Raw genomic sequence first — 56,043 nt, forward strand, 5'->3', positions numbered from 1 at the left:
CCGACGCCGAGGACGGACCCGACGATGCCGAGGAGTACCGCTTCGACCAGCACCGACCGGTTGACCTGCTTGCGACTGGAGCCGATGGCCCGCATCAGGCCGATCTCGCGGGTGCGCTGGGCGACGAGCATCGAGAACGTGTTGACGATGAGGAAGATGCCGACGAGGAAGGCGATCCCGGCGAAGCCGAGCATCGCGTACTTCATGACGTCGAGGAAGGAGCCCATGGAGTCCTTGTTGGACGCCGCGGCCTCGTCCTGGGTCTGGAGCTTGTACGCGGCTCCGCCGCCCAGGGCCGTGGCGACGTTCTTCTTCAGCAGGGCGTCGCCGACGCCGTTGTCGGCCGTGACCGAGATGTGGCTGAAGACGCCGGGGGCACCGAGCAGCTTCCGCTGTGCGGTGGCGGTGTCGAAGAAGACGACGGCCGCACCGGGGTTGGTCACGGTGAAGGCGGCGATGCCGCTGATCTTCGCCCGGATGTCACCCGTGACGGTGATGGTGCGCAGCTCGTCACCGAGCTTCAGGTGGTGCTTCTCAGCGGTGTCGGCGTCGATCACGACCTCGGTCGGACCACGCGGGGCGTGGCCGGAGGCGATCTCCATGGAACGCAGGTCGTTGCGCGTCCAGTTGCCGGCGATCGTGGGGGCCCCGGTCTCGGAGCCCATGTTCGTGTCGTGGCTGTCGACGACCGTGACGGACATGCTGGAGACGCCGCCCTCGGCCGACTTCACGCCGTCGGCCTTCTCGACCAGGGCGACGGTGGAGGCGGGCAGCGCTTCGGGCCTGCCGTTCTCCGGCATGTCGTCGGCGCGGCCCGCCGCCTTGGGACTGACGGTCACATCGGCCGACGAGGCCGCGAACAGCTTGTCGAACGTGGTGTTCATCGTGTCGGTGAAGACGAGTGTGCCGCAGACGAACGCCACCGACAGGAGGACCGCGACGGCGGAGAGCGCCATCCGTCCCTTGTGCGCGAGGAAGTTGCGCAGGGAGGTCTTCCAGACGGTCATGACGTCCGCCCGCGTGCGTCGAAGTCCTTCATCCGGTCCAGGACCTGGTCGGCCGTGGGGTTGTGCATCTCGTCGACGATGGAGCCGTCCGCGAGGTACAGCACCCGGTCCGCGTAGGAGGCGGCCACCGGGTCGTGGGTGACCATGACGATGGTCTGGCCCAGTTCGTCGACGGACTTGCGCAGGAAGGACAGCACTTCGGCACCGGCCCGCGAGTCGAGGTTTCCGGTGGGCTCGTCGCCGAAGATGATGTCGGGCCGGGCGGCGAGTGCCCTGGCCACCGCGACGCGCTGCTGCTGGCCGCCGGACAGCTGGGTGGGCCGGTGCTTCAGCCGCTCGGCGAGGCCGACGGTCTCCACGACCTGGTGCAGCCAGCCCGCGTCGGGCTTACGGCCCGCGATGTCCATGGGCAGGGTGATGTTCTCCAGCGCGTTGAGCGTCGGGAGCAGGTTGAACGCCTGGAAGATGAAGCCGATCCGGTCCCGGCGCAGCTGCGTGAGCTTCTTGTCCTTGAGCTTCGTGATCTCGGTGTCGGCGAGGTGGATCTCGCCCGAGGTCACGGTGTCCAGCCCGGCCAGGCAGTGCATCAGCGTCGACTTGCCGGAGCCGGACGGGCCCATGATCGCCGTGAACTGCCCGCGGTCGATGTCCACATCGACGTGGTCGAGCGCGACGACCCGGGTCTCCCCGGCGCCGTACGCCTTGACGACCTGGCGCGCTCGCGCGGCGACGGCCGTACGCCCTCCAGTGCCCCCGTGCCTGGGAATGGTTACAGCCGTTGTCACGGTAAGTCTCCTATGTCGGCGGATGCGCGGACGTCTCTGCGTACGGTCCGAGTCTCGTGTGCGGGAGGGGGCCGGCGCGCTGGTGCGCAGCGCAGTCTTCAGGTGGGGTTTCCCCCACCCCGGCCGCTGTGGTCTGCCCGCGTCCGGTCTGCGATCGCGGTGTAAGAACACGATAAGGAGCGACCCCGGCACCCCACGTCCTCCGGCGGGAGGAACGGCCCCTGGGCGGAATGACGGAGCTCCCCCTAGGGGAACGGGCTCCGGGGATGAGCCCTGGGTAGGGGTCTCACCGCGGCGGCCTCCTCCCGCCGGGCCGCGCACGGTGAGAGGCGGACCCGCGGAAAATGCCTGCATGGGGAAGGGAACCCGGTGGGCGGCGTGAGCGGCGGACGCGGTCTCGCACGCCCTGGAGGACCCGGTCGCGCTGTCCGCCACCGCGCCGGGCCCTCTGCGGGGAGCGGTCGACCGGGCCGGTCGACCACGTCTTCGTGGGTGCGGCGGAAGCGGCCGTGCTCACGTTGCCGGTGCTCGTACGCGCGGCGCCACGCCGCTTCCCGATCCTGGAGGGACACGGGAGCACCCCGGGCCAGCCGGGGACCTAGCGCCCGAGGACTGACCGCACGCCTCCGGGCCGCACGCCTCCGTCGCCGGGATGCCGGCGGGCGCCGCCCCACCGGCCGAGGACCCGTTCGCCCCGAGGCGCGGGCGACGACTACTCCGGCAGGTGGGCCCAGAAGTGGTCGACGATCTCCTCGACGTAGCGCCGCCCGTCCTCGCCGGAAGCGGTGCTGCCACCGGCCCGGCTGAGTGTGGCGGCCATGAGGGCCTGGTACTCGTGGTACATGGCGTCCAGCGGCTCGTGCAGTTCCTTGCGGTCCATGGAGATGAGCTTGGCGATGGCGCGGACGTGCGCCTGCCACCGGGTGGAGACGGCTTCGGTGAGCAGACGGGCGAGTTCGTCCTCCAGCCCGGTGATGGCGATGAAGTCGCGCGGGGGCAGGCTGAGCAGAGCGCCGAGTTTCGCGGACTGCCGCTTGTCCCCGGCCCACCGGCCGGTCTCCTCCATCCGGACGTAGACGTCCAGAGGCAGGCCCGTACCGCGTGCGACGTCCTCGGGGGCGATCCCCCGGGCGATGCGGTGCTCGCGCAACGTCCTCGGGCGACCCATGAGTTCGCGGGGATGGCACCACAGCGCGCCGGCCAGGGCGGCGAGTTCGACCGAGTCGGGCATGGCGGTGCCGCGTTCCCAGGCAGCCACGTGCTCGGGCGTGACGTGAGCCGTCCCGAAGGAGGACCGCATGCCGTAGGCGACGTGGCCGTGGGTCATCCCGAGCTTTTCGCGCAGGGCCTGGGCGGCGCGCGCGTTGAAGGGAAGTGGAGGGTGCACGCACAGAACGTAAGGGGAGCGTCACGGGGAAATCCATGGCCGCTGTCCTCTGCATCACGGTTTGGCGCAATAGATCACCGGCGATTCCAGAGGATTCGACAAACACCGCTGAGCCATTAACTCAGGCTCCTGCAAAGGGACTTGAAGCTCGCGCGCTCGCACGTATGATCCGCTCGCAAGGCGCCGCATGTGTGTTCGCACAACTGCCCTCCCCTGTTCCGGGCAGCGGCGTCTCCCCCCGTCCCCATTCGTTGCAGGTCCAGGAGACCCCGTCATGCATCCCAGCGAGACCCAGACGGCCGAGACACCGCCGACCAGATCCGGCGGTGGCCTCGACCGGTTCTTCCGCATCACCGAGCGCGGATCGAACTACGGCCGTGAAGTACGCGGTGGCTTCGCCACCTTCTTCACCATGGCCTACATCCTCGTGCTCAACCCGATCATTCTCGGTGGCGCGAAGGACAAGTTCGGCGAGCAGCTGGACACCGTCCAACTGGTGACCGCGACGGCCCTCGTCGCCGCGGTGATGACTCTGATCATGGGTGTGGGAGGCAACCTGCCGCTCGCCCTGGCCGCGGGTCTGGGTCTCAACGCCGTCGTCGCCTACCAGGTCGCTCCCCTGATGGCCTGGGACGACGCCATGGGCCTCATCGTCCTCGAGGGCCTGCTGATCTGTGTCCTGGTGATGACAGGGTTGCGCGAGGCGATCATGCACGCCATCCCGCAGGCCCTCAAGCAGGCGATCAGCGTCGGGATCGGCCTCTTCATCGCCTTCATCGGCTTCGTGGACGCCGGGTTCGTCACCCGTATCCCGGACGCGGCGGGCTCCACCGTCCCCGTTCAGCTCGGCACCGGGACCCTCACCGGCTGGCCCATGCTCGTCTTCTGCCTCGGCGTGATCCTCACGGTCGTCCTGCTGGCCCGCAAGGTCAAGGGCGCCATCCTCATCAGCATCGTCGTGATGACCGTCTTCGCCATCGTCATCGACTCGCTCGCCGACATCACGTCCTGGGGTCTGACCGCCCCGGCGCTGCCCGACAACCCCGTCGCCGCACCCGACTTCGGACTGCTCGGCCAGTTCGACCTGCTCGGCTCGTTCGGGCAGATCAGCGTCCTGACCGTCGTCCTGCTCATCTTCACGCTCATCCTGTCGGACTTCTTCGACACGATGGGCACCGTCGTCGGCGTCACCGCCGAAGCCGGACTGCTCGACGAGCGGGGCCAGGTGCCCGGCCTGGGCCGGGTCCTGCTCATCGACGGCGCCGCCGCGGTCGCCGGAGGCGCCGCATCCGCCTCGTCCGCCACGACCTACATCGAGTCGGCAGCGGGGGTCGGCGAAGGTGCCCGCACCGGTTTCGCCAACCTCGTCACGGGCGGTCTGTTCGCCCTCGCCCTCTTCTTCACGCCCATCCTGACCATCGTGCCCATGCAGGCCGCGTCGCCCGCCCTCGTCGCCGTCGGGTTCCTGATGATGACGCAGGTCAAGCACATCGACTGGGACCGCTACGAGTTCGCGGTCCCGGCCTTCCTCACCATCGTCGTCATGCCGTTCACCTACTCCATCACCAACGGCATCGGCGCCGGCTTCATCGCCTACGTCATCATCAAGGCCTGCCTGGGCAAGGCCCGGGAGGTGCACTGGCTGCTCTGGGGCACGGCGGTGCTCTTCCTCGTCTACTTCGCCATCGACCCGCTGGAACAGCTCCTCGGCATCAAGTAGCCGGACGCGCGTCTCCCGGACGGCCGGCGGTACGGCCCGGCGGCGCGACCCGCGCCGGACCTTCCCGGCGCCCGGGAGGCGGAAGCCGCCGCACGGAAACGAAAGAGGCGGTCTCGCAGTCGTGCTCGGTGAGCACGACTGCGAGACCGCCTCGCACCGCCGAAGCGGACCCGGTACTCGTCGAGGAACGCGGCGAGCACCGGCGGGAAGAACACGCTCCCCACGGACCAGCAGGCCACCGGTACGCGGGCGGCCGATGCCGGCGCCTCGACGGAGACCCCGTCGGTCGACGCGGGCGTGTCGGTCGAACGTTCCGGGTCACAGCCCGCAGGAGCCCCTGTCGAGGTGGAAGTACCGGGCGTTGGCCCAGCGGCAGAGCCGCATGCCGAGGGCGACGCCGAGGATGGTGACCACGGCGGGCAGATACCCGCTGGCGACCTGGATGATCGGGATGGCCGGGCACCCGCCGGAGATCGCCCAGCCCGTACCGAACAGCACGGCGCCCGGGACCACGCCGGCGTGGATGCGGCCAGGGGTGCGGCGCACCCGCAGCAGAGCGAACACGCACACGATGATCCCGACGGCGCCCGCGAAGGCGAGGAACATGCGCAGGTCCTGGAAGGTGAACATGCGGTTCAGCTCGGCGTAGTCGCCGAAGCCGATGTTGGTGACGGTATAACCGAGGGCCAGTCCCGTGAGGATGTTGGCCAGCAGAATCGCTCCCCGGGTACGCATCAGATCACCTTCCACAGGAGGAACGACACCGCGACGGCGGTACCGAAGAACACGGCGGTCGCGACGATGCTGACGGGCCGCAGCCGGCCGCAGCCGCTGAGCCCGTGGCCCGAGCTGCAGCCACCGGCCAGCCGGGTACCGAAGCCGACCAATATGCCTCCCAGGAACAACAGGGCGATCATGGTCGGCTGATCGGCGGTGACCAGGTCACGGAAGCCCGGTCCCATGTCGTACCGGAGCTCGAACCGCCCGGAGGCGACCGCGGCGACCAGTCCGCCGAGGAATATCGACACCAGCAGGGCAGCCTGGGTGACCAGCGGAACCGGTCGCTGACCGGTGACCGAGAAGTTCTCGTCCGCGGCCGGCGCCCTCTCCGGGGACAGCGGCTGCGCCGCCCCGTACGGCGCATGCGACGGTGCGGGCGCGCCGGGGGCGGGCCCGAAGTGCTCGGCGGTGGCCGCGGCGAGCGCGTCGGCGAGAGCGCGATCGTCGCCGAACTCCTCGTCCATCTGCTCGAGTCGGCGTTCCCTGCGCCAGTGCAGCACCCGGTCCCAGGCCGACGACACCCCGAAGGACCGGTCGGTGATGAGGGTGTAGACGATGGTGACCAGAGCGAGCCCGACAGCACCCGCCCACCACGGCCAGTAGGAACTCATGCGGGACCTCTCATCCAGTTCGCGAGCCGGGCCCACCAGCCGAGCTTCGACGCCTGCCGCGTGCGTCGGTCCGACCGGCCGGTGGGCGGCGGGGAATCGTACGTGGGTGCCGGCTGACGCGCCTGCTGTTGCCAGGCCGCGTCCGGCGAGGGTGGTACGTCGTGCCAGGCGGTGGCCCCGGGTGCCGCGGCCCAGGATTCCGACGGCTCGGGCGGTCGGGCCTGTGCCGGCCGATCCCAGGAGGCGGGCTCCGGCGCCCACGGCTGGGACTGCGTTGCCTGCCACGGGGCCTGACGGGGCGCCTGCCTCGGGTCGGCCCCACCGGACCGGTTCCCGCCCCCGTCCCTCTCCAGGTGCCGCGCGCGGGCGCCGTTGGGCAGCAGACTGATGGGCACGCGCTCGCCGGTGAGTGACAACGTGTAGCGCGCACAGTCCTGCCACTGAGTCGGGCTGTCGCAGTAGTAGTCCCGCCAGCCTTGTAAACTCGCCTTGAGTAGGGGGAAAAGGGGACATGTTGCGGCATGCGAGCAACCCACGTTACTCCCTTCCGATCGGCGTGCTCTGCCCATAGGGGTAAGCGGCTGCCGTCCTTTAGTTCTGTCCTTGTCGCGCCTCGTTGACGATCCAAGCGCCGGAGGAAATTCGGGCGCAGCGCCACATTGCGACTTTCCGCCACACGTTCAGGCGTGATGCAATCATTTTTTCGACACCCGAAGCAACTCAGGAAGTCGCTCAACCGCACCGCAGGACACCCGGTGCCACTAAGGCCTGCCCCGACACCCTCCGGTGAGATGCACCACGTCGAATGGGGCCCACTGTCTCCCATGTCCGGATAATCGCGACCGGCGGAGAGGTTGCCCGGGTCGCGAACTGACGACGCGCTCCACCAAGACAACGCGATTCAGGCTCTTGTGAAGAGGGTGCGAAGGTTGGAATGAGTTGTGGCGATGATATGAATGTTGCAGACGTGAAATGAAGATACCGATGGAGGGGAATTATGTGTCAGCGCGCCATCTGCAGGACCTGCCGGAAGGTGACCTACGAGGGGTGTGGGCAACACGTGGAACAGGTGCTCGCAGACGTACCGGCACCTCAGCGGTGCACGTGTGGGCCGGCGGAGCGCGGGAGTGCGCGCAGCCGGTCACCGAAGGCGACGGCTGACCTTCCGAGGGGCGGCTGGTGGACCCGGCTCGTCGATTGGACGAAGCGCCCGGCATGAGGTGACGAGCAGAAAGGGAAGCGACCGCGCTCTCCGCACATCCACATCACGCCACGGAATGGCGCTCAGTGACCTGCGCCGCAAGAGAGCTTTCCTGACTGGTCGTTCCTGAAGTGGACCGCGGCATAGGCCCTTCGCCGACATGCCCGGCGACGCCAAGAGCCGGGTCGGCACCGGTTCCGAGAAGATCGTCGGCGAGCACGGAGCGCGGCCCGGAATCGGGGTCGAAGTCGCGACCAGGAAATCCGGAGTTCGCGATGTCGCGCCGTAAGGGCCTGCCGGGAATCAACACGTTGGTTTGATCTTGGCGGTGTCGCGGTCGAGGAACCAGGCGATGTCTTCCCGTGTGTGGAAACGGGCTGTTGAGGCGGTGAGGTGAACCCCGTGGGCTACCAGGGGCGGGCGGACGTCTTTCGCTGCGCGGCTGATGGTCACGAAACGGTGGTGTTGAACGCCGCGTCGGTGCTGGCAGGGCACGGGGGATGGTGTCGAGTCGGGGAGCGGGTCCCGCTCACTGCAGCGACGGATGTGACCTTTCGCGGCGGGTCCACGGTTCCTGGTCCACACCCCCTCCGTCCATAGTCATCCCCGCGAGGAGTCCCACGGCACCTGATATCAAGCCCAACAGCAGGCTGGCCCACCGCGGAACGACATCCAACAGGAAGGGGACAGCGAGAAGGGCACCGGCCGCCGCGCCGCGCAGGTGCGAAGCGTGCCTTCCCGCGAAGTAGCGGGAAGGCCGGGGAAGCGGTGTCGCGCAGAGCGTGGTCTCGGTCTCGCAGACCGGGGCGGCTCCCTCATGCAGGTAGTAGCGGTGATCCTCCTCGAGGGTCGCGCCCCAGACCACACGGCCGGAATCGGAGACGAAAGCAGCGGAGACCGTGCGCTCCTTGCCCGCGTCTGCGATGTCTCGCCATCGGGTCGGCCAGCACAACCAACCTGCGTGCCCCACGAGTTGGGCAGCGGCATGGGTGAGGTGCTTCTCGCTGACGATGCTGCCGTGCCCGGCGTGCACGGCCTGGAGTCGGACGACGTGTCGCCCGTCGGTGTCGTCCTCGGGCATCAGCTCGATGCTGTACGAGTTCTTCACCGCGATACGGCCGCCCCCGTTTCCTGCCGGGTACCGGTACGCCTCGCGTATCGCGGTCCCGAATCGGACACGGACTGCGTGCACGCCGCCTGCGGCAGCGTCCTTTCTCAGTATGTGCTGCGCGTGGTCGAGGTAGCTCTGGAGCAGGGAAAGGAGACACAGGGACGGCACGACGCCGAGGACGAAGGTGAGCAAGCAGTACGCGGCCCCGAGTTCTGAACTCCGGCCGCTGTAGAAAGCACTGTTGGCTGCGGCAAAGGGAGCCCAGACGGTGAGGTAGGCCGCCGCCACGAGACCCCAGTCACGGCGCACCACCCCCAGCTTGCCGGGAATCGTCGTCCGTGGAGGAGCGGTGGCCGGCAGGGGCTTCACCAGGGGAGCCGACCGAGAAGCGTGCAGCCAGCCCACGACGAACACCGACGCCAGGCCCAACGGCACGAGGACGTCCCAGCGCGGGCCGTCGGCGTAGAACTGCCGCGACGCAGCGCCCCAGGCGACCCCTGCCGACAGCAGGGTCGCCGCCCCCAGAGCCCTGGCGGCAGGTGTGGAGCGGTGCTGCATGCCTTCTCCCCGCCCTCAACTCGAAGATCTTGGGTGCGGCAAGAAGGGTACGCCCGGTTGATCGGCATCCGGAAGCGCCGGGGGCGAGGGCCCGAGGTCTGACGCTGTCGCGGCTCATGAACGTCGAGGCACGACACAACTGGGTTGCCGCTGCGCGGTGGTGAACAGCTGCCCTGCGCGTCACGCCCGACCAGGGCACCTCGACAGGGTTCCGGGTAGCAACCCCGTAGCTATACATTGCGTCTATACGTCATGTGTATAGCTTGCTGAGCCCGACCGTGGCCAGTCCAACGATGAATGCGGAGGCCATCATGGTGACAACCAACGCCCCGGAGAAGCTGACAGAACCCGGCAGCGCCACCAGCGGGCGGAGCACCGCTCCGGCAGCCGCGACAGCGGGTGGACTGCTGCTGGGCGTCCTCACCAACCTGGCCCAAGGATGGCTTCCGGGAGCGTGGAACCAGCTCGCCAACTCCGGTGCCCTGTGGTCTGCCTCGGCTTTCGTCGCCGGAGCCCTGCTCGCACGCCGAAGCTCTCTGCTCCAGGCCGCAGTCGGCGGGCTGGTCGCGGAGGTGGGACTCGTCGTGGGGTACTACGGCTATGCCGAGTTCGGCCGCGAGGGCATGGGGTCGCCGGTCTTCCCGCTGGTCTGGCTCACCATGGCATGTGTGGCGGGGCCGCTGTTCGGCGTCGCGGGACACTGGTGGCAACGTGGCAAGGATGCGCGGCGCCGCGTCATCGGCCTCGCCGCGTTCGCCGGACTCTTCGGGATGGAAGGGGTCATGTACGCCTGGGACCTGCACTACACACCGCAGGCGGTGGCCTGCTTCGCGGCCTTTGCTCTCATCCCGCTGCTCATGGCCCGAACGCACCGGGAGCGGGCCCTCACCCTGGTGACAGCCGTGCCTTTCGCACTCCTGGCTTACTCGATCGTCATTGTGCCCCTCCAAGCGGTTTCCGGCTGAGGCGGATTCCTTCTCGCGCCCGGCCCCAGCCGCGGGTCCGTGCTCCGGACTCTCGAAGCCGACGGCCGCGACGGCCGTCCGGCAGCTCGCCCTTGAGGAGCCACCGGGAGGTGGAGCGGCTCCTCTTCACGTGGTGGTTTTCGGCAGGCTCCTTGAAACGCCCGGGGCTCCTCGAATGCTCGGGGCGGCGACGGTGTCGTTCCCCTCCGGACTTACGCGGCTCGGTCGGAGAAAGGCATGCGCTGGAGTCCTTGCCGTTCAGCTCGGCAGCCGATGTGCGTCCCGAGCGGGAGCCGCGTAAGCAGGGCGGTGGAACAGCATCTCCGGCCGAGCCTCAGTCGCCAGGAGATGCGCCTACCGCGACGACCTCACCGCCCCCTGCGCGTACCTGATCAGCCGTCTCACGCGTGCGCACCGGCGCACCCACCGGACACTCCGCCCACACCGTCTTCCCCTCAGGGGTCCGGGGGTGGGCCCCCCAGCGTGCGGCGAGCACTCCGACGAGGATCAGCCCCCGCCCCGACTCCTCGTCGTCGGCCGGCCCGGCGGGAGCGGCCGGCGGCAGTTCGGGGGACGCGTCGGAGACCTCGACCCGAATGTGCCGGGCGTTCGCCTCGTAGATCACACTCAGGAGGAAGCCGCGGCCACGGACCCTGCCGTGACGTACCGCGTTGGCCGCGAGCTCGGCCACCACCAGACCGACGGTGCAGGAGACATCCGCTGCCGGCGGAAACCCCCATTCCTGAAGGTGCCTCACGGTCGTCCGCCGGGCGGACCGGGCACCGCGCGCGGTGGACGTGAACTGCATCGAGAAGAAACGCCGTTGGGCTTCCGTGGGCCCTGACGCAATCCGCCCTTCCCTCCGTGGAGTGCCGCCGGACTCCCGGTTCGAGCCGTCGTCCGGCACGGTCATCGTCTCGACCATGGTGCGGTCCATCCCGCCCTGCCGTTCCTCACGCGTCCCGCAGAGTGCGGAATCCACTACGTTCCGCAATCAAGAGTCGGCGGTCACGCCTACGCTTGGAAGGTGACGAAGCATTACCTTCCCGGCCGTAAGCAGAGAAAGTGACGCCATGGTCAAAGCGATCGACCCCCAGGACTCGATGGCCGCACTGTTCGGATCGCGCGTGCGCAGACTCCGCACGGCGGCAGGGCTGACGCAGGCCGAACTGGGCCGGATGACGCACGTCGTGAGCACCCGGATCACCCAGATCGAGCGGTCCTCCGGGGCCAGGCCGACCCTGGAACTGGCACACGCCCTGGACGCCGCTCTGGTGGCGGACAACCTGCTGATCGACCTGTGGCCGTACGTCTACCGGGAGGCGTTCCCCGACTGGGCGCGGGCGTTCATGGCCCATTCGGCGCGGGCGGTGGCGATCAGCGAATACGCCGCTCACGTGGTGCCGGGTCTGCTGCAGACGGAGACCTACGCCCGGGCGCTTCTGGGCGTCGGACGCACACTCAGGAGCGCAGAACATCTGGAAGAGCGGCTGACGGCACGACTGGAACGCCAGGAGCGCCTGCGGAGCGCCGACCGCCCCGAGTTGTGGGTGGTCCTCGACGAAGCCGTGCTCAGGCGCCCGGTGGGTGGCCCGGCCGTCATGCGAGCTCAGCTGGCCCGGCTGCTGGCCACAGCCGACGAGTCGCACATCACCGTGCAGGTGCTGCCGTTCGCCCAGGGTGAGCACGACGCCTTGGGCGGCTCCCTGACCGTCCTGCACCTGCCGGACGGCACCGAGGTCAGTTACACGGAGGGCGCCCACTACGGCCAGTTGATCGAGGATCCGGAAGAGGTCAGGGACTTCGCTGTGACCTACGATCGGCTCCGGGCAGCTGCGCTGCCCCCTCTCATGTCGCTCGACATGATCCGATCCGCGATGGAGGACAACCACCGTGAAGCGAGTGTCCCGTCCCGATCTGACCGCCGCCGCCTGGCGCAGAAGCAGCTACAGCAATCAGGAAGGGGGCAACTGCGTGGAGGTGTCGGACGGATTCCCCGGCGTCGTCCCCGTCCGTGACAGCAAGAGGGCCGACGGCCCCGCGCTGGCCTTCACCGCACCCTCCTGGGCCACGTTCATAGGCGACTTGAAGCGGAACAGCCGCTACCGGTAGTCGGTGGCACCCGCGCCCGGCCGGCGATCCGGCCCGTCCTGGACAGCGGGCCGCCCGGCGCCCGCCCCTCTCGGGGACGGAGCCGGGCGGCAGGACACGCTGCACGGAATCGGCGCGGGTCAGCTCTTCGCGGTGGCCACCTCCGACGGGGCGGGCTCGTCCGCCGTCCCGCCGGGGCCGACGGACGCGCGTACCGCCGGGATGAACGAGGCGATGAGCGCGGCGACCAGGGCGACCCCGCAGCCGAACATCAGGCCCGTACGGAACCCGTCCTCCGAGGTCAGGGTGAAGCCGCCCGTCGTGGTGGTCATCTGGGAGAGGACCGCGCCGATCACGGCGGCGCCGATCGAGGTGCCGAGCGACCGCATGAGGGTGTTGAACCCGTTGGCCGCGGCCGTCTCGGACGCCGGTACCGAGCTCATGATCAGGGCGGGCATCGCCCCGTAGGCGAGGCCGACACCGCTGCTGCTCACCATGAGGAAGAGCATCAGGCCCCAGGCTGAGCCCATGAGTACGACCCCGAGTCCGTAGGCCGCCGCGATGACCAGCACTCCGCAGACCAGGGTGAACTTGGGGCCCCGGGCGTCGGTGAGCTTCCCGCCGAGCGGGGAGATGAGCATCATCATGACGCCGCCGGGTGCCATCCAGAGGCCCGCCGCGAGCATGGACTGGCCCAGACCGTAACCGGTCGCCTCGGGGAACTGCAGCAACTGCGGGGCGATCAGCATGCCCGCGTACATCCCGAAGCCGACGAAGAGCGACGCGATGTTGGTGATGAGCACCCGGGGCCGGGCCGTGGTGCGCAGGTCGACCAGCGGGTCCTCGGTACGCAGCTCCCAGAATCCCCAGACGAGCAGCGCCACGACGGAGGCGGCGAACAGACCGATCGTCGTCGTGGAGGCCCAGCCCCACTCGGCGCCCTTGGAGATGGCGAGCAGCAGGCAGACCAGGCCGACGGCGAGACCGAGGGCGCCGGGCACGTCGAAGCGCTGGCCCCGGGCGCCGGCCGGAACCTCCGGGATCAGGAACCAGATCAGCGCGCTGATGGTGAGGGCCAGGGCGGCGGAGCCCCAGAACAGCACCCGCCAGTTCGCGTACTGGGCGACCGCCGAGGCGATCGGCAGCCCGAGTGCGCCGCCGATGCCCATGGAGGCGCTGACCAGGGCGATGGAGGAGCTCAGCTTCTCGCTCGGCACGACGTCGCGCAGCAGGGAGATGCCGAGCGGGACCATGCCCATGCCCATGCCCTGCAGACCGCGGCCGACGATCATGGGGATCACGGAGGACGACAGGGCGCACACCACCGAGCCCACGACCAGCGGGACCGAACACACCAGCAGCATCCGGCGCTTGCCCAGCAGGTCGCCGAGGCGTCCGGAGATCGGTACGCACACCGCCGCGACCAGCAGCGTGACGGTGATCACCCAGGCGGCGTTCGAGGACGACGTGTGCAGGATCTGCGGCAGTTCCGCGATGAGCGGGGTGACCAGGGTCTGCATGATCGCTGCCACGGTGCCGGCGAAGGCCAGGGTGGCGACCACGGCGCCTGGTCTGGCTGTCGGCTGGGGGGCATCCATGAAAGGTGGCTCCTAGGGGATCGTCTGTTCGCAGGCGGGAAGATATGCATCGTACATGTCGCATGTGTCATGCACGTTATGTGTCCCATGCATGTCCTGTGGGACCATGGGCGGGCGCCTGGAATCCGACGGCGGTCCGGCGCCGGTCCGAGAGCAGGAAGGCGACACCCCATGGCCAGGCCCACCTACGAGGTCGAGTACGAACAGATGCTGCTCGGGCGGCACGAACTCGCCTATCACCGGGGCGGACGCCACAGGAGCCACCTGCTGGAACGGAGCGCCTACATCCTGCTGAGCCGTATACGGGTCCAGGGGCCGATGTCCATCGGCGAGCTGAGCGACGCCTTCGGCCTCGACGCCTCCACCCTCAACCGGCAGACCGCCGCCGCGATGCGCGCCGGTCTCGCCGAGCGGATCGCCGACCCCGAGGGGGGCATGGCCCGCAAGTTCCGCATCACCGAGAAGGGCGCCCACCTGCTCGACGAGGAACGCGAGCGCGTGGTCCGGTCGCTGGACCGGGTCATGAAGGACTGGCCGGACGAGGACATCGCCGCCTTCGCCGGCTACCTCAAGCGCTTCAACACCGACATCGAGCACCTCTCCATGCGGCCCTGGCCACGCCCTTGACGCGCCCCGGCCTCACCCGGCACCGGAGGCCGCCGCCCGGAAACACCCGGCAGGCCCTCCCCCGGGGCCCACGGGGCCACGCGGGGGCGTCCCACCGGTCACCACCGCGGACACACCGCGCTCAAGGGCCAGCCACCCTCCAGCCGCGTCCCCAACCTCACGGGTCAGTACACCTAGGTCCTGTCCGATGGGTCGGGTGACGCTGCGGCTTGGAGCTCGTTCCATGGGACATGGGGCGGGGGGATCTCTCGGATGAAGAATGGGCTCGGCTGGAGCCGCACTTGCCGACGCATCGCGGGCGTGGTGGGCGCTGGCAATGCCATCGCCGCGTGATCAACGGGATCCTTTTCAGGCAGCGGACCGGCCTTCCCTGGAGAGATCTGCCGTCTCGCTTCGGCAAGTGGAAGACGGTGCACGACCGTCATCGCAGGTGGTCGGCGGACGGCACGTGGGAGAGAATCCTGCGGGCCGTCCAGACCGACGCTGATGCCGAAGGCCGGATCGACTGGAGCATGGTCAGCGTCGACTCCACGACCTGCCGCGCTCATCAGCATGCGGCCGGAGCTGCCACTCGTGCCCCGAAGGTTCCGGGCCAGCGAGGCCAACCAGCGCGTCACAGATCCGATGAGGCCCTGGGCCGCTCACGAGGCGGGCTGACCTGCAAGATTCATCTCGCTGGGGAGGGTGGGCGCCACCCACTCGGGTTCGTCATCACGCCCGGCCAGTGGGGAGACGCACCGCAGATGATTCCTGTGCTTGAAGAGATCCGTGTGCCACGACAAGCTGGCGGACGACCCCGAACCAGGCCCGATCACGTTGGGGGCGACAAGGCATACTCGTCACGCCGAAACCGGCGTCACCTGCGCAGACGCCAAATCAAGCACACGATCCCCGAGCCGAGAGACCAGCGAGCCCACCGCCAGCGCCGCGGCAGCCAAGGTGGCCGGCCCCCGGGGTTCGACAAGACGATCTACCGACGCCGCAATGAAGTCGAGCGGACCATCAACCGGCTCAAGAATTTTCGAGCGGTGGCCACGCGCTACGACAAGAGGGCGTACGTCTTCCACGGCACGGTCGCCGTGGCTGCGATCAGACTATGGCTCCGCAGCTGAACATACGGCCGAGGACTACCGCTCCTCTGGCACGAGCCTGGACACGAGGGCAGTCGATCGCGTCGTCCGCCCGGCCGCCTTCCGCGTCGTGCATCCCCCAGCCATCACGACAGCGTGCCCACCGCCATCAGCACAAGCATGACGACCGCCACCGCTGTCAGACAGAGCAGAACAATCCGCTTGCGCTGCACGTTCTCCGGCATGCGGTCGCTGAAGTCGGCCCGCTTCGGCTTGTTCTGGTCGTAGACCACCCCCGTCAGCACCGCCGGCTCCGTGGACACCCCGCGGCGCCACAGAGTGTGGTGCCCACCGTCCGCCACGAGATACCCGTACTGCACGTCGATCTTGCCGTCCCTAGGAATTGTCCTGCTCACCTCGGAAGCCATGACCTGCACCCCGCGCTTGCGCAACGGAGCCTGCAACAGGAAGGGCAAGCCGAGGACCAAGAGGGCCAGGACGGCGACCACGAAAAAGAAGAACGACGCAGCGATCATCAGAGTCCCCCAGCGCACTGCACTCGTGCGCGACATCATCGGGACAGCGGGCGCATCCGAACACCCCCAGCCCAGTTCGAACAAAACCTATCGCGAGTTGGATTCCGGCTACAACAATCGACTGAACAGGCGACTGTGCACGCCGCCACGACTCGTCGGACAGGCCCTAGTCCTCCCCGGGTCCGTCAGCGCCCCGCAAGCGCGTCAGTCCCCCGCCGGCTCCCGGTCCGGCACCGGGCGCCCCGTCAGCGCGGCCAGCGAGTTGCGTACGTGCGCCATGTGCGCCTGGACCTCCTCGCGGCCCTCCTCGTGCTCCCGCAGGATCCGCTCCGTCTCCCGGACCACCCGCTCCTCGGCCACCCTGGCCACCGCGAGCAGTTCCGCCGCCTGCGCCTCGGCGTCCTCCTGGCCGTGCCGGGCAGCCTCCTCCGCGTCCGCGAGTTCCCGCCTCGCTCCCGCCAGCAACGCCTCGCCCCGGGCCGTCAGCTCCGCCTCGTGCGCCGCCGCCGCGGCCTCGGCCGCCGCGATCTCCCTCTCCGCGGCCTTCGCCCGCTCGGCGTGCTCCTGTTCCTGATGGGCCAGCACACTCGCCGTACGCCGACGCGTCTGCGCCATCTGCGCCTCCGCCGCCGCGCGCACCCCGTCGGCCTCCTGGCGCGCCTCGGCCACCAGCGCCTCGGCCGCGTCCCGCGCCTCGGTCAGTACCTCCTCCGCGTGCGCCTCGGCAGCCGCCCGCACGGCCCCCGCCCGCTCCCGCGCCGCGTCCCGGGCCGCCCGGCCCGCCGCGCCCGCCGCGTCCCGCAGCGCCTGCGCGTCCTCCAGCGCCGCGCCCCGGGCCGCCTCCGCCTCGGCCTCCGCCAGCGCCAGGATCTGCTGCGCCCGCTCCCCCAGCGAGACGAACGTCTGGGGTGCGAGTGAGGCCACCGCCTCACGCAGCCGCGCCGCCTCCGCCGTCAGCTCCTCCGCCAGGGCCGTCAGCCGGGACAGCCGCTCCCCGGCCTCGTCCCGCTCCGCCGCCAGCGCGGCCACGGCGCGATCCACCTGCTCAGGGCGGTAACCACGCCCCCGTACACCGACGAAACCGTGCCCGGACACCGGTCCACCACTCATCCCTGAAGCCCTCTTCCCCATCTCCGACCACCCGGCCACCACGCAACATGCCAAGGATGCGGCAATTGGCCCGGAAGTCGGAATCGATCAGCCGCTTTCAGGACGGAAGCGACCGGCGTCACAGACCGCACCACACGTCAGCGCCCGGTCCCTTCCCGGGACCGGGCGCCTCAAAGCCTGTCGGGTGACCTCCGGTCGAGCGGCCACGCCCTGGCACGTCCGCTCTTCGGTCCCGGGCAACCCGGCAGGCTCTTACGCGCGAGGCGGCCGGATCAGAGCAGCCCGTCCCACATCTGCTCCAGCAGGACCGACCACCAGCTCTCCGGGGACGCCAGCGCCGCCGGGTCGAGCGCCGCCAACTGCGCCTGGAAATCAACCGTCCAGCGGCCCGCCTGCTCAGGATTCAGCCCGTACCGCAGCCGCCACATCCGGCCCAGCAACGCCATCGACCGCACGAACTCCGGCAGTCCCGTGTTGACGAACTGCGGCGGCACCGGCTGCCCGCCCGGACCCGCCTCCACGGGGACGGCCACGATGTTCGCCGTGCCGTACTGCACACAGAGCGCCCGGCCGAAGTCGGACCCCATCACGAGGTACGAACCCGCGTCCGAGGCCGGCTGCAGCTGACGCTGGGTCGCCAGCTCGGCCAGCGTCGGCACCACGGGATGCCCCGGCTGCGCCCAGAAGAACGGTCCGAAGTCGGCCGGCAGGCCCGCCCAGACCAGCGTCCGCGCCACGACGTCCGGCACCCCCTGACGGGACACCGCCCGCTGGTCGAACCGGAGCACGCCCTGAGGACCGAAGGCCCCCAGCATCTCCTCCGCCAGGGCCTCCGGCGGCAGCGCGGGCGCCGGCGGCACCTGCGGCAGCGGCGCCCGCACCGGCGCCGGCCGCGCCGGACCGTCGGCGACCTGATGCAGCTCGCCCTGGTGCGTCAGCAGGTGCTGCATGCCCTGCTGCCTGCTCGCATGGTCGGTGCCGTACGGGGCGACGCTCGTGATCCGCACCTGCGGCCAGGTCTCCCGGATCATGCGCGCGCAGTACCCGCCGGGCAGCTCGCACGACTCGAGCTCCGTGTGCAGCTCGATGACCTGCTGAGGCGGCACGTTCATCGCCCGCAACTCGTGCAGCATCTGCCACTCCGGGTGCGGGGTACCCGGCGCCGAACGGCGGATCAGCTGCTGCTCACTGCCGTCGGGTGCCCGGAAGCGCAGCACGGCCTGGTATCCCGGGCCGACCGTCGGCAGCCCCGAGGGCTGCTGCGGGTAGCCGTACGCGGGAGGCGGCGGCGTGTGCGGTCCCGGCATCCCCGGCTGACCGGGTGGACCGGGAGGGCCTGGAGGACCGGGCGGCTGGGGCGCACCCGGGCCGCTCTGCGCCGGACCCGCCAGCATCGTGGCGGCATGGTGCATCCCGCCACCGGGAGGCGGCGGAGTACCGGGCGGACCCGGAGGGGCCGGCGGGCCGGGAGGCGGCGGCGTATGGCCGACCGGGACCCCTGGCGGACCGGGAGGCTGCGGGGCACCCGGGGCGCCGGGAGGACCCGGAGGGCGCGGCACGTTCGGGCCACCGATGCTCGCGTCGGCGAACATGGTCGCCGCGTGGTGCATTCCGCCACCCGGAGGCGGCGTGCCGCCGGGAGGGGCGGGCGGACCTGGAGGGCCGGGCGGGCCGGGCGGGCCGGGGGGCTGCGCGGCGTCCGGAGGTCCGAGCTGCGAGACGAGCTGGGTCGGGAGGTACCCGCCGGCCGGTGCCCCGGGCGTGCCCGGTCCCGACGGCGGCGGGGTCGCACCCGGCCGGAGACCCGGCGTGCCCGGTGCACCGGGCGGCGGCGGAGTGGTCGGACCGCCTCCACGGGCGCCTCGCGGCGGCACCGTGGCCTTGCTGGTGGCGGCGTCCGCGATGTCCTGCGCCCCGTGCCCGGAAGCGGCACCGGGGGGCATGCCCGGCGCACCGGTCCGAACGGGCGTGCCCGGCGCGGGCGTCCCGGGGCCGCCGGACTGTGCGTCCAGCCCGGGGACGAGCGCGGTGCGGGGCAGCTGGCTGCCCCCCGACATCAACGCCGTGGGCGCCTCCGCCGACACGGCCGGGGGCGGGGTCCCGTCGTCGTCCGCACCGGACAGCGGCGGCGCGAACACCGTCGCCGGCAGCGGCACGCCGCCCTCGTCGGTCCCCGCGTTGGTGTCCGTACCCGCCCACGGGGTCGCGTCGGCGGGCACCCCGTCCGAAGCCGTGGGCTCATGGCCGGGCTGCCCGCCCGCGGCCGGCCACGGAGTCGCTCCGGAGGCCGGGCCGGACCCGGAAGGCCGGGGAGCCGGAGAAGCCGGGGCCGGCCCGGAAGCCGCGGACGGAGCAGGCTCCGGGGCGGAGGCGGCCGGGGCGGGAACCGGATCCCGGCCCGACGACGCATCCGCCTCCCCGCTCCGGTCCGGGATCCCCAGCTTGTCCGCGGCCTCCTGGAGCCACTCCGGCGGGCTCAGCAGGAACGACGTCTGGTTCAGATCGATACGCTGCGGCGGCTCCGCGGCGGCGGGCGCCCCGGCACCCGAGGACCCGTAGTCCTCCTCGTACCGCCGGATCACCTCACCCACCGGCAGCCCCGGCCACAGCGTCGCCTCACCGCTGTCGCGGGCGATCACCAGCCGCTGACGGCCTCCGTCCGAGACGGGGCCCTCCGCCCGGTCCTCGGCCCACACCACGAAACCGAGTTCGAATTCACGGACCCGCACCTCACGATGCTGATACGCGGGCACGTCACCGTTGACCCACTCGTCCGCCCGCTCCTGCGCCTGCGCGAAGGTCACCAACGCGCTCACCCCTCCACCGGGACGGCGCGCGCGAAGCCACCGTCCACCATCAGGTTCGCCACCGTCTCCAGCTCCGGGGGATTGCCCGCGAGACGCAGCAGGAAGGCGTCGAAGTCCTCGCCGCAGGGCAGCATCAGCCGCTCCACACGCTCCTGCACACCCCAGCCGTCCCGGTCCCGCGCGTCGTCGTACGCGCAGAACCACACCGAGCCCACACCGCCACCCCGCACCTTCACCGCGACGATGCCGCCCTGGACGAAAGCCACGCCCAGGTAGTCCTTGGTGAAGTGGTCCCGCAGACACTTGTTCACGTACACCAGGTCGTTCACGGCGGCCTCCTCGCGCACCGTGAAGAACGGCTGGTCGACCAGAAGACCGAGCTCCGCGTCCAGGGCCGCTCCCACCGGAGCCGACCCGCCGGCCGCCTTCAGGAACGAGCGGTACGCGCCCGGCAGCCGGTAGCCGAGATCCTCCTCGACCCCTTGTATCTGCTGCTCGCCGACCGCCACGGCACCCTTCGGCAGCCGGAAATGGGCCGGCCGCGTCTCCTGCAGCGGCCGCGTGCCCCGCCGGTCCTGGTCCACGGGGGTCGTCGCCAGCCCACCGTGGTGACGCAGCAGCGCCTTCACCTCCACGGGGACGAGCTCCATCCGCCGGCCACCGGCCACGTGGTGCCACGTCCAGCCGTGCGGAGTCGCCACCGCGGGGATCGTGTCCCACAGCTCATGACCGCTCGCCGCCAGGGCCGCGTTGGCCGACACGTAGTCCGTCAGCCGCAGTTCGTCGATCCCGAACCCCGGAGGAGGATCGGCGATCTCCGCGGCGGCACGCGCGTACGGCGAAAGATCCGGATAGCCGTTCCCGTCCACGCGCACACCCCTGGGGTGGCGGGACGCCCGGACCGGGTCCGGGAAATGCACGACCTGCCCGGCGTAGGCCGCGTTCGGTGGCGCGGCTTGCTGCCCGAGCCGACCTGTCGTCATGGCGGTTGCCCCCTGCTGCGTCCGGTGTTCCGCACAGCCTATGCGGTGCCGCACCAGGGGCCCCCGCCCCTGCGGTACCCCTCACGGAACGTCACCGGCGCGTGACGGGCGCGCGACGGCCGGAGGGCCGGACCGCGACACGCAGACACCTTTCACCCGCCCCAGCTTCCCCAGCACCCTGCGCGTTTGGCAGGCTGTCCCCCGCAACTCGGGGGATTGCAGGGAGGGAAGTCCGCACCATGCACACGCCACAAACAGTCACGTCCGGAGACCCACGTCTCAACTGGCGCGCCACCGAGCTCAACCGCACGCCCCGGCTCCACCAGCGCCGCGACGGCATCCTGCCGGCCGTGGCCGCAGCGCTGTCCGTACGCGGAGAGACACTGACCTGCACCGCGGGCAAGGGCGACCAGCCGCCGGTCCTCCACCCGCTCGTACAGGACTTCCTCGACACCCTCACCAGCGGCCAGCGCGAACGCTTCACCGGCCGCTGCCCCGAAGCGATACTGCTCTCCCGGCAGCTCACCTCCGCCGACACCAGCCGCTCCAAGCGCGCCCAGCGCAAACCGCTGACCAACGGCGAAGCCCGCCGCGCCCTCAAGCACTCCCGGCTCACCGCCCGGCACATCCGCGAGGACGGCGACCCCCTCCACGGCAGCTACGCACCCCCCTGCCGGTCCTGTACGGCGATGCTCGCCCACTTCGGCGTACGCCCCGTCGACCTCACCACCCCCGGTGCGGCGACCACCGCCGAGAAGGGCTGAGTACCGGACCATGCACGAGCGAGCCGCCGTACCCGCCCAGCAGGACCACGCCGCCACCCGGTTCCCCGCACCCGTCGACGCCGCCCTGCGCCAGGCCGGCTGGCAGCCGGGGCGCTGGGACATCCGCCAGGCCGAGGAGTGGGCCGACGCCCTGCGCTCCCACGCCTCCCCCGCCGGACACCAGCACGCCGTCTTCCCCGCGGCCGTCGAGGCCTGGGCCGAATTCGGCGGCCTGCGCGTCACCGCCTCCGCCCCGGGCCGGCAGATCGCCCCCGCCGCCGTACGCATCGACCCCATGAGCGGCCTCCACCTCGCACGCACGCTCGGCGACCTCGGACGCGCACTCGAGACCGAGGTGGCACCGCTCGGCGAGGAGGGGAACGGGCAGGCGGTGCTCGCCATCGACGTCGAAGGACGCGTCTACTCCATCGACCACACCGGCGACTGGTACCTCGGATCCGACATCGACCGCGCCCTGGAGACGCTCGTCACCGGGGTGCAGCCGGAGCGCCTCACCTCCGGCTGAACACGGCCGCCACCGGCCCACACGACACCTCAGCGCCTCCGGGCCGAAACCGCCGGACCGTTCACCCAGCGGCGGCCACACCCCTCACGCCGCCGCCCCGGCGTCCGGCAGGACCGCCGACACCCGGAAGCCACCCGCCTCCGTGGGCCCCGACACGAACACACCACCGAGCCCCAGAACCCGCTCCCGCATCCCCACCAGTCCGTTCCCCCCACTCGGCAGACCCGCGTCCGCCGTGACCCCGTCCGTCGGCCCGTTCTCCACCTGCATCGCGACCTCCGCACCCCGGTGCGCCAGCCGCACCCACGTCCTGGCGCCCGCCGCGTGCTTGTGCACGTTGGTCAGCGCCTCCTGCACCACCCGGTACGCCGTCTGCTCCACCTCGGGGGCGTACGGGCGCAGCTCGCCGACCACGGACAGCTCCACCGTCATCCCGGCCTCCCGGGACTGCGCCACCAGCGCCTCCACCTCGCGCAGGCGGGGACCGTCCTCCGCGGCCACCACCGCCGCAGCCGCCACCCGCCCCACCGAGGCCAGCGGTACCCGCCCCGGCCGCGACACCACCGCCGCGTCCCCGCTCCGCAGCACCCCGAGCATCTCCCGCAGCTCCGTCAGCGCCTGGCGGCCCATGTCACCCACCAGAGCCGCGTTGCGCACCGCCTTGGCCGGATCCTTCGGCGCCACCGCCTGGAGCGCCGCCGCGTGCACCACCATCAGGCTGACCCGGTGCGCGACCACGTCGTGCATCTCCCGGGCGATCCGGGTCCGCTCCTCCGTCCGCGCCCACTCGGCCCGCTCCTCGGCCCGGTCGGCGAGCAGCGACAGCTCCCGCTCCAGCGAGTCCGCCCGCTCCCGCAGGCTCTCCATGAGCCTGCGCCTGGCGCCGGTGTACAGGCCCAGGAGCACGGGCGGCGCCGTCAGCCCCAGCGACATGAAGAGGGAGACGACCGGGATGTACCAGACACCCGGCCCGAAGTCGGCGTGGGCGTCGACGCTCTGCCGCAGCCGCACGTAGCCGACGAGGAACGTCCCGACGAGCGTCATCCCCGACAGTGCGACGGTGATCCGGCGCGGCACGTCGGACGCGGCGAGTGTGTACAGGCCGACGAGCGCCATCAGGAAGCCCATCTCGGCGGGCGTCGTCGCTATCGAGACCAGCACCACGGCGATCGGCCAGCGCCTGCGCAGCAGCAGCACCGATCCGGCCACCAGCCCGAAGAGCACCCCGAGCGGCACCGGCAGCCCGGTGTCCCCGGCGAACTCCACCCCCTCCAGCGCGCACTCCAGCGCCGAGAAGAGCGCCAGTCCCCCGTCCAGGGCGACACTGCGCCGCCGTTCCCACCACCAGTAGCCGCGGGTGGTCGATCCCGCCGCCTCCCGGTCTGCCCCCGTTGCGGTCATGGCGTCCAGCCTACGGGCGGGCGCATCCCGTTTTCCGGAGAGTCCGGCAGCACGGAAAGCGACGGGCGGCCGGGCAGAAGTGCGTAGATCCCACGATCCGGTGAACGGGGTGGGTTTCCACCACGAACGTCCGCATTGCGGATCACCGTGTTCGTATGACGCATGCCACAGGTAAGTACGCGGACTTCGAGGGCCTCCGCGAAAAGGCGCTCGCACTGCGGCGGGAGGGGTTGAGCCGACGACAGATCCGCGACCGACTCTTCGTCGACAACAACGACATCCTGAACCGGCTCCTCCAGGGCGAGCCCGCTCCGGAGTGGACGAAGCGCCCGAACGCCAAGGACGACCTGCGCGCGAAGGCCCGGGAGCTGCGGCTCCAGGGGATGACCTACGACCAGATCCAGGTGGAGCTGGGGTGCTCTAAGGGTTCGATCTCATTGTGGGTGCGGGACCTGCCGAAGCCCGAGCGCAGCCGGTCGGCGATGGAGCAGGCACGGATCGCAGGCCGGATGCGCTGGGATCACGAACTTGCGGTGCGCGATGCGGAACGGCAGCGCACGAAGGCCACCGCCAAGAAGGATGTCGGCACCATGACGGACCGGGACCTCCTTCTCGCCGGCGCGGCCCTCTACTGGGCGGAGGGCTCCAAAGACAAACCGTACGACCGGCGCGAAACAGTCACTTTCATCAACAGTGACCCCGGGGTGGTCGAGGTATACCTAGCGTGGCTGGCGCTCATCGGTGTCGTTCCGGAACGCCTGCGCTACCGGCTGATGATTCATGAAACCGCAGATGTCCGAGCCGCCGAACATTACTGGGCGGAGTTGGTCGGCGTGGACCCCTCGGCCTTCCAGAAGACGACGCTGAAGAAACACAGTCCGAAGACCGTGCGGAAGAACGTGGGGGACGCCTACCGGGGATGTCTCGTCATCCGCGTTTCCCAGGGCGCCGAGTTGTATCGTCGAATCGAGGGTTGGTGGCACGGCATCGTGGATGAGGCCCAACTCCGGCTCAGGTAGGGTCTGACGCATTGATCCGCCGTGGGGTAGCGGCATCCCGCAGGCCTTTGGAGCCTTGAGACGCTGGTTCGAATCCAGCCGGCGGAGCCCATGCATCCGGGCCCCGACCTCACCGGTCGGGGCCCGCGCTCGTTTCGGCTGTACACGCCCCCGGTATCCTGCGGATGTCCATCACCCGAAGCCGAAGGGCATATCCGTGAGCGTCCCCTCCCCGGCCGCCGTCGTCGTCCTCGCAGCGGGTGAGGGCACCCGCATGAAGTCGAAGACCCCCAAGGTCCTGCACGAGATCTCCGGGCGCTCGCTCGTCGGACATGTCGTCGCCGCCTCCCGCGAGCTGGACCCCCAGCACCTCGTCGTGGTCGTCGGTCACGCGAGCGAGCAGGTCACCGCCCACCTCTCCGCCGGGGACGTGCCCGTGCGCACCGCCTACCAGGCCGAGCAGAACGGCACCGGGCACGCCGTGCGCATGGGGCTCGAGGAGCTCGGCGGCGTCGTCGACGGCACCGTCGTCGTCGTCTGCGGGGACACCCCGCTGCTCTCCGGCGAGACCCTCGCCGCGCTCGCCGCCACCCACACCGCGGACTCCAACGCCGTCACCGTGCTGACCGCCGAGGTCCCGGACGCCACCGGCTACGGCCGGATCGTCCGGGACGCGGCCACCGGGGCGGTCACCCAGATCGTCGAGCACAAGGACGCCACCGTCGCGCAGCGCGGTATCCGGGAGATCAACTCCGGGGTGTTCGCGTTCGACGGGCGGCTGCTGAGCGACGCGCTCGGCAAGCTGCGCACCGACAACAGCCAGGGCGAGGAGTACCTCACCGACGTGCTGTCGATCCTGCGCGAGGCGGGCCACCGGGTGGGCGCCTCGGTCGCCGGTGACCACCGGGAGATCCTCGGCATCAACAACCGGCTCCAGCTGGCCGAGGCCCGGCGGCTGCTCAACGAGCGCCTGCTGGAGCGCGCCATGCTGGCGGGCGTGAGCGTGGTGGACCCGGCGTCGACGTGGATCGACGTGACGGTGACGTACGAGCGTGACGCGGTCGTTCACCCGGGGACGCAGCTGCTGGGTACGACGCACCTCGCGGAGGACGCCGAGGTGGGCCCGAACTCCCGGCTGACGGACACCGTGGTGCACGCGGGCGCCCGGGTGGACAACACGGTCGCGGACGGCGCCGAGGTGGGCCCCGGGGCGACCGTCGGGCCGTTCGCCTACCTGCGGCCGGGCACGCGGCTGGGGGCGAGGTCGAAGGCCGGTACGTACGTCGAGATGAAGAACGCCACGATCGGCGAGGGCACCAAGGTCCCCCACCTGAGCTACGTCGGCGACGCGACGATCGGCGACCACACGAACATCGGTGCGGCCAGCGTCTTCGTCAACTACGACGGGGTGGCCAAGCACCACACGACGATCGGGTCACACTGCCGGACCGGCTCCGACAATATGTTTGTGGCGCCTGTCACGGTCGGGGACGGCGTGTACACCGCGGCCGGTTCGGTCATCACGAAGGACGTGCCGGCCGGCTCACTGGCCGTGGCACGGGGCCAGCAGCGGAATATCGAGGGCTGGGTGGCGCGGAAGCGTCCCGGCAGCGCGGCTGCTCAGGCGGCTCAGGCGGCCTCGGAGGAGGCCGGCGGCGAAAGCTGACCGGAAACAGGTGCGCCCCAGGCGGCGTACCGTGATAGATGCTCACCCATTTCGGCTGGCTCGTCGCACATCGGGACACCTGCGCGCGGGGCCAGATACACGTCTGAGGAGACTGTGCTGTGACCGGGATCAAGACGACCGGCGAGAAGAAACTGATGCTCTTCTCCGGCCGCGCCCACCCCGAGCTGGCCGAGGAGGTCGCACATCAGCTGGGTGTCGGCCTCGTGCCGACGAAGGCCTTCGATTTCGCCAACGGTGAGATCTACGTGCGGTTCCAGGAGTCCGCCCGCGGTGCCGACTGCTTCCTGATCCAGAGCCACACGGCTCCGATCAACAAGTGGATCATGGAGCAGCTCATCATGCTGGACGCGCTGAAGCGCGCGTCCGCCCGGTCGATCACGGTGATCGTGCCGTTCTACGGCTATGCCCGTCAGGACAAGAAGCACCGCGGCCGCGAGCCGATCTCGGCGCGGCTGATCGCCGACCTGATGAAGACGGCGGGTGCCGACCGCATCCTCACCGTGGACCTGCACACCGACCAGATCCAGGGCTTCTTCGACGGCCCGGTGGACCACCTGTTCGCGCTGCCGATACTGGCCGACTACGTCGGTGCCAAGGTCGACCGCTCGAAGCTGACGATCGTCTCGCCGGACGCCGGCCGGGTGCGTGTCGCCGACCGCTGGTGCGACCGTCTGGACGCGCCGCTGGCGATCGTGCACAAGCGCCGTGACAAGGACGTGCCGAACCAGGTCAGCGTCCACGAGGTCGTCGGCAACGTCGAGGGCCGGGTGTGTGTCCTGGTGGACGACATGATCGACACCGGTGGCACGATCTGCGCCGCCGCCGACGCCCTGTTCGCGCACGGTGCGGCGGACGTCATCGTGACGGCGACGCACGGTGTGCTGTCCGGACCCGCCGCGGACCGTCTGAAGAACTCCAAGGTGAGCGAGTTCGTCTTCACGGACACCCTGCCGACCCCGGGCGAGCTGGAGATCGACAAGATCACGGTGCTGTCCATCGCGCCGACGATCGCGCGCGCGGTGCGTGAGGTCTTCGAGGACGGCTCGGTGACGAGCCTCTTCGAGGAGCAGGGCGACGGCGAGTAGTACGGCGGCGGTCACCTGCGGGTGATCCACTTGGGGCGCGGCCTCCCCGGCGGGTAGACTCAGCGAGTTGCTCGGCGAGGGAGGCCGTACCTGTTGGTGCGGCGGTCCGTTATCGACGCGCTCTTCGTAGCAGGCCTGTCGTGGGCCGGGTGACCGCCAGTCGTCTTTTCACCTTACGAGGAGTGCATCATGGCCGAGATCAAGCTCGCCGCAGAGGTCCGTACCGAGTTCGGCAAGGGCGCCGCCCGCCGTACCCGTCGTGCCAACCTGGTCCCCGCGGTCGTCTACGGCCACGGTGCCGAGCCGGTCCACATCACGCTGCCGGGTCACGAGCTGCTTCTGGCGCTCCGTACGGCCAACGTCCTGATCGGTCTCGAGATCAACGGCAAGAACGCCCTGGTCATCCCGAAGGCCGTGCAGCGCAACGCCATCAAGGGCAACATCGAGCACGTCGACCTGCTGACCGTGACGCGCGGCGAAAAGGTCGAGGTCGAGATCGCGGTGCACGTCGAGGGCGACCTGGCCCCGGGCGGCAACCTGCTCGAGTACGTCCAGAACACGCTGCTCGTCGAGGCCGAGGCCACCCACATCCCCGAGTCCGTGACGGTCTCCGTCGCGGGCCTGGACGCCGGTGACTCGATCCTCGCCAAGGACATCCCGCTGCCGTCGGGTTCGGTGCTGGCCGGTGACGAGGACGCCGTCGTGCTCCAGGTCGTCTCCGCGCAGGCCGAGGAGCCGGCTGCCGAGGGCGCCGAGGCCACGGGCACCGAGGCCTGAGCCTCACCCCACCTGCTTGACTGACGGGGTGGCGGTTCCCTTCGGGGGCCCGCCGCCCCGTTTCCCGTACGCGGGCGCGCATGCCTGTGCCCGTGGCCCGCGACCCCCTGTTCCCGCACCAGTCGTCCGTACCGCGAGGAGACCGAGCACAGATGTCCGACGCCACCGACCCCTGGCTGATCGTGGGCCTCGGCAACCCCGGCCCCGAGTACGCAGCGAACCGGCACAACGTCGGGTTCATGGTCGCCGATCTGCTGGCGGAGCGGGTCGGCGGGAAGTTCAAGCGCGCGCAGAAGGCGCAGGCGCAGGTCGTGGAGGGCCGGATGGGTCCGCCGGGGCCGTCGAGCCGCCGTGTGGTGCTGGCCAAGCCGATGTCGTTCATGAACCTCTCCGGGGGGCCCGTGACCGCGCTGCGGGACTTCTACAAGGTGCCCACGGACCACGTCGTGGCCGTGCACGACGAGTTGGACATCGACTTCGGGGTGCTGCGGCTGAAGCTGGGGGGCGGTGACAACGGGCACAACGGGCTGAAGTCGATGACGAAGGCGATGGGCCCGGACTACCACCGGGTGCGGTTCGGGATCGGCCGGCCGCCGGGGCGCATGCAGGTCGCGGACTTCGTGCTCAAGGACTTCTCGGGCGCGGAGCGCAAGGAGCTGGCGTATCTGGTGGACCGGGCGGCCGACTCCGTCGAGTCGTTGCTGGCGGACGGGCTGGAGCGGGCCCAGTCCACGTACAACTCCTGACATTCCCGCTGGTTCCCGGGCCTTTTTCGGCCACAGGTTGACCGAGGGGACGGCTCTGCCCAAAGATCGGCCCCCATGAAGCGGAGCTCCTCCCACCGGCTGCTGGCCCACGGCCGTTCGTTCGCGGCGGGCTGCGTGGTCCTCCTGCTGCTGGTCGCCGGCGCCTGGACCTCGTGGAACACGGCGCACCACATCGTCCTGGCAACGGGCCGCGAGCACGGCACGATGGCCGTCACGGGCTGCGGTGAGGACGTGTGTTCGGGTTCGTTCGCGCCGGACGCGAAGTCGCGGGAGCGGACCGGGGTGACGATCGAGCGGTCCGTCGCGGTGCGCAAGGGCGACCGCTTCCCCGTCGTGGTGAAGCCCGGGACCGGCGAGGTCGTGCGGACGGGGACGGCGGGGCTCCTGCACGCGTGGGTGCCGTTCGGCGGAGCCCTGGTGCTGGCCGCGTTCCTGATCGGCGGTGGGCTGCGGATGACGCGTACGGCGTGGGGCGCGGGGATCGCGGGTGCGGTCCTGCTGGCGGCGACGTTCGTCGCCCTGTGACAGGACCGCACCCGCGCGTGTTCTCGCCGGGGACGCCGGTGCCGCGCGTCCCCCTGCGGGTCAGCCGGTGTTGCGGAGGCCGGCCGCGACACCGTTGACGGTGAGGAGCAGGGCGCGGGCGAGCAGCGGGTCCGGGTCTTCGCCGCGTTCGGCGGCCTGGCGCTGGCGGGCGAGCAGGGACACCTGGAGGTAGGAGATCGGGTCCAGGTAGGCGTCACGGATGGCGAAGGTCTGCTGGAGCACCGGGCTGGTGTCCAGGAGTTCCTTGCCGCCGGTGACCTTGAGGACTTCCTGCACGGTGAGGGCGTGTTCGGCCTCGATGACGTCGAAGACGTGCGTGAGCTCGTCGGGTACGAGGGTGTCGACGTAGTGCCGGGCGATGCGCAGGTCGGTCTTGGCGAGGGTCATCTCCACGTTGGAGATGAAGTTCCGGAAGAAGTGCCACTGTTCGTGCATCTCGTCCAGGACGGTGTCGAGGCCGGCTTCGCGCAGGGCCTTGAGGCCGGAGCCGACGCCGAACCAGCCGGGGACGATCTGCCGTGACTGGGTCCAGCCGAAGACCCAGGGGATGGCGCGCAGGCCGTCGAGCGAGACGCCCGAGCCGGGGCGGCGGGAGGGCCGCGAGCCCAGGTGCAGGTCGGCGAGCTGGTCCACCGGGGTGGAGGCGAGGAAGTACGCCGGCAGGTCGGGGTCCTCGACGAGCTTGCGGTAGGCGTGGTGGGCGGCGTCGGAGACGGTGTCCATGGCCGCGTCCCAACGGGCGAGCGCTTCGTCGGACTGGCGGGGCGCGGTGTGGAGCGCGGAGGCCTGGAGGGTGGCCGCGACGGTCAGCTCCAGGTTCTCCCGGGCGAGGGCGGGGATGAGGTACTTGTCGGAGATGACCTCGCCCTGTTCGGTGACCTTGATCTCGCCTTCGAGGGTGCCCCAGGGCTGGGCGAGGATCGCGTCGTGGGAGGGGCCGCCGCCGCGGCCGACGGTGCCGCCGCGGCCGTGGAAGAGGCGCAGGCGTACGCCGTAGCGGTGGGCCACGTCGCGGAGCCGGCGCTGGGCGCGGTGGATCTCCCACTGGGAGGTGGTGATGCCGCCGAACTTGGAGGAGTCGGAGTAGCCGAGCATGACCTCCTGGACGTCTCCGCGCAGGGAGACCAGGCGGCGGTAGGACGGGTCGGCGAGCATCTCGTCGAGGATGACGTCGGCGGCCTTGAGCTCGTCGGTGGTCTCCAGGAGGGGGACGATACCGATCTTGGCCCAGCCCCCGTGGAGGTCGACGAGTCCGGCCTCACGGGCGAGGACGGCGGCGGCGAAGACGTCGTCGGCGCCCTGGCACATCGAGATGATGTAGGACTCGATGACCTCGGGGCCGAAGCGCTCGAAGGCCTGCTTGATGGTGTGGAAGACGCCGAGGGTCTTCTCGCCGGCGGCGTCGAGCGGGGCGGGTGTGGGGGCGAGGGGGCGGCGGGAGCGGAGTTCCTTGGCGAGGAGCTTCTGCCGGTAGTCGCGGGGCATGTCGGCGTAGCGCCAGGATTCCTCGCCGAGCCGGTCGAAGAGCTGGCCGAGGGCGTGGTGGTGGGCGTCGGCGTGTTCGCGGACGTCCATGGTGGCGAGCTGGAGGCCGAAGGCGGCGAGGGTGCGGATGGTGCGGTCCATGCGGCCGTCGGCGAAGAGTCCGCCGCGGTGCTCGCGGAGCGAGGTCTGGATGAGGACCAGGTCGGCGATGAGTTCCGCGGTGCCGAGGTAGTCGCAGCCGGGGCGGTGGGGGGTGCCGGAGGCGAGGCGCTCGCGGGTGTTCACGAGCTTCTGGCGGATGCAGGTGGCCTTGAGCCGGTAGGGCTCCTCGGCGTTCAGCCGCTTGTAGCGGGGGCTGATCTCGGGGAGGCGCTCCAGGTCGGTCTGGAGGGAGGTGAGGAGCTCGTCGGTGGCTCCGGTGTAGCGGATGGAGTTGGAGAGCAGTCCGCGCAGGTGGTCGATGAGTTCGAGGGCGTCGGTGATGCCGTGTTCGTGCTGGAGGATCAGGACGTCCCAGGTGACGGCGGGCGTCACGTTGGGGTTGCCGTCGCGGTCGCCGCCGATCCAGGTGCCGAAGGTGAGGGGGCGGGTGCCTGCGGGCAGTTCGACGCCGACGCGTTCGAGTTCGGCGGCGAGGTCCTCCAGGACGTCGCCGACGGCGTTGGCGTGGAGCTCGTCGAGGTAGTAGATGGCGTTGCGGGCCTCGTCGGCCGGTTCGGGGCGTACGACGCGGAGTTCGTCCGTCTGCCAGATGAGGTCGATGTTCTCGGCGAGCCGCAGGTCCTGGCGGCGGCGGTCGGCCTCGATGACGGGGGTTTCCAGGAGCGCGGCGATGCGGCGGAGCTTGTTGAGTACGGAGCGGCGGGCGGCTTCGGTGGGGTGGGCGGTGAAGACGGGCCGTACGTTGAGGTTCTTGACGGTCTCGCGCAGGTGCTCGGGGTCGGCGTCCTTGAGGCGGTCGGCGGTGCGGGCCAGGAGCCCGCCCTCGGCGGCCCGGCGGTCGCGCATCTCGTGGGCGCGGTGGACCTGCTCGGTGACGTTGGCGAGGTGGAAGTAGGTGGAGAAGGCGCGCACGAGCTGTGCGGCGGTCTCCAGGTCGGTGTCGCCGAGGAGCTCGGCCGCGGCCTCGCCGTCGGTGCGGGTCAGGGCGCGGACGCGCTCGACGAGGTCGAGGAGCTCCTGCCCCTCCTGGCGTACGAGGGTCTCGCCCAGCAGGTCGCCGAGGCGGCGGATGTCCGCGCGCAGCTCGGTGCTGGCGGCAGGGGTCTGGTCGGCACTGCTCACAGTGTGCGGCTCCTTGCAGTGGTTGAGCACTTCTGTCACAGGGGGTCCGGGGTTGTCGCGGTACTGACGTCACCCGGGAAAGCAGAGTGCGGACCGCGCTGTCCGACCCACCCAGGATAGGTGTCCGGGGCTTCGGCGTGCTCGCTGCCCCGGGGGGTATCCGTCACGGGGGGTGTCGGCGGTGCCCCCAGGGGTTCCCGTGGCGGCGCTCTCGTGTTGCGGGCCTCTTCGCTGCCATACTTACGTTGCCGTAGGTTACGGAAGCGTAGCCCGGTCATTTCGTCATATTTCCTCACCCCACGGGGGACTGCCGATGCCTACCCGCCCCGATGTGATCGACGACGGCCTGCCGACGGCGGCCGCCGGGACCGTACCCGCCTCCGCCTCCGCCACACTCGGCGGTGACAAGAAGCGTTCCGTCGAGCAGATCGCGCTGCTGCTGTTCATCGTGGTGCCCTTCGCGGCCCTGGTCGCGGCGGTGCCGCTGGCGTGGGGACGCGGTGTCAGCTGGCTCGACCTCGGACTGCTGGTCGTCATGTACTACTGGGGCTGCCACGGCGTGACGATCGGCTTCCACCGCTACTTCACGCACGGCTCCTTCAAGGCCTCCCGGCCGCTGCGCATCACCCTGGCCGTCGCGGGGTCGATGGCGGTCGAGGGACCACTGGTGCGCTGGGTGGCCGATCACCGCAAGCACCACCGGTTCTCCGACGCGGAGGGCGACCCGCACTCGCCGTGGCGGTTCGGCGAGAACCTGCCGGCCCTGCTGAAGGGCCTGTGGTGGGCGCACATCGGCTGGATGTTCAACGAGGAGCAGACACCCCAGCAGAAGTACGCCCCGGACCTGGTCCAGGACCCGGCCATGCGTGCCATCTCGCGTCACTTCCTCTCCTTCACCATCGCCTCGCTGGCCATTCCGCCGCTGGTCGGCGGCCTGGTGACCATGTCGTGGTGGGGTGCGTTCACCGCGTTCTTCTGGGGTTCGCTGGTCCGGGTAGCCCTGCTGCACCACGTGACCTGGTCGATCAACTCGATCTGCCACGCCGTCGGCAAGCGGCCCTTCAAGTCCCGCGACCGGTCGGGGAACGTCTGGTGGCTGGCGGTCCTCTCGTGCGGCGAGTCCTGGCACAACCTGCACCACGCCGACCCGACGAGCGCGCGGCACGGCGTGCTGAGGGGACAGATCGATTCGAGCGCCCGGCTGATCCGCTGGTTCGAGAAGCTGGGCTGGGCGCACGACGTGCGCTGGCCCGACGCCTCGCGTATCGCCGCCCGGCGCAAGCCCGCGACGGCCGACCCTGCATGATTGACGACGTGGCGACCGACGGAAGCACCAGCGGCGAGAAGAGCAGGACTGCCCCTGCGCGCCGGACCAGGCGGGTCCGGATGACGGGCAAGGAGCGCCGCGAGCAACTGCTGGACATCGGCCGCGCCCTGTTCGCCGACAAGGGTTTCGAGGGCACCTCGGTCGAGGAGATCGCGGCGCGCGCCGGAGTGTCCAAGCCGGTGGTGTACGAGCACTTCGGCGGCAAGGAGGGGCTGTACGCCGTGGTCGTCGACCGCGAGATGCGCCAGCTCCTGGACCTGGTGACCGGCGCCCTCACGGCAGGTCATCCGCGGGAGCTCCTGGAGCAGGCGGCGTTCGCGCTGCTCGACTACATCGAGACGTACACGGACGGGTTCCGGATCCTGGTCCGGGACTCTCCGGTCGCGCAGTCCACGGGGACCTTCGCCTCGCTGATCAGCGACATCGCGACCCAGGTCGAGGACATCCTCGGCCTGGAGTTCAAGGCCCGCGGCTTCGACCCGAAGCTGGCGCCGCTGTACGCGCAGGCGCTGGTCGGCATGGTGGCACTGACCGGCCAGTGGTGGCTGGACGTCCGCAAGCCGAAGAAGGCGGAGGTCGCGGCCCACCTGGTGAACCTCTGCTGGCACGGCCTGGAGAACCTGGAGGCGAAGCCGCGGCTGATCGGGCACCGGAAGAGCTGACCGGCACTCCGGCGCGAGCCCGTCCCGTCACCGCGTCCTTCGTCACCCGTCGTGATGACGCCTGCGGATTCCCGGCCGTACCGTGGTCGGGAGGGCAGAGGATTCGTCCATGGGAGGAACCATGACCGCCGAGCCGACCACCGCGCACAGCTCCCGCTGGCCGGTGCCCCCGCAGGACGGATACACCGTGGACGATCTGTTCACGCTGCCCGATCTCCCGCCGCACACGGAATTGCTCGACGGGAGCCTGATCTTCGTGAGTCCGCAGCGCATCTTTCACAGCCTCGTGATCGACCTGCTGACCTACGGGCTGCGCAGCAGTGCGCCCCGTGAGCTGAAGGTCGTGCGCGAGATGACCGTGGTCCTCGACCGCCGCAACGGGCCGGAGCCGGATGTCTCCGTCGTCCGGGCGGAAGCGGTCACCAGCCGGGAGCTGACCCGGTTCGAGGCCGCCGACGTGCTGCTCGCCGTCGAGGTGGTCTCGCCGGACTCCGAGGCGCGGGACCGTGACACCAAGCCGCAGAAGTACGCGGCGGCCGGCATCCCGCACTTCTGGCTGGTCGAGATGGCCGGCAGCGACCGGCACCCGGTCGTGCGGGTCTACGAACTGGACCCGGTGAACAAGGCGTACGCCCTGACGGGCATCCACCATGACCGGCTCAAGACCGGGGTTCCGTTCCCCGTCGATGTCGACATCTCGCCGGAAGCTCTCGATCGGCTCTGAGCGCTCACCCGGCAGTCCTGGTCACCGCGAAGACGCGGCGGAACGGGAACACCGTGCCGTGCGGGCCCGCCGGGTAGACGGGGCGCAGCAGGTCGCGGTATTCGGTGACGAAGGCGTCGCGTGCGTCGGGGTCGTCGGCGAGGGCGGTGAGGACGGGGCGCAGGCCGGTCCCCTTCACCCAGTCCAGGACGGCGTCCTCCCCCTGGAGCAGGTGCAGGTAGGTGGTCTCCCAGACGTCGGCCGTACGGCCGGGCGCGGTGAGGTGGCGCAGGTACTCCGCCGGGGTGAGGACCGCGTCGTCGTGGCGTAGCAGACCGCCGAGCCGGTCGCGCCAGGCCGGGGACCCGGCCAGTTGGCGCAGGAGGGTGTGGCTGGGGGCGCCGAAGTTGCCGGGGACCTGGAAGGCGAGGACGCCGCCGGGGGTGAGGGCGTCGAGCCAGACGGGGATGCGGTCGGCATGGCCGGGGACCCATTGGAGCAGGGCGTTGGAGACGATGAGGTCGTACGGCTCGTCCGGGATCCAGGTCGCGGCGTCGGCCTCGGCGAAGTCGAGCCGGGGTCCCGCGTGGGCGCGGGCCCGCTCCAGCATCTGGGGGGAGTTGTCGTACCCGGTGACGCGGGCCTGTGGCCACCGGTCGGCGAGCAGGGCCGTGACGTTGCCGGGGCCGCAGCCCAGGTCGGCGATCCGTGGGGCGGGGTCGTGGGGAAGCGGCCCGATCCGGGCCAGGAGATCGTGGAAGGGCCGGGTGCGGTGGTCCGCGTGGCGCAGGTACTGTCGCGGGTCCCAGGTCGGTGCGCTCATGCGCCCAGGATCACCGGGGGGATATCTTGATGTCAAGACACTTGAATTCAAGAGACTTCATGTCGAGGGACCCTCTACACTGATCGACATGGAGGACGAGGTCGACCGACTGGTCGCTGCATGGCGCCGCGAGCGCCCCGACCTCGACGTGGAACCACTCGAGGTCCTGAGCCGCGTCTCCCGCCTGGCCCGCCATCTCGACCGGGCCCGCAGGATCGCCTTCGCCGAGCACAGTCTGGAGCCGTGGGAGTTCGACGTCCTGACGTCCCTGCGCCGCGCCGGCGCACCGTACCAGCTCTCCCCCGGCCAGCTCCTCACCCAGACACTCGTCACCTCGGGCACGATGACGAACCGCATCGACCGGCTCACCAAGAAGAACCTCGTCGAGCGGCTGCCCGACCCGAGCGACCGCCGCGGCGTCCTCGTACGGCTGACGGACCTGGGCCGCGACAAGGCCGACCAGTCGCTGGCCGGGCTGCTCGCCCAGGAGCGCACCATCCTCGGCGAGCTCTCCCCCCGGCAGCGCGCCGAACTGGCCGGTCTGCTACGCCAGTTGACCGCCCCGTTCGACAACATCCCCGGTTAGGACCGGTAGTGAGTTGTCCCGCGGCGTCGCGGGGCAACTCACTACAGGCCCTAGGTCGGCCGGCCCCACACCGGCCCGCCGGGCCAGCGCCACCGCGGCCAGCGTCGAGTGCACGCCCAGCTTCCCCAGCACGTTCTGCATGTGCGTACGCACCGTGTGCGGGGAGAGGAAGAGCCGCTCGGCGACCGCCTTGCGACCCAGCCCCGCCACCATGCAGCGCAGCACCTCGCGCTCGCGCGGCGTCAGCGACTCCACGAGCTGCTCGCCCTCCGTACGGTGCTTGCGCGCGGCGGTCAGCTCCCGCAGGACACCGGTGAGCAGGGCGGCCGGCAGATGCGTCTCGTCCCGCAGCACACCCCGGACGACCGTCAGCAGCCGCTGCAGCGAACAGTCCTTGGCGACCCACCCCGACGCGCCCGCCTGCAGTGCCAGCGCGGCCCGGCGCGGGTCGTCCCTCTCGGCGAGCACCACGGTACGCATCGACGGCCGGCCCGCCCGCACCTCGGCGACCAGCGAGATTCCGTCCACCGGGCCCTGCCCGTCCGGCGCCCGCGGCGCGGGCACGACGGGAGTGCGGCCCGCGGGCACGACGCCCAGCTCGGCGTCGACCAGCATCACGTCGTAGGGGCGTCCCTCGGTGCCCGCGCGCTCCAGACACCGCACCGCGGCGGGACCACTGCCCGCCGCCGACACGTCGACGTCCGGTTCCGCGGCGAGGGCCGCCGCGAGGGATTCGGCAAAGATGCGGTGGTCGTCGACCACCAGAACCCGGATACGAGCCACAGACACCCCCATGCCGCGTCAGCTCCCGGGGCGCCCCGTGCGGCCTGCCCCGCCGGGGACGGACCGCTGCGGACACGGCGCCCGGACCGCTGGGCCACCGCCGTCCACGGCCGCCGCCGTGGACCGGCCGCCACCCGTCCGGGCGCCGTGTCCGACTGTCTCATCCCCTGAAACAGCACCGGCCCCCACCGGTGCTGTCCATCAGCCTACGGCGGGTAGGGGACCGCGGAAGGCGATTCGAAGAACTGACAGGTGACGGTGTTCAGGGTGTGATGCATGTTCCGTCTTGAAACAGAAGTGGACAAGGAACGTCGTGTTCTGCTGGGTCGCCGGCTGCACGAGGACAACCGGGACGGATCACCGCAGCTGCGCGCCCTGCACACCACCGCGGCCGAGCGGGAACTCCCGCTGGAGGTCTGGCTCCTCGACGAGGAGGGGGCGCTCGCCGGCGGGCTGGCCGGACGGACCTGGGCCCACTGGCTCCACGTGGACCTGCTCTGGGTGGATCCCCGCCACCGCGGCGGCGGGCTGGGCTCGCGCCTGCTGGGCGAGGCGGAGCGCCTCGCCCGCGACGACCGGGCCTGTACCCGCTCCCGGCTGGAGACCTGGGACTTCCAGGCCCCCGCCTTCTACCGGAAGAAGGGGTACGAGGTGGTCGGTGAGGTCGCCGACTACCCGCCCGGCGTCGTCGAGTACATCCTCGTCAAGCGGCTGGAGCGATCCGCCGGGCCCCCGCCGAAGGAACCGCGGGGAAGATTCCCGGGGTGGCGTAGCCGGCCGAGGTGAAGGCCTCCGACACGGCCTTGGCGACCGTGTCCGCCACGGCCTCCTCGACGAGCACGACGGCCGAGCCGCCGAAGCCGCCGCCCGTCATCCGCGCGCCGAGCGCCCCCGCCGCGTTCGCCGCGGAGACCACCAGGTCGAGCTCGGGGCAGGAGACCCGCAGATCGTCGCGGAGGGAGACGTGTCCCTCGGTGAGCACCGGACCGGCCGCCCGCACCTCACCCGCGTCGAGCAGCGCGATCACCTGCTCCACCCGGTGGTTGTCGCTCACGACGTGACGGACGTAGCGGACGACGGACTCGTCCTCGCCGGCCGCCGCCAGGGTGCCGAGCGCGGCTTCCAGTCCCTCGTACGGAAGGTCGCGCAGGGTTCCTATGCCCAGGGCGCGGGCTCCCGCCTCGCAACCGGCCCGGCGCTCCGCGTACGCGCCGTCGCCCAGGGCGTGCTTGACCCGGGTGTCGACGACCATGAGCTGCAGGCCCTGTGCGGCCAGGTCGAAGGGGACCTGGCGCTGGGTGAGGTCGCGGGTGTCGAGGTGGAGGGCGTGTCCCCGCGTGCAGCAGGCCGATGCCATCTGGTCCATGACCCCGCACGGCACACCGACGAACGCGTTCTCGGCGCGCCGGCCGAGGACCGCGAGCTCCGGTGCGCTCAGGCCCAGCCCGAAGAGGTCGTTCAGGGCGAGTGCGGTGACGACCTCCAGGGCGGCGGACGAGGAGAGTCCCGCGCCCACGGGGACGGTCGAGGTGAGCTCGATGTCCGCGCCGGTGACGGGGTGCCCCGCCTCGCGCAGCGCCCAGACGACACCGGCCGGGTAGGCCGCCCAGCCGTGGCCCGCGTGCGGGGCCAGCTCCTCGACACGCAGGGATACGACTCCGCCCGGCACGTCGGTGGAGTGCAGCCGCAGTACGCCGTCGGTGCGGCGGGCGACGGCCGCGCGGGCGCTGTGCGGGAGGGCGAGCGGCAGGACGAAGCCGTCGTTGAAGTCGGTGTACTCACCGATCAGGTTCACCCGTCCGGGTGCCGCCCATATCCCCTCGGGCGCGGTCCCGTACAGCTCGGCGAAGGCGGCGGTCAGAGCGGTGTCGCTCAGAGCCTCGGTCAACTCGGTCATGAGGTGGTGCGTTCCTCTCGGCGGGCGAACGCCCAGGCGTCGGCGACGATTCCGGCCAGGTCGGCGCGGGACGGCTTCCAGCCGAGCCGTTCCCTGGCGGTGGCTGCGGAGGCGACGAGTACGGCCGGATCGCCGCCGCGCCGGGGGGCGGTGGTCTCGGGTACGGGGCGGCCGGTGACCTGCCGGACGGTCTCGATGACCTCCCGTACGGAGAAGCCGTTGCCGTTGCCGAGGTTGCAGATCAGGTGCTCGCCCGCGGTGGCGGCGTCCAGGGCCAGCAGGTGGGCCTCGGCGAGGTCGGCGACGTGGATGTAGTCGCGTACGCAGGTGCCGTCCGGTGTCGGGTAGTCGTCGCCGTACACGGAGATCGACTCGCGCCGGCCGAGCGCGACCTGGAGCACCAGGGGGATCAGGTGCGACTCGGGGTCGTGGCGTTCGCCGTGGCTGCCGTAGGCGCCGGCGACGTTGAAGTAGCGCAGGGAGACCGCGGCCAGGCCGTGCGCGGCGGCCTCCCCGGTGATCATGTGGTCGACGGCGAGCTTGGTGGCCCCGTAGGGGTTGGTGGGTGCGGTGGGGTCGGACTCGGTGATGGGGCTGGAGACCGGCTCCCCGTACGTCGCGGCGGTGGAGGAGAACACCAGGGTCCGCACCCCGGCGTCGCGCATCGCGGCGAGCAGGGCGGTCGTCCCGCCGACGTTGTTCACCCAGTACTTCTCCGGGTTCACCACGGACTCCCCCACCTGGGAGGACGCGGCGAAGTGCAGGACTCCGTCGTAGGAGGCGTCGAGCCACTTCGCGGCGTCCTGGACGCGGCCCTCGATGAACTCGGCCCCCTCGGGGACCCCCTCGCGGAAACCGGTCGACAGGTCGTCCAGCACGGTCACGGTGTGACCGGCCTCCAGCAGATGGGCGGCGACGACACCCCCGACGTATCCCGCACCGCCTGTGACCAGGTACTTCTTACCGAGGTTATTCACTCGCTCGCTACCTCTCGCAGTCGCTGGGCCGCGGCCTCCGGCGGCACGTCGTTGATGAACACGCCCATGCCGGACTCGGAGCCCGCGAGGAACTTCAGCTTGCCCGAGGTGCGCCGAATGGTGAAAAGCTCCAGGTGGAGCCCGAACTCCTCCCGCCCGGGCACCGCGAACGGTGCCTGGTGCCAGGCGGAGATGTACGGGGTCGGCGGCTCCCCGGCGCCGAAGATCCGGTCGAACCGCCTCAAGAGTTCCAGATAGACCTGTGGGAACTCCGTGCGGGCCGCGTCGTCGAGCTCCCGCAGGTCGGGGACGCGGCGGCGTGGGTACAGGTGCACCTCGTAGGGCCAGTGCGCCGCGTACGGCACGAACGCCACCCAGTGCGCGCCCTCCAGGACGACGCGCGATCCGTCGGCCAGCTCCCGGGCGACGACATCGTCGAAGAGGTTGCGGCCGGTCTCCGCGCGGTGGGCCCCGGCCGAGCGCATCATCAGCTCGGTGCGCGGGGTGACGAAGGGGTAGCCGTAGATCTGCCCGTGCGGGTGGCCCAGCGTGACACCGATCTCCGCACCCCGGTTCTCGAAGCAGAACACCTGGGTGACCTGCGGGAGTTCGGCGAGGTCGGCCGTCCGGTCGGTCCAGGCCTCCAGGACGAGGGCGGCCTGCTCCTCGGTGAGCCCGGCGAAGGACACGTCGTGGTCGGAGGTGAAGCAGACGACCTCGCAGCGGCCCGAGTCACCGGCGAGGGACGGGAAACGGTTCTCGAAGACGGCGACGTCGTAGTGCGCGTCGGGGATCTCGCTCAGCCGGCCGTCCCGCGAGGGGCAGAGCGGGCACTCGTCGGCCGGCGGATGGTAGGTCCGCCCCTGCCGGTGCGAGGCGACGGCCACCGAGTCGCCCAGCAGCGGGTCGCGGCGGATCTCCGAGGACGTCGAGACGGCGTCGAGCGGCCGCTGGTCGACGGCCTCGCGGACGGTGTCGTCCGCGGAGTCGTAGTAGATCAGCTCACGGCCGTCGGCAAGCGTTGTGACCGTCTTCTTCACCAGGCTCCTCCATGGGATCACCCTCCAACATAAGCGCACATAACAAATCACAAGCAAACACGCTAGTCAATGCTGCGCCCGCCCTGCGGGCCGCGTACGGCAAGCAGAGGCCGCGGCTGTGGCTGCTTCCCACCGCCTGGCCACGAGCGAACAGAAAGGCCCACCGGCACGGTTTCGTCGACGGACGAACGGGCGGGGGCTCCGTCGGGTTCGGTTCGCGCGACGAGCGGTACCCGGTTGCCCGACGGAGCATGAAGCCGGGGGCGTCGGGGGCGGCCGGCCCGCCGTGCGCGTCGGCCGGACCACCCGGCCGCGTAAGAAGTCGGCCCCCCAGGGGTGGCGATGTCATCGTCCTCCGGGGGCGGGGCGGGTCACGCGGTCAGTGACGGCCGTCCTGCTCCGGATGCGACGGGGCGCGGTCCAGCAGGCCCGTACGGGCGGCGAGGGCCGCGGCTTCGAGGCGGGAACCGACGCCCAGCTTCATCAGGACGCGCTGCACATGAGTACGGGCGGTGCTGGCGGCGACGGCCATTCCGGCGGCGATCAGCCGGGTGTCCTCCCCCTCGGCGATCCGGACCAGCACCTCGACCTCGCGCGGGGTCAGCAGCCCCAGCAGCCGCTGCCCCTCGTCGTCCGGCTGGACGGCCGGGTGGAGGAGCTCCGCGAACGCGCCCCGCAGCAACTGCGGGGCGATCGCGGCCTCTCCGGCCCGCGCCTTGGTCACCGCGCGTTCGACGCCCTCCATGCGTTCGTCGTGACGCACGTAGCCGGCGGCCCCCGCGGCGAAGGCGGCGGCGATACCGCGCGGGCTGGGGACCGGCCCGAGCACCACGACGGCCACCTGCGGGCGCTCCCGCCCGATCCGTACGATCGGGTCGAAGGCCCCCGGTTCGGCCGGGGCCGCCGTACCGAACAGACAGACCTCCGGCGCCCGGCTGACCACGAGTTCGGCCGACCCCGCGGTCGGCGCGGCCGCCGCGAGCACCCGGTGACCCCGCAGCCTGAGCGCCGAGGCGAGCGCCTCGGCGAGCAGGCGGTGGTCGTCGACCACCATGAGCCGCACGCCCATCGAGATAGCCCCCCTGTGTACAGCGCCGTACCGCTGTGTGACCCCGGAACAGGCCCCCCGGCCCTCTTGACCCGGCAAGTTACACGCTTGGTCGAGGTGCCGCGCCCGCTACCGGGCAGAAGCCACTCGGAATGCCGTTTTCTCGTCTGTCGGACCCACGTGCCGGGCGGAAAACGATCGGCCCTGCCGGTCGGATGATCAACCGGCAGGGCCGACGCTGCACACCGTCGCGGTTCACCCGCGCACGGGTCAGCGGGTGGTGAAGGAGACGACGAGGTAGCGCTTGTCGCCCAGTCCGCTCTTGCTGGGCTTGCTGACCATCTTGTCGGAGATGAACAGCCGCCCCTTCTCGTAGATGTACTCGGCGTAGTCACCGGAGAAGCTGGTCTCCGCGTCCCGCACCGTCCTGTCGTCCGGGTTCTCCATCAGCACGGTCTCCTCGAAGGTGGAGCCGTCGACGGAGACGATCTGGCCGCCCTTGTCGTACGGGGGCTCCTTGTACGCGATGATGTCGGTGCCGTCCATGCGCAGCGGCCTCAGCGTGTAGCGGTCGCCCGCGTCCGCCCTGCCGCCGACGAGCTTGCCGGTCGTCAGGTCGAAGGCGACGATCTCGTTGGTGTCGCCGTACTCCCCTCCGCCCTCGTGCTCCTCGGTCGGCAGGTACAGCCGGTTGTTGCCGACGGCCAGGGACTGGCAGCTCTCGACCTCGGTGGAGCCGCAGCGCGCTCCGTACTTCTCCGCGTCGGCCGAGATCCGCACGATCAGCTTGCCGGTGGCCGCGTCGATCGAGAAGAAGTCCGAGATGCCGCTGCCGTCACCGGCGGTGTCGCCGACGTCCGCGGCGACGACGAGCGGCTTGGTGGAGACGATGCTCGCGAACTCGACGCCGGCCGGCAGGTCGTACGAGGACAACGGTGCGCCCGTGGTCGGGTTCAGCGCCTGCACCGTGAGCTGCCGGGCGTCGTAACCGCCGCACTTGCGGACCACGGCGAGGGCCTCGCCGCCGCCGTACCCCATGTCGTAGCAGCCGTCGGTGTCGGCCTTCGGCCTCCACAGCTCGGCCCCGTCGGCGAGGTTGAAGGCGGCGCCGCCGCTGGTGCCGCCCGCGGCGACCGTGGTGCCGCTGAGGGTGATCTCGCCGAACCGTACGGGCTCGTCACCGCTGGCGGTGGAGGTGACCGACTTGCTCCACATCAGCTTGCCGGTCGTCAGGTCCAGGGCGCCGACCTGGGTGCACGCGGGGTACTTGTCCTGCGCGCTCGGCTTGCCGTCCTCGAAGGCGATCGCCGTCTTGAAGTCCTTGCTCATGTGCCGGGAGGCGGCGCAGAGCTGGCCCTTGAGCGGGATCGACCAGAGCTTGGTGCCCTTGTCGAGGTCGTAGCCGGTGATCTCGTAGACGCCGGTCTTCACGTACGCCTTGTCGGTGACCCACGAGCCGTCGACGGTGGTGGTGTCGGCGACCTCCGGCTGGGGAAGCTGGAAGCCGACCCGGGACTTGGTGTCGGCCGGCGCCTTCTCGGTGCCGCCGCCCTTGCCCTCGCCGCCCTTGCCCTCGCCGCCCTCGCCGCCGGTGGGACCGGCCGAGGACGCCTCGGTCTCCTTGCCGCCGTCGTCACCGCTGCCGGTCGCGTAGAGGACCCCGCCGCCGACGATCAGCACCACGGCGACCGCCGCAGCGACGATGATCTTCATCTGGGTGGTGAACCCGCCGCCGCTCCCGCCCTGCGGGGGGACGTACTGCGGCTGCATCGGCGCGGTCGGGTAGCCGTACCCCTGCTGCGGGTGCATGCCGGGCTGTCCGGGCGGCGGTCCCTGCGGGAAGCCGTACCCGGGCTGCGCCGGCTGCGTCTGCGGGTAGCCGTAGGCGGGGTCCTGCGGCGGACCGCCGGGCGCAGGCGCCTGGGCACCGAACCCGCCGGACGGGGGGCCGTATCCGCCGGGGGGCGGGGGCGGCGGGCTGCCGTAGCCGCCGGCGGGCGGGGTGGGCGGCGCGGCCGGGGGCTGCTTCGCGAGCGGGTCGGAAGGCGGCGGGGTGGGTGCGCCGAAGCCGCCGGGGGGCGGGTTCTGCGGCGCGCCGAAGCCGCCCTGGGGCGGCTCGTCGGTCGGCTGAGTCATGGCGTGCGTACCTCTGGGGTGTCCGGGGGGAAGGGGCTGCGGGTGCCGACGTGGGCGGTCACTTGCCGAAGGCCATCATGGTGGCCTGGTCCTTCTCCTCCTCGTCGTTGCTCGCGCTGACGCGCGTGCTGATGATGAAGGAACGACCGCCCTCGTAGAGGGCCTTGACGCTGAAGAAGTTCTCGATCCGCGTCGTCGAGTCCGGGTGCTGCAACAGGACCTCGGGGGTCCCGCCGGTGGGCGCGATCGTCGCGATCGCCCCGCCCTTGTCGTAGGAGGGCTCCAGGTAGACGAGCAGGTTGCCGCCCTCCATGCGCAGCGGCTTCATCGTGCGCCCGGCGGGTGCGGCGGCCTTCCACTTGGGCTTGCCGGTGTTCAGGTCGAAGGCGATGACCTTGTTCGTGCGGCCGGTGCCGCTCGTGTCGTCCTCGGTCATCATGTAGAAGGTGTTGGCGTCGGCGGCGACGCCGGTGCAGCCCTCCAGCTGCTGGCCGAAGATCGCGAAGTCGTGACCGCAGTCGACGGAGAACTTGTCCTCCTTGTCACCGACCAGCTGGGAGCGGAGCGTGCCGTTCTCCCTGAGGGCGAGGATGGACCACTTCTTCTCCTCGGGCTGCGTCAGTGAGACGACCAGGGGGCTGACCGAGTAGACCTTGTCGACCTCCCAGCCGGGCTTGGGCGTGTACGTCCACCTGGCCTTCCCGGTGGTGGGGTCGACCTCCTGGATCTGGTGCTGGGGGTTGTCCGGGTCGGCGGTGCGGCAGTTGGACGCGGCGATCAGCTTGGCCCCGCCCGCGAAAGCGAAGGGCTGGCAGTTACCCGACGGCTTGCCGAACAGCTCCGTGCCGTCGCTCACCCGGTAGGCGTTGGAGTTGCCGGTCCGGCCGACGGTCACGGTGTCGCCGCTGATCGCCAGGCCGATGTCGGACATCAGGTCCCAGGTGCCGTTCTTCTTGACCGACTTCTTCCAGCCGGCCTTCCCCGTCCTGAGGTCGATCATCTGCAGTTCGGAGCAGTCCGCCTTGTCCGTCGTACCGTTCTTCACACCGATCACGAGCTTGCCGTCGGGGGTGGCGGTGCCGGGAGCCGCGCACATGTCGGCGGGCAGCGGGAGGGTCCACTTCTGCTTGCCGTCGGCCACGGAGTAGCCGGCGACCGAGCGGTACATGCCCTTGACGAGCGTGTCGCCCACGATCCACGGACCGTAGACGTCCGCGCCGTTGCGCGGCAGGTCGATGTCGTTCTTCGTGAGCCAGAGGACCTTGGCCTCGCCGGCCTTGCGCCCGGCGTTGAGGTCGTCGTTCGCCTCTCGGCCGCCGCCGGTGCCGTCCCCCTCGTCGACGGTGGGCGAGGCGCTGGGCTCCGCGTCCCCGGTGCTGGATTCGGCGACCGGCTTCTTGTCGTCGCCGTCGCCACCGTTCGTGGCGAAGAAGATGCCACCGCCGACCACGAGCAGTGCGGCGAGTGCCGCGCCGATGACGACCGCGGGCTTGCCCTTGAAGGGGCCGCCGCCGGAGCCTGCCGGGGCGGGTGCGCCGGGGTACTGCTGCTGCGGGAAGCCGTAACCGCCCGGCTGCGTGGGCTGACCGTAGGGGCCGGGTGGCTGCTGGCCGTAGGGGCCGGGCTGGGCGCCGTACGGACCGGGCTGAGCGCCGTAGGGGCCGGGCTGCTGCGCGTACGGTCCGGAGCCCTGCGGGTAGCCGTACCCCGGCTGTCCGGCCGGTGCCTGCGGGTAGCCGTACCCGGGCTGGGCGGGCGGCGGGGTCTGCGGGGGCGTGGGCGGCATCTGCGGCGGGGCCGCCGGGGGCGGCGTCTGCGGAGGCGGCCCCTGGGGAGGCCGGGGGGTGTCCTGCGGTTCCTGCGGAGCCCCGAAACCCCCCTGCGGCGGTTGCTGGCTGGGCGGCTGGGTCATCAGCACGTCCCCCTTCGTGCGGTCCGGTGCCCGTTCCGGTCTCCCCCGCGATTCCGGGGGCCTCAGAGGATCGGAAACACGAACTCTCTGAATACCCCTGGAAAGGAGCGAATCGGGCATGGCTTCCGCAGTGTCACGACAGTCGAGCGGGGCTTCTTTGTACCACCCATGACACATCGAACACCGGATCGGTCCACCCCCTGTTCCCAAGGGAGGACCGGCCCGTGATGCCCTCGTTACGCACGCATGGGAGTGGTGGGCCCACCGCCCCACCGACACAGCGTCAACTATGCGCCGCACGAGGGCTCTTGACCGGCCGGCACGGAAGCGCCGATCCCACCTCTCCCCTATGTCCAGTTATCAACCGACTTCCGGACCGGCCTGTTCGGTGAAGACCATCAGGGCGGTCGCCGCCTTCTCCTCCGCGTCGTCGTCCTCGCTGATCCGCTGCGGCAGGACGAAGGAGCGGCCGTCCGCGTAGGCGACCCTCGGTGACCAGAGCGAGGCCTCGGTGCCGGCCGCCGAATCCGGGTGCCGCAGCAGGGTCGTGAGCGTCCCCCGGGACGGTTCGAGGGCGGCGATCGCGCCGCCCTTCTTGTACCCGGCGTCCACATGGACCAGGACGCGCCCGCCGTCCATGCGCAGCGGCCACATGGTCCGGCCGGACGGCGCGGAGGCCTTCCACACCGGTGTGCCGGTCGCGAGGTCGAAGGCGATGACCTTGTTGGTCGAGGATTTCAGGTCGTCCTCGGACCGGGTGGAGAGGTAGAACCTGTTCGCGTCGGCCACGGCACCGGCGCAGTCGTCGAGGTTTCCGCCGCTGTCCACCGAGTCCTCGGTGCACCGCACGGCGTAGTTCTCGCCGTCGCCGGCCAGTTGCGACCGGTAGGTGCCGTTCGCGTTCAGGATCACGATGGCCCACTTGTCGTCCTGCTTCAGCGAGATGACGACCGGGCTCGTGGAGTAGATGTGCGCGACGTGCCAGCCGGGTTTCAGCGCGTACGTCCACTTCGCCGCACCGGTGACCGGGTCGACCTCCTGGACCTGCTGGCGCACCGGGTCCACGGGCTCCGCCTGGCAGCTGACGGCGGCCAGCATCCGGGGGCCGCTGGTGAAGGCGTACGGCTGGCAGACGCCCTCCCGCCTGCCGAAGAGCTCCTTGCCGTCGCTGATCCGGTAGGCGGTGGAGTTGCTGGTGCGGCCGAAGGTCACCGTGTCCCCGTTGACCGACATGGCGACGTGCGACAGCCCGTCCTGCATGCCGGACCGGTCGACCTTCTTCTTCCAACCGGCCTTACCGGTGCGCAGGTCGATCATCTGGAGGACCGAGCACTCCGCCTCGCGCTCCGAGACGTTGTCCTCGACGGCGACGACGATCCTGCCGTCCGCCGTGGGCCGGGGCGGCGCGGCGCACAGATCGGTGGGCAGCCGCAGGCTCCACCTCTCGGCCCCGTCGGCCACGGAATAGCCGGACACCTTGCGGTACATGCCCTTGACGACGAGGTCACCGGCGAACCACGGGCCGTAGGTCTCCTCCCCGTACTGCGGGAGGTCGACGCCGTTCTCCCGCAGCCAGGCGACCTCGGCCTCGCCCGGCTTGCGCCCGGCGTTGAGTTCGGCGGCGGTCGGTCCCGACCTCTGCGCGCCGCCCCGGCCGTCGCCCTCGCCACCGTTCTTCCCTTCGCCCTGGCCGCCGCCGGACGGGTTCCCGGACTTCCCGGTGACGGGCCGCCCCGTGCCGGTGCCGTCGCCGCTCGCCGCCCACCAGATGCCACCGCCGGTCAGCAGCACGGCGAGCACGACGCCGACGACCAGGCGGGTCCGGCGCCCGGAACGGCCGCCGCCGGGCCCCACGGGGCCGCCCGTCGGCTGCTGCGTGTACGGGCCGGGCTGCTGCTGGGTGTACGGCCCCGGCTGGGGTGCGTACGGACCGGGCTGGGGTGCGTACGGACCGGGCTGGGGTGCGTACGGGCCGGGCTGGGGTGCGTACGGGCCCGGCTGGGCTGCGTACGGGCCCGGCTGCTCCCCGTACGGGCCGGGGGTGGGCGGGTAGCCGTAACCGGGCTGCGCCGGCCCGGGGTTCCCCGTGGACGGATCGTACGGAGCCCCGAAGCTTCCCTGCGGCGGTTGCCCGCCCGGTGGCTGAGTCATTCGGCACGTCCCCCTTCGTGCGGTCCCACCCGGTCCGGTGCCTGGACCGGGCAAGGCTTCTTTCTACCACCCGCCCCTCAGGCACCAGCCGTTACACCGGGGGCCCGCGCCGCCGGCCCTCCGGAGCGTCACGCGTCCTCGGCCAGCTCCAGCCAGCGCATCTCCAACTCGTCGCGCACGGTCACCAGTTCACGCAGCTCGGCGTCGAGCTTGGCCACCTTCTCGAAGTCCGTCGCGTGGGCGGCGATCTGCGCGTGCAGTTCCGTCTCCCTGGTCGACACCTTGTCGAGCTGCCGCTCGACCTTCTTCAGCTCCTTCTTCGCGGCACGCGCCACCTGCGAGGAGACACCCTCGGCCGGTGCGGCCTTCGGCGCCGCGGAGGCGGTGGCGGACACGGGCGTCACCGCCTCCTCCATCCGCTGCCTGCGCTCCAGGTACTCGTCGATGCCGCGCGGCAGCATCCGCAGCGACCGGTCGCCCAGGAGCGCCATCACCCGGTCCGTGGTCCGCTCGATGAAGAACCGGTCGTGCGAGATCACGATCATCGACCCGGGCCAGCCGTCGAGGAGGTCCTCCAGCTGGGTCAGGGTCTCGATGTCCAGGTCGTTGGTCGGCTCGTCGAGGAAGAGGACGTTGGGCTCGTCCATCAGCAGCCGCAGGATCTGCAGCCGCCGGCGCTCGCCACCGGACAGGTCACCGACCGGGGTCCACTGCTTCTCCTTGGAGAAGCCGAACTGCTCGCAGAGCTGGCCGGCGGTCATCTCGCGGCCCTTGCCGAGGTCGACCCGGTCGCGCACCTGCTGGACGGCTTCCAGCACCCGCAGGTTCGGGCTGAGTTCGGCGACCTCCTGGGAGAGGTAGGCCAGCTTGACCGTCTTGCCGACGACGACCTTCCCCGCCGCGGGCTGTACGTCGCCCTGCGTGCGGGCCGCCTCCGCGAGCGCCCGCAGCAGCGAGGTCTTGCCCGCGCCGTTCACCCCGACCAGGCCGATGCGGTCACCGGGGCCGAGCTGCCAGGTGAGGTGCGTGAGCAGCGTCTTCGGCCCGGCCTGGACGGTCACGTCCTCCAGGTCGAAGACGGTCTTGCCGAGCCGGGCGTTGGCGAACTTCATCAGCTCACTCGTGTCGCGCGGCGGCGGCACGTCGGCGATCAGCTCGTTGGCGGCCTCGATGCGGTAGCGCGGCTTGGACGTACGGGCGGGGGCGCCGCGCCGCAGCCAGGCCAGCTCCTTGCGCATCAGGTTCTGGCGCTTGGACTCCTCGGTCGCGGCGATCCGCTCCCGCTCGGCCCGGGCGAAGACGTAGTCGCTGTAGCCGCCCTCGTACTCGTGGACGGTGCCCCGCTGGACGTCCCACATGCGGGTGCACACCTGGTCGAGGAACCACCGGTCGTGCGTCACGCAGACGAGAGCGGAGCGCCGGGTCCGCAGGTGTCCGGCCAGCCAGGAGATGCCCTCGACGTCGAGGTGGTTGGTGGGCTCGTCGAGGACGATCAGGTCCTGTTCGGCGATGAGCAGTTTGGCCAGCGCGATGCGGCGCCGCTCGCCGCCGGAGAGCGGGGCGATGACGGTGTCCAGGCCGTGTTCGAAGCCCGGCAGGGCGAGGCCGCCGAAGAGACCGGTCAGTACGTCGCGGATCTTGGCGCTGCCCGCCCACTCGTGGTCGGCGAGATCGCCGATGACCTCGTGGCGGATGGTGGCCTGCGGGTCGAGCGAGTCGTGCTGGGTGAGGACGCCGAGGCGCAACCCGCCGTTGTGGGTGACCCGGCCGGTGTCGGCCTCCTCCAGCTTCGCGAGCATCCGGATGAGCGTCGTCTTGCCGTCGCCGTTGCGGCCGACGACACCGATCCGGTCGCCCTCGGACACCCCGAGGGATACACCGTCGAGCAGGGCACGGGTGCCGTACACCTTGCTGACCTGCTCGACATTGACCAGATTGACGGCCATTTCACTCCTGCCTCGGGGGCCCCGGTTCCGGGGCCGCACGACGTCCGCTCTCGACGTACCAGCGTAGTCGCCGCGTGGGGTGCGATAGCGTGCGGCGATCGATCACGGGGAGTGCCCCCTGGTCACAGCGGTACGGCACGTTTCAGGGGTGGGATTTCATGGTGCGCTACGCGATACGGGCTCTGCTCCCGGCGGTCCTGGCCACGGCGGCGCTGGCCGGCTGTTCGCCGGCGTCCGGCGGTGGCGCGGAGGCGGGCAAGAACGGGGACGGCGCTCCCTCGGCGGCCGGTGCGGACGCGTCCCCGGCGAAGGCCGGCGCGCTCCCGGAGAAGGGCGGCACGCTCGGCGGTCCGGGTTCGGCGTGCGCGTTGCCGGTGACCTTCGACCTGGCGGCGGACTGGAAGCCGCAGGCCGTGAAGGTGGAGCCCGGCTCCGAGCTCGTGGCGCTGGGGCAGCAGGGCTCGGCCACGATGGTCTGCGAGATCGACGCGAAGCCGGCCGGGAACATCGGCTACCTCCGGGTCTGGCAGGGCAAGGGGGCCGCTACGACCCCGCGGGCGGCGCTGGAGGACTTCGTGGCCGGCGACCCGAACGCGGGGAAGGCCTCGTACGGCGACACCGTGGCGGGATCGGTGCCGGCCGTGGAGGTCACGTACACGGTGGAGGTCGAGCTGCTGGACGAGCGGAAGACGGAGCGGGCCTTCGCCGTCGCCACTGCGGACGGCCCGGTCGTGGTGCACCTGGGCGGGCTGGACTCCGAGGAGCACGAGGCGATGCTGCCGGCGTACGAGCTGGCGAAGAAGAGCCTGGAGCTGGGCTGACGAGTACCCCATCAACACGTACAGTATCCTGTACGTACAGGATGTCGTACGTGACAGAGGAGGCACCCGTGCGGACCATGACCTATACCGAGTCCCGGGCCAAGTACGCCGAGACCCTCAACGCGGTCGTCGACGATCGCGAGGAAGTGATCGTCACGCGGGCCGGCCACGACCCCGTGGTGATAGTGGCACTCGACGAGTACGAGTCCCTCAAGGAGACGGCCTACCTGCTGCGGAGCCCTGAGAACGCGCGCCGCCTGCTGGCTTCGATAGACCGTCTGGAAAGCGGCGGGGGCACCGTTCGGGAGTTGGCGGAGTGAAGTTCGTCTGGGACGAGGCGGCTTGGGACGACTACGTCTGGTGGCAGGCGCAGGACCGGAAGATCCTCAGGCGGATCAACAGTCTGCTCCAGGACGTCGCCCGCAACGGCAACGAGGGCATCGGCAAGCCTGAGCCCTTGAAGCACGGCTTCCAGGGGTTCTGGTCCCGCCGGATCACCGAAGAGCACCGCCTGATCTACAAGGTCGCCGGCGACGAGATCCGTGTCGCGGCCTGCCGGTACCACTACGGCCCCTGACCGGACCCGCGGCCGGGCGGCGGCTACCGCCCGGCGCGCTCCACCAGCAGCCGGCCGGCGAAGTCCCGGGTGCGGGTGTGACCTCGGCCGGTTCACGCACATGTGGCCCCACGCGCACCCGGTCGCACCGGGCCCCGGGGGAGGGCGGTAGCGCTGCCGCGCTCAATTCCCGTCCGATAACGGCTGTTGTCGGACGGGGGGTGTCAGACGACGGTGGCGCCCGGCGCCGGGGACACCGCCGTACGGGCCTCCCGGCAGGTGCCGGACGTGAGCAGCGCGTCCGCGACCTTGTGCGCCGACTCCGCGTCGGACACCAGGAACGCCGTGGTCGGCCCGGAACCCGAGACGAGTGCGGCCAGCGCCCCGGCCGCGGTGCCCGCCGCGAGGGTGCCGGCCAGCGAGGGGCGCAGCGAGAGGGCGGCGGGCTGGAGGTCGTTGCTCAGGCTGTCCGCGAGCGCGGCGGTGTCCCCGGCGCGCAGTGCGGCCAGGAGCGCGGGGGACGCGGTGGGCTCCGGTACGTCGGTACCGGCGGTGAGGCGGTCGAACTCGCCGTAGACCGCCGGGGTGGAGAGCCCGCCGTCGGCGACGGCGAAGACCCAGTGGAAGGCGCCGCCGACATCGACGGGGGTCAACTGCTCGCCCCGGCCGACGCCGAGCGCGGCCCCGCCGATCAGGCTGAACGGCACGTCGCTGCCCAGTTCCGCGCAGATGGCGAGCAGTTCGTCGCGGCTCGACCCGGTGTTCCACAGGGCGTCGCAGGCCAGGAGTGCGGCGGCGCCGTCGGCGCTGCCCCCAGCCATGCCGCCGGCGACGGGGATGTCCTTCGCGATGTGGATGTGGACGTCGGGTGCGAGGCCGTGCCGCCCGGCGAGGGCGATCGCCGCACGGGCGGCGAGGTTCGTCGTGTCCAGCGGGACGAGGGCGGCGTCCGGCCCCGAGCAGGTGACACGCAGGGCGTCGGCAGGGGTGACGGTGACCTCGTCGTGGATGCCGACGGCGAGGAAGACGTTGGCCAGGTCGTGGAAGCCGTCCGGGCGCGGGGCGCCGACCGCGAGCTGCACGTTGACCTTGGCGGGTACGCGGACGGTGACGCTGTGGGTCATGCGGAGGGCTCCGGCTTGTTCTCGGCGATGGCGGCGAACTCCTCGACGGTCAGCGACTCGCCGCGGGCCTGCGGCGAGATTCCGGCCGCGACCAGCGCCGCCTCCGCGGCGGGAGCCGAGCCGGCCCAGCCGGCGAGGGCCGCGCGCAGCGTCTTGCGCCGCTGGGCGAAGGCGGCGTCGACGACGGCGAAGACCTGGGTCCTGCTCGCGGCGGTGCGGACGGGTTCCGTACGCCGTACCAGGGACACCAGGCCCGAGTCGACGTTCGGGGCGGGCCAGAACACCGTGCGGCCGATGGACCCCGCGCGCTTGACCTCCGCGTACCAGTTGGCCTTGACCGACGGCACCCCGTAGACCTTGTTGCCCGGCTTGGCGGCCAGCCGGTCGGCGACCTCGGCCTGCACCATCACGAGCGTCCGCTCGATGGTGGGGAAGCGCTCCAGCATGGTCAGCAGGACCGGTACGGCGACGTTGTACGGAAGGTTGGCGACCAGGGCGGTCGGCGCCGGGCCGGGCAGCTCCGTCACCAGCATCGCGTCCGAGTGGACCAGGGCGAAGCGGTCGGCGCGCTCCGGCAGCCGGGCGGCGACCGTGGCCGGCAGGGCGCCCGCGAGGACGTCGTCGATCTCCACGGCGACGACCCGGTCGGCCGACTCCAGCAGCGCCAGGGTCAGCGAGCCGAGCCCGGGCCCCACCTCGACCACGACGTCGTCGGGTCGTACCTCGGCGGTCCGTACGATCCGGCGGACCGTGTTGGCGTCGATGACGAAGTTCTGGCCGCGCTGCTTCGTGGGGCGTACGCCCAGCGCTGCGGCCAGCTCGCGGATGTCTGCGGGGCCCAGGAGGGCGTCGGGCTCTGTGGTGCTCACCCGTTAAGCCTACGGCCGCCGCGGGGCCCAGGTTCCGCGGCCCGCTGCGGGTGTGGAGACCGGCTGTCGGGTTCCGGGACCCGCGGGTTCCGCGCCCGCGTCGCACGCCGGCCGCCACGCGCCCCACGCTGATCGCCACGCGTCGCACGCCGACCGCTCTGTGGCCGGCCGGCCGCGGACCGACCGTGGCCGTACGGAACCGCGCGGCCACGGATCGACGCGGGCGCGGGCTCAGAAGTCGAACGCCCGCGCGGTGTTGTCGTAGATCGCGGCGGCCAGCGTGTCCTCGTCGGTGCCCCGCACCGCGGCCATGGCACGGAGCGTCACCGGGATGAGGTAGGGCGCGTTGGGCCGTCCGCGGTACGGCGCCGGGGTGAGGAAGGGGGCGTCCGTCTCCACGAGAAGGAGCTCGGTGGGCACGACGGCCAGCGCGTCGCGCAGTGGCTGGGCGTTCTTGAACGTGACGTTGCCCGCGAACGACATGAAGTAGCCGGCCGCCGCGCAGACACGGGCCATCTCGGCGTCCCCGGAGTAGCAGTGGAAGACGGTCCGTTCCGGGGCGCCCGCGTCGGCCAGGACGCGCAGGACGTCGGCGTGGGCGTCGCGGTCGTGGATGACGAGGGCCTTGCCGTGCCGCTTGGCGATCTCGATGTGGGCCCGGAAGGACTCCTCCTGCGCGGCCATCCCGCCAGGGCCCGTACGGAAGTGGTCCAGGCCGGTCTCGCCGACCCCCCGTACGTGGCCGAGCGCGGCCAGGGCGTCGATCTCGGCGAGCGCCTCGTCCAGTGCCGCCTTCCCGCCCGGTGCCCTCGCCTCCTGGCCCGGCCGGCCCTCCGGGTCCCCGTGCACGATGCGCGGCGCCTCGTTGGGGTGCAGGGCGACGGAGGCGTGTACGGACTGGTGCGCGGCCGCCGTCTCCGCGGCCCAGCGCGAACCCTCCACATCGCAGCCCACCTGGACGACGGCGGTCACGTTGACCGCCGCGGCCCGGGCGAGGCCCTCCTCGACGGTTGTCTCCTGCATGTCCAGGTGGGTGTGCGAATCGGCGACCGGGACCCGGAGGGGTTCGGGCAGCGGCGGGGCGTCGGTACGGCTCATGCCCACGACTCTACGAGGGCACGGGCCCCGGCATCACCGCCGGTGGAAGGGATGCAGCAGATCGGACAGATGCCAGTGGTGCGGCGCCTGCGCGGCGGCGGGCACGGCGGCCTCCTCCGCGTTCCCCCGCTCCCGGGCGGCCTGCTGCTGCCGGAGCAGCTGCTGGACGGTGGAGACCCGTCCGGACCGCATGATCCGCACGACGTGCGCGCCACAGTTCGCGCAGGTCGGAGTGGACAGCGGCGAGGGCACGCGCTCCCCGTCCGCCTTGTACACCACGAACGCCTGGCCGGAGCCGTCGACGTGGTGTTCTATCTCGTAGGCCTGTTCCCAGCCGTGCCCGCATCTCATGCAGGCGAACGCGTACGCCTCGTGCACAGTGGTCGCTGCGGTGTCACCCATGCCTGCTCCTCTTGTCCGCGGACAAGCACTCCGGACAAGCACTCCGGAAATGCCTTCCATCGTCAAGTGGACGCTCTTCCCGGCGGCGACGCACCAGGTCTGCCGAGTGTTGGAACGCTCTTAACCGATCCATGGCCCAGGCGCCCGGTACGCGGCTCGCGCTTTACTTTTCAGGTTAGTCCTTTGCCCTGCGACGGGCCGGTCCGAGCCGCATTCTTTGCCGCGACCACCGCATCGAAGACCTCACGCTTGGGAAGCCCGGCCTCGGCGGCGACGGCCGCGATGGCCTCCTTGCGCCGCTCCCCCGCCTCCTCGCGCACCTGCACCCTGCGCACCAGCTCGGCGGCGTCCAGGCCCTCGTTCCCGGAGGCGGTGGCGCCCTCGACCACCACGGTGATCTCGCCGCGCACACCCTCGGCCGCCCAGGCGGCGAGCTCGGCCAGCGGGCCGCGCTTCACCTCCTCGTAGGTCTTGGTCAGCTCCCGGCACACGGCGGCCCGGCGGTCCGCGCCGAACACCTCGGCCATCGCGGCCAGGGTGTCGTCCAGCCGGTGCGGCGCCTCGAAGAAGACCATCGTGCGCCGCTCGTCCGCGATCTCACGCAGCTTCCCCAGCCGCTCGCCCGCCTTGCGCGGCAGGAAGCCCTCGAAGCAGAAGCGGTCCACGGGCAGGGCGGACAGGGCGAGCGCGGTCAGCACGGCCGACGGGCCGGGCACGGCGGTGACCTTGATGTCCTCCTCCACCGCGGCGGCGACCAGCCGGTAGCCGGGGTCGGACACGGACGGCATCCCCGCGTCGGTGACGAGCAGGACGCGCGCGCCGCCCGTCAGCGCCTCCAGGAGTTCCGGGGTACGCGCCGACTCGTTGCCCTCGAAGTAGGAGACGACACGCCCCGTCGTCCGGATGCCCAGTGCC

At 71.1% G+C, this 56,043-nt stretch carries 50 protein-coding genes, 1 tRNA gene and 1 pseudogene (2 of these 52 cut by a window edge); 23 read left to right on the top strand and 29 right to left on the bottom strand.

What is annotated here, in order from left to right; translation table 11 throughout:
* The 3 genes from ACH4VO_RS20735 to ACH4VO_RS20745 all read right to left on the bottom strand — a co-directional run.
* Window positions 1-1,007, bottom strand: partial view of an FtsX-like permease family protein gene (locus ACH4VO_RS20735; RefSeq protein WP_360987241.1) — the 5' end (the start) only. It extends 1,576 nt beyond the left edge of the window; only the first 1,007 of its 2,583 coding nucleotides appear in the window; the start codon lies at window positions 1,005-1,007; its stop codon lies beyond the left edge, outside the window.
* Window positions 1,004-1,792: an ABC transporter ATP-binding protein gene (locus ACH4VO_RS20740; RefSeq protein ID WP_360987239.1), complete on the bottom strand. Its 789-nt coding sequence runs from the start codon at window positions 1,790-1,792 to the stop codon at window positions 1,004-1,006. Before ACH4VO_RS20740 ends, ACH4VO_RS20735 begins: the two co-directional genes overlap by 4 nt.
* Window positions 1,793-2,504: 712 nt before the next feature.
* Window positions 2,505-3,179 carry a helix-turn-helix transcriptional regulator gene (locus tag ACH4VO_RS20745; RefSeq protein WP_360987237.1) on the bottom strand — a complete coding sequence of 225 codons (675 nt, stop codon included), beginning with the start codon at window positions 3,177-3,179 and terminating at the stop codon, window positions 2,505-2,507.
* A 274-nt stretch (window positions 3,180-3,453) separates the two neighbouring features.
* On the opposite strand from ACH4VO_RS20745, the gene ACH4VO_RS20750 reads away from it, so the two are divergent.
* On the top strand, window positions 3,454-4,899 hold the full coding sequence (locus ACH4VO_RS20750; RefSeq protein WP_360987235.1) for an NCS2 family permease: 1,446 nt from the start codon (window positions 3,454-3,456) through the stop codon (window positions 4,897-4,899).
* A gap of 318 nt (window positions 4,900-5,217) precedes the next feature.
* Here the strand turns inward: ACH4VO_RS20750 and ACH4VO_RS20755 are convergent, their stop codons facing one another.
* From ACH4VO_RS20755 to ACH4VO_RS20765, 3 genes are all read right to left on the bottom strand, one after another.
* A complete protein-coding gene (locus ACH4VO_RS20755; protein ID WP_360987233.1) occupies window positions 5,218-5,634 on the bottom strand; it encodes a YeeE/YedE thiosulfate transporter family protein in 417 nt (138 codons plus the stop codon).
* The gene (locus tag ACH4VO_RS20760) at window positions 5,634-6,290 is read right to left on the bottom strand and encodes a YeeE/YedE thiosulfate transporter family protein (RefSeq protein WP_360987231.1); all 657 of its coding nucleotides are present in this window, start codon (window positions 6,288-6,290) and stop codon (window positions 5,634-5,636) included. Before ACH4VO_RS20760 ends, ACH4VO_RS20755 begins: the two co-directional genes overlap by 1 nt.
* 1,730 nt (window positions 6,291-8,020) lie before the next feature.
* Window positions 8,021-9,160, bottom strand: coding sequence for a hypothetical protein (locus ACH4VO_RS20765; protein ID WP_360987229.1), 1,140 nt, complete (start codon window positions 9,158-9,160; stop codon window positions 8,021-8,023).
* A gap of 311 nt (window positions 9,161-9,471) precedes the next feature.
* Between ACH4VO_RS20765 and ACH4VO_RS20770 the strand changes: the two genes are divergently transcribed.
* Complete coding sequence (locus ACH4VO_RS20770) at window positions 9,472-10,125, top strand: DUF6518 family protein (protein ID WP_360987228.1); 654 nt, start codon at window positions 9,472-9,474, stop codon at window positions 10,123-10,125.
* A gap of 334 nt (window positions 10,126-10,459) precedes the next feature.
* On the opposite strand, the gene ACH4VO_RS20775 is transcribed toward ACH4VO_RS20770, so the two are convergent.
* The gene (locus ACH4VO_RS20775; RefSeq protein ID WP_398441125.1) at window positions 10,460-11,062 is read right to left on the bottom strand and encodes an ATP-binding protein; all 603 of its coding nucleotides are present in this window, start codon (window positions 11,060-11,062) and stop codon (window positions 10,460-10,462) included.
* Window positions 11,063-11,228: 166 nt separating this feature from the next.
* On the opposite strand from ACH4VO_RS20775, the gene ACH4VO_RS20780 reads away from it, so the two are divergent.
* Both ACH4VO_RS20780 and ACH4VO_RS20785 read left to right on the top strand, forming a co-directional pair.
* Entirely contained in the window at window positions 11,229-12,143 is a 915-nt protein-coding gene (locus tag ACH4VO_RS20780) for a helix-turn-helix transcriptional regulator (protein ID WP_360987393.1), read from the top strand.
* Complete coding sequence (locus tag ACH4VO_RS20785) at window positions 12,106-12,237, top strand: DUF397 domain-containing protein (protein ID WP_398441183.1); 132 nt, start codon at window positions 12,106-12,108, stop codon at window positions 12,235-12,237. The genes ACH4VO_RS20780 and ACH4VO_RS20785 overlap by 38 nt, the downstream gene beginning before the upstream one ends.
* Window positions 12,238-12,356: 119 nt before the next feature.
* On the opposite strand, the gene ACH4VO_RS20790 is transcribed toward ACH4VO_RS20785, so the two are convergent.
* Window positions 12,357-13,814 (bottom strand): MFS transporter, encoded by a 1,458-nt coding sequence (locus ACH4VO_RS20790; RefSeq protein WP_360987224.1) that lies wholly within the window; start codon window positions 13,812-13,814, stop codon window positions 12,357-12,359.
* Window positions 13,815-13,985: 171 nt separating this feature from the next.
* On the opposite strand from ACH4VO_RS20790, the gene ACH4VO_RS20795 reads away from it, so the two are divergent.
* Window positions 13,986-14,441 (top strand): MarR family transcriptional regulator, encoded by a 456-nt coding sequence (locus tag ACH4VO_RS20795; protein ID WP_360987222.1) that lies wholly within the window; start codon window positions 13,986-13,988, stop codon window positions 14,439-14,441.
* 230 nt (window positions 14,442-14,671) lie between these two features.
* Window positions 14,672-15,553, top strand: coding sequence for an IS5 family transposase (locus ACH4VO_RS20800; RefSeq protein WP_360987391.1), 882 nt, complete (start codon window positions 14,672-14,674; stop codon window positions 15,551-15,553).
* A gap of 104 nt (window positions 15,554-15,657) precedes the next feature.
* Here the strand turns inward: ACH4VO_RS20800 and ACH4VO_RS20805 are convergent, their stop codons facing one another.
* From ACH4VO_RS20805 to ACH4VO_RS20820, 4 genes are all read right to left on the bottom strand, one after another.
* Window positions 15,658-16,047, bottom strand: coding sequence for a hypothetical protein (locus tag ACH4VO_RS20805; RefSeq protein WP_360987220.1), 390 nt, complete (start codon window positions 16,045-16,047; stop codon window positions 15,658-15,660).
* A 204-nt stretch (window positions 16,048-16,251) separates the two neighbouring features.
* Entirely contained in the window at window positions 16,252-17,157 is a 906-nt protein-coding gene (locus ACH4VO_RS20810) for a cellulose-binding protein (protein ID WP_360987218.1), read from the bottom strand.
* Between the two features lie 272 nt (window positions 17,158-17,429).
* Window positions 17,430-19,964 (bottom strand): SUKH-4 family immunity protein, encoded by a 2,535-nt coding sequence (locus tag ACH4VO_RS20815; protein WP_398441185.1) that lies wholly within the window; start codon window positions 19,962-19,964, stop codon window positions 17,430-17,432.
* Window positions 19,965-19,969: 5 nt separating this feature from the next.
* Window positions 19,970-20,947, bottom strand: coding sequence for an SMI1/KNR4 family protein (locus ACH4VO_RS20820; RefSeq protein WP_360987214.1), 978 nt, complete (start codon window positions 20,945-20,947; stop codon window positions 19,970-19,972).
* 239 nt (window positions 20,948-21,186) lie between these two features.
* Here ACH4VO_RS20820 and ACH4VO_RS20825 point away from each other — a divergent pair, with 239 nt between their 5' ends.
* Both ACH4VO_RS20825 and ACH4VO_RS20830 read left to right on the top strand, forming a co-directional pair.
* Entirely contained in the window at window positions 21,187-21,711 is a 525-nt protein-coding gene (locus ACH4VO_RS20825) for a YwqJ-related putative deaminase (protein ID WP_360987212.1), read from the top strand.
* Window positions 21,712-21,721: 10 nt separating this feature from the next.
* Window positions 21,722-22,237 (top strand): SUKH-3 domain-containing protein, encoded by a 516-nt coding sequence (locus tag ACH4VO_RS20830; protein ID WP_360987210.1) that lies wholly within the window; start codon window positions 21,722-21,724, stop codon window positions 22,235-22,237.
* 84 nt (window positions 22,238-22,321) lie between these two features.
* On the opposite strand, the gene ACH4VO_RS20835 is transcribed toward ACH4VO_RS20830, so the two are convergent.
* Window positions 22,322-23,638 carry a histidine kinase gene (locus tag ACH4VO_RS20835; RefSeq protein WP_360987208.1) on the bottom strand — a complete coding sequence of 439 codons (1,317 nt, stop codon included), beginning with the start codon at window positions 23,636-23,638 and terminating at the stop codon, window positions 22,322-22,324.
* Between the two features lie 155 nt (window positions 23,639-23,793).
* Between ACH4VO_RS20835 and ACH4VO_RS20840 the strand changes: the two genes are divergently transcribed.
* From ACH4VO_RS20840 to ACH4VO_RS20870, 7 genes are all read left to right on the top strand, one after another.
* The gene (locus ACH4VO_RS20840) at window positions 23,794-24,657 is read left to right on the top strand and encodes a hypothetical protein (RefSeq protein WP_360987206.1); all 864 of its coding nucleotides are present in this window, start codon (window positions 23,794-23,796) and stop codon (window positions 24,655-24,657) included.
* A 15-nt stretch (window positions 24,658-24,672) separates the two neighbouring features.
* Window positions 24,673-24,744, top strand: a tRNA-Gln gene (locus ACH4VO_RS20845).
* Window positions 24,745-24,853: 109 nt separating this feature from the next.
* The gene (gene glmU, locus ACH4VO_RS20850; RefSeq protein ID WP_360987204.1) at window positions 24,854-26,302 is read left to right on the top strand and encodes a bifunctional UDP-N-acetylglucosamine diphosphorylase/glucosamine-1-phosphate N-acetyltransferase GlmU; all 1,449 of its coding nucleotides are present in this window, start codon (window positions 24,854-24,856) and stop codon (window positions 26,300-26,302) included.
* 119 nt (window positions 26,303-26,421) lie between these two features.
* Window positions 26,422-27,408 (top strand): ribose-phosphate diphosphokinase, encoded by a 987-nt coding sequence (locus ACH4VO_RS20855; protein WP_360987202.1) that lies wholly within the window; start codon window positions 26,422-26,424, stop codon window positions 27,406-27,408.
* A gap of 189 nt (window positions 27,409-27,597) precedes the next feature.
* Window positions 27,598-28,185, top strand: a complete 588-nt coding sequence (locus ACH4VO_RS20860) for a 50S ribosomal protein L25/general stress protein Ctc (protein ID WP_360987200.1) — start codon at window positions 27,598-27,600, stop codon at window positions 28,183-28,185.
* A gap of 152 nt (window positions 28,186-28,337) precedes the next feature.
* Entirely contained in the window at window positions 28,338-28,931 is a 594-nt protein-coding gene (gene pth, locus ACH4VO_RS20865) for an aminoacyl-tRNA hydrolase (RefSeq protein WP_360987198.1), read from the top strand.
* A 75-nt stretch (window positions 28,932-29,006) separates the two neighbouring features.
* On the top strand, window positions 29,007-29,477 hold the full coding sequence (locus tag ACH4VO_RS20870; protein ID WP_360987196.1) for a hypothetical protein: 471 nt from the start codon (window positions 29,007-29,009) through the stop codon (window positions 29,475-29,477).
* Between the two features lie 60 nt (window positions 29,478-29,537).
* On the opposite strand, the gene ppc is transcribed toward ACH4VO_RS20870, so the two are convergent.
* Window positions 29,538-32,267 (bottom strand): phosphoenolpyruvate carboxylase, encoded by a 2,730-nt coding sequence (ppc, locus tag ACH4VO_RS20875; RefSeq protein WP_360987194.1) that lies wholly within the window; start codon window positions 32,265-32,267, stop codon window positions 29,538-29,540.
* A 313-nt stretch (window positions 32,268-32,580) separates the two neighbouring features.
* On the opposite strand from ppc, the gene ACH4VO_RS20880 reads away from it, so the two are divergent.
* The 3 genes from ACH4VO_RS20880 (at window position 32,581) to ACH4VO_RS20890 (ending at window position 34,980) form a co-directional block, all read left to right on the top strand.
* Entirely contained in the window at window positions 32,581-33,573 is a 993-nt protein-coding gene (locus tag ACH4VO_RS20880) for a fatty acid desaturase (RefSeq protein ID WP_360987192.1), read from the top strand.
* Complete coding sequence (locus ACH4VO_RS20885) at window positions 33,570-34,256, top strand: TetR/AcrR family transcriptional regulator (protein WP_079159855.1); 687 nt, start codon at window positions 33,570-33,572, stop codon at window positions 34,254-34,256. Before ACH4VO_RS20880 ends, ACH4VO_RS20885 begins: the two co-directional genes overlap by 4 nt.
* Before the next feature lie 121 nt (window positions 34,257-34,377).
* Window positions 34,378-34,980, top strand: coding sequence for a Uma2 family endonuclease (locus ACH4VO_RS20890; RefSeq protein ID WP_360987388.1), 603 nt, complete (start codon window positions 34,378-34,380; stop codon window positions 34,978-34,980).
* A gap of 4 nt (window positions 34,981-34,984) precedes the next feature.
* Here the strand turns inward: ACH4VO_RS20890 and ACH4VO_RS20895 are convergent, their stop codons facing one another.
* Window positions 34,985-35,782 carry a trans-aconitate 2-methyltransferase gene (locus ACH4VO_RS20895; protein ID WP_360987189.1) on the bottom strand — a complete coding sequence of 266 codons (798 nt, stop codon included), beginning with the start codon at window positions 35,780-35,782 and terminating at the stop codon, window positions 34,985-34,987.
* 88 nt (window positions 35,783-35,870) lie between these two features.
* Here ACH4VO_RS20895 and ACH4VO_RS20900 point away from each other — a divergent pair, with 88 nt between their 5' ends.
* A complete protein-coding gene (locus ACH4VO_RS20900) occupies window positions 35,871-36,368 on the top strand; it encodes a MarR family transcriptional regulator (RefSeq protein ID WP_360987187.1) in 498 nt (165 codons plus the stop codon).
* Here ACH4VO_RS20900 and ACH4VO_RS20905 read toward each other — a convergent pair.
* A complete protein-coding gene (locus ACH4VO_RS20905) occupies window positions 36,327-37,163 on the bottom strand; it encodes a response regulator transcription factor (protein WP_360987185.1) in 837 nt (278 codons plus the stop codon). The genes ACH4VO_RS20900 and ACH4VO_RS20905 overlap by 42 nt on opposite strands.
* Before the next feature lie 264 nt (window positions 37,164-37,427).
* Here ACH4VO_RS20905 and ACH4VO_RS20910 point away from each other — a divergent pair.
* A pseudogene (locus ACH4VO_RS20910) lies at window positions 37,428-37,865 on the top strand (GNAT family N-acetyltransferase); the annotation flags it as partial.
* Here ACH4VO_RS20910 and galK read toward each other — a convergent pair.
* The 8 genes from galK to ACH4VO_RS20950 form a co-directional block, all read right to left on the bottom strand.
* A complete protein-coding gene (gene galK / locus ACH4VO_RS20915) occupies window positions 37,855-39,048 on the bottom strand; it encodes a galactokinase (protein WP_360987181.1) in 1,194 nt (397 codons plus the stop codon). The pseudogene ACH4VO_RS20910 and the gene galK sit on opposite strands and share 11 nt — an antisense overlap.
* Window positions 39,045-40,025 (bottom strand): UDP-glucose 4-epimerase GalE, encoded by a 981-nt coding sequence (galE, locus tag ACH4VO_RS20920; protein WP_360987179.1) that lies wholly within the window; start codon window positions 40,023-40,025, stop codon window positions 39,045-39,047. Before galE ends, galK begins: the two co-directional genes overlap by 4 nt.
* Window positions 40,022-41,065, bottom strand: a complete 1,044-nt coding sequence (gene galT / locus ACH4VO_RS20925) for a galactose-1-phosphate uridylyltransferase (protein ID WP_360987177.1) — start codon at window positions 41,063-41,065, stop codon at window positions 40,022-40,024. The genes galE and galT overlap by 4 nt, the downstream gene beginning before the upstream one ends.
* Window positions 41,066-41,444: 379 nt before the next feature.
* The gene (locus ACH4VO_RS20930) at window positions 41,445-42,134 is read right to left on the bottom strand and encodes a LuxR C-terminal-related transcriptional regulator (protein ID WP_360987175.1); all 690 of its coding nucleotides are present in this window, start codon (window positions 42,132-42,134) and stop codon (window positions 41,445-41,447) included.
* 249 nt (window positions 42,135-42,383) lie between these two features.
* On the bottom strand, window positions 42,384-44,249 hold the full coding sequence (locus ACH4VO_RS20935; RefSeq protein WP_360987173.1) for a PQQ-binding-like beta-propeller repeat protein: 1,866 nt from the start codon (window positions 44,247-44,249) through the stop codon (window positions 42,384-42,386).
* A 58-nt stretch (window positions 44,250-44,307) separates the two neighbouring features.
* Complete coding sequence (locus tag ACH4VO_RS20940) at window positions 44,308-46,161, bottom strand: PQQ-binding-like beta-propeller repeat protein (RefSeq protein WP_360987171.1); 1,854 nt, start codon at window positions 46,159-46,161, stop codon at window positions 44,308-44,310.
* Window positions 46,162-46,521: 360 nt separating this feature from the next.
* On the bottom strand, window positions 46,522-48,312 hold the full coding sequence (locus ACH4VO_RS20945) for a PQQ-binding-like beta-propeller repeat protein (RefSeq protein WP_360987169.1): 1,791 nt from the start codon (window positions 48,310-48,312) through the stop codon (window positions 46,522-46,524).
* 128 nt (window positions 48,313-48,440) lie between these two features.
* A complete protein-coding gene (locus tag ACH4VO_RS20950) occupies window positions 48,441-50,258 on the bottom strand; it encodes an ABC-F family ATP-binding cassette domain-containing protein (RefSeq protein ID WP_360987167.1) in 1,818 nt (605 codons plus the stop codon).
* Between the two features lie 158 nt (window positions 50,259-50,416).
* Between ACH4VO_RS20950 and ACH4VO_RS20955 the strand changes: the two genes are divergently transcribed.
* From ACH4VO_RS20955 to ACH4VO_RS20965, 3 genes are all read left to right on the top strand, one after another.
* Window positions 50,417-51,079, top strand: coding sequence for a lipoprotein (locus ACH4VO_RS20955; RefSeq protein WP_360987165.1), 663 nt, complete (start codon window positions 50,417-50,419; stop codon window positions 51,077-51,079).
* Window positions 51,080-51,147: 68 nt separating this feature from the next.
* Window positions 51,148-51,399, top strand: a complete 252-nt coding sequence (locus ACH4VO_RS20960) for a type II toxin-antitoxin system prevent-host-death family antitoxin (protein WP_360987386.1) — start codon at window positions 51,148-51,150, stop codon at window positions 51,397-51,399.
* Window positions 51,396-51,656 carry a Txe/YoeB family addiction module toxin gene (locus tag ACH4VO_RS20965; RefSeq protein ID WP_360987163.1) on the top strand — a complete coding sequence of 87 codons (261 nt, stop codon included), beginning with the start codon at window positions 51,396-51,398 and terminating at the stop codon, window positions 51,654-51,656. The genes ACH4VO_RS20960 and ACH4VO_RS20965 overlap by 4 nt, the downstream gene beginning before the upstream one ends.
* Before the next feature lie 203 nt (window positions 51,657-51,859).
* Here ACH4VO_RS20965 and ACH4VO_RS20970 read toward each other — a convergent pair whose 3' ends face one another.
* The 5 genes from ACH4VO_RS20970 to rsmI all read right to left on the bottom strand — a co-directional run.
* Window positions 51,860-52,759 carry a 4-(cytidine 5'-diphospho)-2-C-methyl-D-erythritol kinase gene (locus tag ACH4VO_RS20970; protein ID WP_360987161.1) on the bottom strand — a complete coding sequence of 300 codons (900 nt, stop codon included), beginning with the start codon at window positions 52,757-52,759 and terminating at the stop codon, window positions 51,860-51,862.
* The gene (gene rsmA / locus ACH4VO_RS20975; RefSeq protein ID WP_360987159.1) at window positions 52,756-53,628 is read right to left on the bottom strand and encodes a 16S rRNA (adenine(1518)-N(6)/adenine(1519)-N(6))-dimethyltransferase RsmA; all 873 of its coding nucleotides are present in this window, start codon (window positions 53,626-53,628) and stop codon (window positions 52,756-52,758) included. Before rsmA ends, ACH4VO_RS20970 begins: the two co-directional genes overlap by 4 nt.
* 231 nt (window positions 53,629-53,859) lie before the next feature.
* Complete coding sequence (locus tag ACH4VO_RS20980) at window positions 53,860-54,726, bottom strand: TatD family hydrolase (protein WP_360987157.1); 867 nt, start codon at window positions 54,724-54,726, stop codon at window positions 53,860-53,862.
* Window positions 54,727-54,759: 33 nt separating this feature from the next.
* Complete coding sequence (locus ACH4VO_RS20985; RefSeq protein WP_360987155.1) at window positions 54,760-55,128, bottom strand: hypothetical protein; 369 nt, start codon at window positions 55,126-55,128, stop codon at window positions 54,760-54,762.
* A gap of 170 nt (window positions 55,129-55,298) precedes the next feature.
* Window positions 55,299-56,043, bottom strand: partial view of a 16S rRNA (cytidine(1402)-2'-O)-methyltransferase gene (rsmI, locus tag ACH4VO_RS20990; protein WP_360987153.1) — the 3' portion only. Its footprint extends 152 nt past the window's final position; 745 of the gene's 897 nt are visible here — the last part of the coding sequence; its start codon lies off the right edge, out of view — the gene reads right to left on this strand; it ends in the stop codon at window positions 55,299-55,301.

This window comes from Streptomyces sp. NPDC020780 (genome assembly GCF_044334475.1).
Lineage (GTDB): Bacteria > Actinomycetota > Actinomycetes > Streptomycetales > Streptomycetaceae > Streptomyces.

Bases quoted from the DNA above. Each gene is read 5' to 3' on its own strand.
- ACH4VO_RS20760 (WP_360987231.1), bottom strand. From the start codon at position 6,290: ATGAGTTCCTACTGGCCGTGGTGGGCGGGTGCTGTCGGGCTCGCTCTG.
- ACH4VO_RS20935 (WP_360987173.1), bottom strand. From the start codon at position 44,249: ATGACTCAGCCGACCGACGAGCCGCCCCAGGGCGGCTTCGGCGCGCCG.
- ACH4VO_RS20825 (WP_360987212.1), top strand. From the start codon at position 21,187: ATGCACACGCCACAAACAGTCACGTCCGGAGACCCACGTCTCAACTGG.
- ACH4VO_RS20940 (WP_360987171.1), bottom strand. From the start codon at position 46,161: ATGACCCAGCCGCCCAGCCAGCAACCGCCGCAGGGGGGTTTCGGGGCT.
- ACH4VO_RS20900 (WP_360987187.1), top strand. From the start codon at position 35,871: ATGGAGGACGAGGTCGACCGACTGGTCGCTGCATGGCGCCGCGAGCGC.
- ACH4VO_RS20840 (WP_360987206.1), top strand. From the start codon at position 23,794: ATGACGCATGCCACAGGTAAGTACGCGGACTTCGAGGGCCTCCGCGAA.
- ACH4VO_RS20835 (WP_360987208.1), bottom strand. From the start codon at position 23,638: ATGACCGCAACGGGGGCAGACCGGGAGGCGGCGGGATCGACCACCCGC.
- ACH4VO_RS20790 (WP_360987224.1), bottom strand. From the start codon at position 13,814: ATGGATGCCCCCCAGCCGACAGCCAGACCAGGCGCCGTGGTCGCCACC.
- ACH4VO_RS20870 (WP_360987196.1), top strand. From the start codon at position 29,007: ATGAAGCGGAGCTCCTCCCACCGGCTGCTGGCCCACGGCCGTTCGTTC.
- ACH4VO_RS20970 (WP_360987161.1), bottom strand. From the start codon at position 52,759: ATGACCCACAGCGTCACCGTCCGCGTACCCGCCAAGGTCAACGTGCAG.
- ACH4VO_RS20780 (WP_360987393.1), top strand. From the start codon at position 11,229: ATGGCCGCACTGTTCGGATCGCGCGTGCGCAGACTCCGCACGGCGGCA.
- ACH4VO_RS20770 (WP_360987228.1), top strand. From the start codon at position 9,472: ATGGTGACAACCAACGCCCCGGAGAAGCTGACAGAACCCGGCAGCGCC.
- ACH4VO_RS20895 (WP_360987189.1), bottom strand. From the start codon at position 35,782: ATGAGCGCACCGACCTGGGACCCGCGACAGTACCTGCGCCACGCGGAC.
- ACH4VO_RS20800 (WP_360987391.1), top strand. From the start codon at position 14,672: ATGGGGCGGGGGGATCTCTCGGATGAAGAATGGGCTCGGCTGGAGCCG.
- ACH4VO_RS20810 (WP_360987218.1), bottom strand. From the start codon at position 17,157: ATGAGTGGTGGACCGGTGTCCGGGCACGGTTTCGTCGGTGTACGGGGG.
- ACH4VO_RS20775 (WP_398441125.1), bottom strand. From the start codon at position 11,062: ATGGACCGCACCATGGTCGAGACGATGACCGTGCCGGACGACGGCTCG.
- ACH4VO_RS20795 (WP_360987222.1), top strand. From the start codon at position 13,986: ATGGCCAGGCCCACCTACGAGGTCGAGTACGAACAGATGCTGCTCGGG.
- ACH4VO_RS20765 (WP_360987229.1), bottom strand. From the start codon at position 9,160: ATGCAGCACCGCTCCACACCTGCCGCCAGGGCTCTGGGGGCGGCGACC.
- ACH4VO_RS20860 (WP_360987200.1), top strand. From the start codon at position 27,598: ATGGCCGAGATCAAGCTCGCCGCAGAGGTCCGTACCGAGTTCGGCAAG.
- ACH4VO_RS20890 (WP_360987388.1), top strand. From the start codon at position 34,378: ATGACCGCCGAGCCGACCACCGCGCACAGCTCCCGCTGGCCGGTGCCC.
- ACH4VO_RS20750 (WP_360987235.1), top strand. From the start codon at position 3,454: ATGCATCCCAGCGAGACCCAGACGGCCGAGACACCGCCGACCAGATCC.
- ACH4VO_RS20755 (WP_360987233.1), bottom strand. From the start codon at position 5,634: ATGCGTACCCGGGGAGCGATTCTGCTGGCCAACATCCTCACGGGACTG.
- ACH4VO_RS20880 (WP_360987192.1), top strand. From the start codon at position 32,581: ATGCCTACCCGCCCCGATGTGATCGACGACGGCCTGCCGACGGCGGCC.
- ACH4VO_RS20885 (WP_079159855.1), top strand. From the start codon at position 33,570: ATGATTGACGACGTGGCGACCGACGGAAGCACCAGCGGCGAGAAGAGC.
- ACH4VO_RS20820 (WP_360987214.1), bottom strand. From the start codon at position 20,947: ATGACGACAGGTCGGCTCGGGCAGCAAGCCGCGCCACCGAACGCGGCC.
- ACH4VO_RS20830 (WP_360987210.1), top strand. From the start codon at position 21,722: ATGCACGAGCGAGCCGCCGTACCCGCCCAGCAGGACCACGCCGCCACC.
- ACH4VO_RS20955 (WP_360987165.1), top strand. From the start codon at position 50,417: ATGGTGCGCTACGCGATACGGGCTCTGCTCCCGGCGGTCCTGGCCACG.
- ACH4VO_RS20980 (WP_360987157.1), bottom strand. From the start codon at position 54,726: ATGAGCCGTACCGACGCCCCGCCGCTGCCCGAACCCCTCCGGGTCCCG.
- ACH4VO_RS20985 (WP_360987155.1), bottom strand. From the start codon at position 55,128: ATGGGTGACACCGCAGCGACCACTGTGCACGAGGCGTACGCGTTCGCC.
- ACH4VO_RS20905 (WP_360987185.1), bottom strand. From the start codon at position 37,163: ATGGGGGTGTCTGTGGCTCGTATCCGGGTTCTGGTGGTCGACGACCAC.
- ACH4VO_RS20945 (WP_360987169.1), bottom strand. From the start codon at position 48,312: ATGACTCAGCCACCGGGCGGGCAACCGCCGCAGGGAAGCTTCGGGGCT.
- pth (WP_360987198.1), top strand. From the start codon at position 28,338: ATGTCCGACGCCACCGACCCCTGGCTGATCGTGGGCCTCGGCAACCCC.
- galK (WP_360987181.1), bottom strand. From the start codon at position 39,048: ATGACCGAGTTGACCGAGGCTCTGAGCGACACCGCTCTGACCGCCGCC.
- ACH4VO_RS20930 (WP_360987175.1), bottom strand. From the start codon at position 42,134: ATGGGCGTGCGGCTCATGGTGGTCGACGACCACCGCCTGCTCGCCGAG.
- ACH4VO_RS20805 (WP_360987220.1), bottom strand. From the start codon at position 16,047: ATGATCGCTGCGTCGTTCTTCTTTTTCGTGGTCGCCGTCCTGGCCCTC.
- ACH4VO_RS20950 (WP_360987167.1), bottom strand. From the start codon at position 50,258: ATGGCCGTCAATCTGGTCAATGTCGAGCAGGTCAGCAAGGTGTACGGC.